Below are 49,069 nucleotides of genomic sequence, written 5' to 3' on the forward strand. Positions count from 1 at the left end.
CAATAGGTCATCAGTGATAGCATAAATTGTAATTATTTCGTTTAACATTACCCCTCCTAATTTTTCCTCTGGAGGGGATTTTATTGCTTATGCAATGCCACCTGAACACCTGCAAGCATAACTAGCAACTTGGGTTATTAATAGCCTCATCTTGTCACTAAAACTTTGATGTCCTTGGAAAAACCAAATCAAAGTATGAGTATCTAACAATACCTGCATTACATATAATCCTGGAATTCTTCTAATGGCTCATCAAAGTCATCTGAGATTGTAATCAAATCTTTAGCGCTACCAAATAAAGGAGAGCGTTTTTTTTTCTGGAATCACCGGAGTCAGTTTTACCACGGGCTGCTCATCTTTGGTAATAATAATTTCCTCGCCATTGATTGCTGCTGCGATTAATTCGTGTAAGTGTTGTGATGCTGCGTCAATCGTAATGTGTTGCATAACTATCACCATTTAATTAATTATTTTACAGCTATTTTTATAAGTTTATGCTTAGAGAAAACGGTTCAATGCGATTGAGAGCATGTCCAACTTCGGTTACAAATGTGTCTCTCATCTCGCGGCTAATATGAGCCAAGCATCTTGATTTTAGTTTAGGTTACTTTTTCTGTGTTTAGCTCAATATGCAAAACTGCTAACTCAGCACTCGCTACTCTAGCCGCCACAGTTTGATCGTGTTGTCACTACTACCACTGGCAAGGGTTTTGCCATCTGGACTTATGGCGACGGAATTAACCGAGTTAGAATGCCCGGTGAGGGTTCCGGTGAGAGTGCGGATTTGCTGTCCGGTTGCGAGATTCCACAGTTTGATGGTACTGTCCCCATTACCACTGGCAAGGGTTTTGCCATCTGGGCTGATGGCGACGGAATTAACCTCGTAGGAATGCCCTGTGAGAGTGCGGATTTCTTTTCCTGTTGCCAAATTCCACAGTTTGATGGTGGTGTCCTTACTACCACTGACAAGGGTTTTGCCATCTGGGCTAAAGGCGACGGAAAGAACCCAGTCAGAATGCCCAGTGTTCGCGTAGCGTTCCGAAGGAAAAGTGCGGATTTGCTCTCCCGTTGCTATATCCCACAGTTTGATGGTATTGTCAAAACTACCACTAGCAAGGGTTTTGCCATCTGGGCTGAAGACGACGGAATAAACCGCGCCAAAATGCCCTTTGAGAGTGCGAATTTGCTCTCCGGTTGCCAGATTCCACAGTTTGATGGTATTGTCATAACTACCACTGGCAAGGGTTTTGCCATCTGGGCTGATGGCGACGGAAATAACCAAGTTAGAATGCCCAGTAAGAGTACCAATTTGCTCTCCGGTTGCCAAATTCCACAGTATGATGGTTGTGTCACCACGACTACCACTGGCAAGGGTGTTGCCATCTGGGCTGAAGGCGACGGAAATAACCCAGTCAGAATGCCCAGTGAGAGTGCGGATTTGCTCTCCGGTTGCCAGATTCCACAGTTTGATGGTATTGTCATTACTACCACTAGCAAGGGTTTTGCCATCTGGGCTGATGGCGACGGAACCAACCGGGTTAGAATGACCTGTGAGGGTTCTTTCTAGGAAAGAACTGCTGGGAAAGCTCTCAACTAAAAATATTGGACTAGTTGGAAACAAGCGATAACGAACGCAGCCATAGAACTGAGTTCCAACTATTGTAATAGCAGCACCCACCAGGAATCTTTTTCTGAAATTAGTATTTTGTCTGGATGGCTTTTGTGGCAATCCTTGTGATATTAGTAGTGACTTTGCTGGTGTTAGTAGCGTTGATGGTGGCGGTTGAGAAATTACTGTAGACGGTGGCGGTGATACTGTAGTTGCAATTACTGGCTGGGTTGGGGGTATTGAAGCTGATAGCGAGAGATTTAAATCTTGTAAAACTTCCTCGGCTGACTGATAACGCTGCTGAAATTCTTCTTGCAACAATTTATCTAGCATACGCCCCAAATTCTGACTCACGCTTTGCTGCAAATGCTGTCTCCAACTCGCAACCCAACCATAACCTTGTCGTTTCCAAAGTTCCCAAGGGTGAATTCCACTCAGCAGGTGAAAGCAGGTTGCACCTATACTATATAAATCACTAGCTGGGTAAGCTTCACCTCCTTCCATTTGTTCTAGTGGTGCATAACCAAAGGAACCAATGGTTGTTCCTACTTGCGTCATCACCGTTGCTGTCAGTTGCTTGGATGCACCAAAGTCAATCAGTACCAACTTCCCATCACTGTGACGAATGATATTTTCTGGCTTGATATCGCGGTGAATGACTTTGTATTGATGAACTGTTTTGAGAATATCTAACAAATCAAGCAATAATTCTCTGATTTTTTGCTCGTTGAAAATTCCCTGCTGTTGTAATTCCGTCAATAAATTCTGCCCGTTGATAAACTCCTGCACTAAATACAGGCGATTATCTTGCTCAAAATATGCCAACAGTGTGGGAATTTTGAGATGTTTTCCTAACTGTTGCAGTCGCTTTGCTTCTTGCTCAAATAGTTCCGTGGCTTTATTTAATGCGTCAGTTCCCTGGACTTGCGGTGCAAATTGCTTGATGACACAATGCTCATTTAGTTTATCTATATCTTCTGCTAAATAAGTCTTACCAAATCCTCCACCACCTAATGATTTAATCGGGCGATAGCGGTTTCTCAACACTACCAATCCTACACCGCAGTTTGAGCAAAACATTGTGCCATCAGGATTGGGCGGATTGTGGCAAGCTGGATTCAGGCAGCAGATCATAAACTGTGCTTCTGTGGAGAAATGTATTTATTATCGCTTAAGCACAACCCATTCTTTATAGAAACCGCAAAATTAAGGCTTACTTTTCTAGGTTCAAGTTCTGTTTATTTTTGCCAGCGAGAATCTTCAAATTATTGAACCCGCCAATTAAAGAGAATATTCGCATTGCAGAAGAAGCAATTAGGCGGCGTGTTGAGGAAGCATATAGAAGAAAAAAAGTAAGAGGATGTCTGAGAAGTATTAAATATTTCGCTTGATCCCCCCTAGCCCCCCTTAAAAAGGGGGGAACCAAATCAAAGTCCCCCTTTTTAAGGGGGATTTAGGGGGATCTACAAGTCTCAAATACAACACCAAAAAGTTTTCAGACATCCTCTAAGATTCCCAAACTGTAATACTCATTAATGAGCCTTTGAACTCCATTAATGAGCCTCTGAACTTCATTAATGAGTATTTGAGCTTCATTAATGAGCCTCCGAACTCCATTAATGCACCTTTGAACTCCATTAATGCACCTCTGAACTCCATTAACAAATCTTCAGATACCTCATTCCCAGTCTATGGCTGGGAATGCCTATTTGCAGCCTCTACCTCCCGAATTCGCGGCAGAGTCGCAATGAAGTACATTTATAGGTTCTACCTGGAACGAGATTTCAATCTGGAAACGAGATTTATAAAAATTTTGGCAATCGCTATTCCCACACATCTATATAATAAGAAAACAGTCACGATAAGCGATAACTATATTTTGAAACGTATACATACATACAGACAGCAAATCCTAAAAGAAAATAAAGAAACCTGTCTTTCGTTTAACCCAATAATAAGATACTAATAGTAATAGGATATACAGAAAATAGATTTGTAGCCTTATCAAATTCATGCTTGAGTACATCTGAGTACAACTTAATATATTGCAAAATATCTTGATAAAATCTTAGCAAATGCTTACGGGTAAAGTTTCTTGTAGCGTGAACAGAAATTCTTAACCCCTGCCCCAAAAATACTAGTACCCCCATCATTAAATACTAGTGCCCCTACCCCAAGATAAATTTTAAGTTTATCTGGAGTCGGGGTTTCGGCGTTTGAGTGCAACCTCAATCAATCCAATAAATCCAATCAGCATTGGGTTTGGTATCGAGTTGGATGTCACCTGATATAAGCATAAAAATAGCAGATGACTCACTTACCAGATAGACATTACCGATGCAACAGTCTTTAGACAGTATTAGCGATTCCCCAAGTACCAAAACGCAGGATTTTGCCCATACATCCATGCTGAAAAATCTCTTCTCTGGCGTTTTTTTTGAGCCATTATTGAGTGATTTTCGCATTATTTTTGAGCGCGATCCCGCAGCACGGAATTGGCTAGAGGTAGTATTTTGCTATCCAGGATTGCACGCGCTATGTTTGCATCGTCTTGCTCACTGGTTACATAATCGAGGAGTCGGTTTTATCCCCCGTTTCATTTCTCACTTGGGGCGATTTTTGACCGGAATTGAAATTCACCCAGGTGCAGAGATTGGTGAAGGCGTGTTTATCGACCACGGAATGGGAGTAGTCATTGGCGAAACTGCGATCGTCGGCGACTATACACTGATTTATCAGGGCGTTACCCTTGGCGGAACTGGTAAAGAAACTGGTAAGCGTCATCCCACAGTCGGCAAAAATGCGGTGATTGGGGCGGGTGCGAAGGTTTTGGGTAATCTGCAAATTGGCGATCGCGTTCGTATTGGTGCAGGTTCGGTTGTCTTACGGAATGTCCCCAACGACTGCACAGTTGTCGGAATTCCCGGCCGAATTATTTCTCGCAACGAAAACGCCAGCCTTTCTCCTTTAGAACATGGAAAGCTACCCGATATGGAAGCAACCGTGATTCGTTCTTTGCTCTCGCGCATTGAAGAACTCGAAAAACAACTGCAAACTTTACAAGTCAAGAGTCATTAGTCACTTGTACTGAGCGTAGTCGAAGTATTGGTCATTGGTCATTAGCAAATGACAAAGGACTAAGGATAAATGACAAATGACAAAGGACAAAAGACAAATGACAAATCACGTTTTGCAGATTCCTTTGAGCGATCGCTGGCGAATCTATCACCGTTTGCAAGAGTTAAAAATTAATTGCTCTTGTCCCCCTGATGGTTCTTTGCGAGTGCAAGTGAACAATTTGCTGGAAGTAATTCTAATTCGCAGTACAGTTATGCAACTTCTGGCTTCTCGTCACGAATTATTAGAGTGGTTAGAGCGTTGCTGGCATTACAGTGATGAGTCATGATTATTTCAAAAAGACCTAATTCAAAGACGATTAATCTTGAATTCATGACGCAAGTACTGGACTTCATCGTTTTTGTTCATAGATGCACAAAGCTCAAATAGGTTTAGAGTTTGAAGCTACTGTCCGCTAGCAGAATTTATTGCAGACTGAGATGGATTAGATAGAGTTTAGATTTTGTTGGGTCTACTAAATCTGAAACTTCCCTGACATATAGCAACAATTAAAAAGACGAAATTCCTAAATATAAATTGGAGTTTCTGATTTTTAACCTTTTCCCAAATTAAGAAATTGAAAGTTCAATTATGGCGACTCGGAACAGAGATATAAAACTCCTCAATTTTTTGCACAATGAACTTGAACTTTCAAATGCCGATATTGCTGTAGCTCTGCGACACCGTGAATTAGAAAATGGCCCGCTACCGATGCTTCTCTGGCAGTATGGTTTCGTTGACTTGGAGCAGCTAGGAAAAATTTTTGATTGGCTAGCAGACCAAAGTTAGCGAATTTGTACTTCTTAACGTTGAATACCATTACCTGCCTAAATTACACCAAAATGTACTAGAAAAGATGAGGTTACGAAGATGATTACATCCTTAATTGCTGGCTTTTGTGTATTACTTTGTTCGGGATTTGCTAATAGTTATATTAGTTCATTGCTACTCGAAGACATTTCAACTGACATCGGTAAAAACGATTAGTAATTTATACATTGTTTTAGTTCCCTGTCATACAGATGTGATGCTAAGAATAAGGCAATAATTAAGGATCATGTATCCTACATTATGAATTGTGATATTTTTAGCATTTGCCATCGCCGGGGATTGTAGAGGGAAAGGATATTAAGAATACTTCCAAGAGAGGGATATTTGCAATGAATCAAATCATAATTAATGACACTACATTACGTGATGGCGAACAAGCAGCAGGTGTTGCCTTTACTCTACAAGAAAAAGTAGCGATCGCTAAGTTTCTCGATGCTATTGGTATACCGGAATTAGAAGTGGGTATACCGGCAATGGGCGACGAAGAAACCCGGGCGATCGCTGCAATCTCTAACTTAGGTTTACAAGCAAAACTCTTGGGCTGGAACCGTGCTGTCATCTCAGATATCAAGGCTTCCATCGCCTGTGGTTTGAATCGGGTGCATATTGCTATTCCCGTCTCTGGTATCCAAATTGCCACTAAATTTCATGGTCAGTGGCGAGTAAGTTTACAAAAACTCAAAGACTCAATCCACTTCGCCCTTGACCAAGGTCTTTGGGTAGCAGTTGGCGGAGAAGATTCTTCTAGAGCTGATGAAAACTTCCTCTTAGATGTAGCACTTTATGCCCAAGATTGGGGTGCATCCCGCTTCCGCTTCTGCGACACTGTAGGAGTACTCGACCCCTTCACCACCTACACCAAAGTCCAAAGGCTGGTTTCAGCGTTGACGATTCCCCTAGAAATCCACACGCATAACGATTTTGGTCTGGCAACTGCCAACGCTCTTGCTGGTATCAAAGCTGGAGCATCATCAGTAAATACCACAGTCAACGGATTGGGTGAACGGGCGGGAAATGCAGCATTAGAAGAAGTTGTGATGGCGATTAAACGCATCTACGGCGTTAATTTGGGCATTAACACACCCAGTTTGCTGGAACTGTCTCAATTAGTTGCAGCAGCATCAGGAGCTAGCGTACCACCTTGGAAAGCGATCGTTGGCGAAAATACTTTTGCTCACGAATCTGGTATCCATGCTCACGGAGTATTGCAAAACCCCGTCACCTACGAACCATTTGCACCCGAAGAGGTGGGTTGGGAACGGCGTTTAGTAGTAGGTAAACATTCTGGACGGCATTTAGTTGCTAACTTACTAGAACAGCATGGAATTTTCTTGAATTCCCAAGAAACCCAATCTGTTTTAGACGCAGTGCGCCATCAATCGGTACAGAAAAAACGCAGTTTGACGACAGAAGAACTATTGAATTTGGTCAGAGAACAGAGGTACTCTCATGCAACGCGATGAATTAGAACTAAACTTGCCACCCGCTTTTGAAATTGGTGAAAAAGTCAGAGTTCGTAAACTGCTAAAAAACGATGGTACCTTTCCCGGTAAGGAAGTCGGCCAAGTTTTAGTCAACAAAGGAGATATCGGTTACATAGCGAGTATAGGCACATATTTGCAGACTTCCTATATATATGCTGTGCATTTCTTAGAAACAGGGTTTGTCGTCGGCTGCAAGAAAAAAGAACTAGAATCGGTTGAGGAGTCTCATGAAAGTAATGCTACGGATGAATGATGCCGGCACTTTAGTAGTTTACGTTGCTAAAAAAGACCTGGAAGAAGAAGTCGTCAAACAAACCGATGGAAATGATGGCAAGATTCTCACCCTAGCAAATGGTTGGGAATTAGAATTTCGTGAATTGCCAGACACAGCAAATTTACCTCAAACAGTAGAAGCTAAACGCCTCGCATAAAAAATGCGGAGTAAAGAAGGGAATAGGTTATAGGTTACAGGGTACAAATTATTCCCTATAACCTGTCACCTGTCACCTTTCCCCTAATCCTCAATCCCCAATAACTTTTTATCAATCATGGGTAACAAATATTTGACGTTATCAGAATTGAATCTTGAGGGACAGTTACTAGGTTTTGTTGGTGGTGAACCAGGAAAATATAAATACTTGCAATTGGCAGTTCCATCTGGAAATGTAGACATTAAACTGCCTAAAGAGTTGCGCTGTTTACTAAGTTCATCCTTAGTTCCTGGTCAGCAACTTCGCATTTGTGGTCATAGTAAGATAGACTCGCGCACAAGTAAAATTAAAATTAAAGCCTATAAGGTGACACCAATTGATGTGTGTCCAAAGCAAGATTTACCACCTCAACCCAAAGCGAGGATTATGGTATGTCAAAAGGGCGGTTGCCTAAAACGTGGTGGTAAAGGCTTATTATCAGAATTAGAAAAAACTTTGTGCGATCGCGGTTTGTTAGACAAAGTTACCATTGAACATACTAGTTGCCAAAAATGCTGTGGTAGCGCTCCCAACTGTGTTTTACAGCTTGGTAAAAAGAAATACAAAAATATTCATCCTGACGCGATCGCAACTTTGCTAGAAAGTCACTTAACAGAGTAATAATCTTCTCTAGCTATTCTTAAAATAATACATAAATTTGTAGGGGTAAAAATTTTACCCCTATTTTTTGTTTGTATAGTATAGTACCCTTGTCAAACTGCGATCGGCTAAGTTATAACTGCTGCAACGTTAGTAATACCAAATACAAACAGAACTTATAAAAATTTCCAGTAGTCTTGTTCCATCAGGACTACAAGCTTAATTATTGTGTGTAACTTTTTTGGAATTACCTTAAATACTTAAAAATAAATGTCTTTGTTTACGAATTTACTCAATCTGCATTCAGGAAACAAACCGCGTGAAGATTTTTTTACTGAGATTGTTGCTTATTTTTTATCCTTGAATAAGGATATTTTAATTGATTGGCTAAAACATCACTCAATCATTAGTGATGATAATTATTCCAGCGTCAAGATTTCAACTCAACAAGAACACAAAGGACTTGAAAGCCATACAGAGAATAGCAGACTTGATATTGTGATTGAACTGTCAAATGGTTTGAGTACAGATGTAATCTTTATTGAATCAAAAATTGGCGCGAAGGATGGAAATAATTCTTTAAAAAAATATGCTGAAATTTTGAGCAATTTACCAAATGTCAGACATCGAATTTTAATTTACATCACTCGTGATTATGATCCGAAAAAAGAAATTAAAACTCCAGCATTTAATCTAGAGCCAAAAGTAAGTTTTTATCAATTGAGGTGGCATCAATTTTATGCTCGATTACAACAATACGCAACTGATATCTTAGCCCAAGAAATATTAATGTTCATGAGGATAAATGGAATGTCTACCACTAACCAATTTTCATCGCTTGACTTATTGACAATGGTGAATTTTAACAAAACTCTCAATCTTATGGAATCAACTCTCAGTGAAGAAGTACAGCAAGAATTTAGGGTAGCTTTTGGAGGTGTTATCAGAGGGGCAGCAAGTAGAACTCAATGGAAATGGGACGAGAGATATATTATCTACACCCACTTTTCTCTCTCAACATGGGACTTATGGTGTGGTCTTGGATACTTCAATTTAAATCCAAATAATTTAACTGATTATCCATATTTAGGTATATTTTTGCAGGTTTCTCACAGGTTTGGACAACGCCCAAAAATTATTGAATCTATGCAAAAAATAATTAATGATAAACCCAATCTATGGACTCCTAGTAATTTAAAAGTTTTGCCAGCATGGTCAGGTATATTTTATCGAAAAAGCTTACAAGATTTTTTATCTGAAGAAAACCACGTATCTGCTATTAAATTATTTTTCCAAGAGTCAATAAAGGAATTAAAAACGGTTCAGGAACAATATTTTGATTTTCCTTGGAAGAGTGTAAGTATAGAAGCAACTATAGAAGATGATAAAGAAGAATACCCAGACACCTCATTATCTTCTATCGCATAACTTTAATCAGCTATAGCTATATTAAGATAAAAATAACTCTGCATTCTCGTAGTTGTTATGAGCCTTACCACTGCTAAACGCTTTACTATAGCTGAATATCACCGTCTAGCTGAACTCGGCTTCTTTGAGGAGAATGACCGAGTTGAGCTAATTAAGGGTGAAATAATCCAGATGGCAGCAAAAGGTACACCGCACTCTGTTTGTGAAACACGCCTAGAACGAGAATTATATAAGCTAGTAGGCGATCGCGCAACCCTGCGAGGACAACAGCCAATTACTTTGTCTAACAACAGCGAGCCTGAACCCGATAGAGTAATTGCAAAAAATAGAGATGATGACTATCTAGGGAATCATCCCAGCCCATCTGATATTTTACTATTAATTGAGATTGCCGATTCATCCTTAAAATACGATCAAGAGGAAAAACTACCTATTTATGCCGAAGCAGGTATTTCTGATTATTGGATATTTAATTTAGTAGATAATTATCTGGAGTGCTACAGCGAACCTTATCAAACTTTGCAAAGTAAATTTGGTTATCGTCGCAAATTTATTTATCTGCCAAATGAATCAGTTAATCTGCCCTGTTTTTCTGATTTAGTTGTGGATTTATCTAAGGTGTTTCCAGGTTAAGGTGTAAGGAGCGATGTCAGACAACAAGCCGCTGCAAGCCTTAAGCGAGTATAGGTGTCATGAGCATTACAGAGATTCTTTAGAGCATTGCCTGAGTAGTTTTGTATTTGATAACTATATTAGAAAAAAATGCCCTTGCTAGAAAGTAAGGGCATTAAAATTTACCTATTTAATATTTAACGATTAAATCTATACGGTTTGGGATACTTTTTGCTTAAGCTTCATCCAAAATTACATCACTTCAGCGATCATTTCCATGAGATAAAATAGTCTTTTATGTTGTCTATAATCACTAAAGAGAAATCAAGCCGTATTGCGAATAGTCCCTACCCAATTGCTACGCTAATTTCTTGCGTAGCTTGCTACCAGCCAAAGCCAGACCAACAATTCCTAAACCAGCGAGACTAGCAGGCTCTGGAGTTGATTGGACAATACCAGATTTCTTGAATTCAAATGCAATGGTTTGTGTGCCATTAAATTTGCTGGCATCATAACCAGTGGTTAGCAACTGCTGGGTTATATTACCCTGTGCTAAAAACGAGATTCCACTCAGATAATTTCCAGAGTTGATGACATTGAGATTAAATGTATTGTCCTTGCCGTTATTAGTAAAGTAACTATTGGTCAAATCACCATAACCGACAACACCACCACCTTGTTTTACCTGACTTTCGTAAGAATTCCCTCCTCCTGCTAAACCACCATATGTAGCAATGGTGTAGCCTTCTTTGATATTAGTAACTGTTTTTGCCTGGACATTACTATAAACACCTAGTTGTTGTACCCCTGAAGCATTCGCTGAAGCGAAATGAATCCCGAACAAATCCCCGCTGCTCATAGCATTGTCAAAGGTCTTACCCGCCATATTGAAGAACAAATCACCATATCCAATCTGACCACCGGCAGCACCCTGTTCAGCCTCTCCTGTTAACTTCATATTGCCATTGATTGCCACAATGATACTGGTAGCAGTTTCTTTGATAGCCATACCAGAGATATCGTAGGGGTTTACTTTTCCTGGCGCGGCACCAACCCAGTAATTCCCGTTCATCCCATCTTTGTTTGAATCAAATGCATACTGCCACCCGTTAGCAGTGGAATTTTGACCCACCAAAAGACCGGTAGTGTCGTTCAGACACTCCAAAGAGATGCTAAATGCTGTTCCCTTTAAGTCTGAGGCATAGGCTCCTTGACCAGCCACAAAGAAGATTCCAAAAGTAGCAATACCAACCTTCAGTAAATTGAATAAGTTTTGAGTTTTCATTATTTATAAATTGATTGATTTAGAGAATCACAATTTTTTGGACTCCTCTATTTGTAATTGGAATTACAAAAATATAAAAGCGTGATTTTTCGGAAAATATAATTTGGATAACTTAACGTTAATTTTATAAAACTCAAATAAAGAATGACATATTTAGTTACAATTGCCTTTATTTAACCCAATTGTATTAAAGTGAAATAGCCGCAAAACCAAGTAGATGTAGTAGCCTACGATTATCTGCACCCATTTAATTAGATAATTTTAAAAAACTTTTGGGTTTGTGTAAGCTTAATAAACCGTATCCCGCCAGCATCTCCGTACAGGGTATCTAAACCCGCGATCTACTTTAGAAAGTAATATCCGATTCTGATGAACACTTGGGCATTTTCATTGCACCTTGCTATTTAAGGGAGTCAGGAGGCAGGGATCGAAATGAATAAGCCTCCTGACGACTGACACCTTTATTATGGTTCCTAGCAAAAAATGCAACCTTTCTAATCAAATCAAACCTTCCAATGCGTGTTGCAAATCGTTGGTCACATCAGCAACAGCTTGTCTAGCACCCAACCGATTTTCCTTATATACCGGGTAACGCTCAGAAATGGATATAGGTTCACCCACAGTTATTTTTACTTTTTGCTTACCCAATTGCGGACGCTGTACAGTTTTATTGCTTTTGATTTTAGCAATCATCTGCCATAAAATTAAAGTCGTCTCAGCAAACCTTTCTGCTGTTGGATTTTCGCGAATATAATTACCAGAAACTGCCACAAAACTTTCTACTAAACGCATGTGCCACATCCGCGCATTCGCTTCTTCTGCAATGCGATCGCCTAAAGCTCTTTCAACCGCAGATACTCCTTTGACATCCTTAAATTCTTCTCTAAATATATAATTCCAACCTGCTTGCTCGACTCGCCGACAACGATCGCTCAAACTACCTTTGGACTGCAAATTAAAATACTGTTCTGAGATTAACAACGCTGCATTCAACAACGCTTGTAAACGAACTGCTAATGCTTCATTTCTATCGGTAATTTGCCCGTTGATAACCTTGGGATCTGGCAGTTTTTGATGATAAAACCGGGTGTAAAATTCTTCCATAAGCAAAAGTAAATGTTCTGCCAAAGTCAACAACCGGGGATAAAGTGACTCTATAGAAGCATTTTCTGCTGAATTCACAGGTAAACCACTAGCCGCTTCCAATTCACTTAAAAGATTAGCGATCGCATCCCAAGGAGCATCAACGTAACTATATTTAATCCCAACTGGTACAATTAGAACTTGTTGGTCGCTTCCAGCTTTTTGCAAATCTTCAGCACACCAAAAGCCTAATTGGGCGATACCAGGTTCTAGGGGGCTGATATTCTCTGATAAACCATTGGTAGCACCCTCTGGTGCAGCCGCCATTGGAAATTTGCCATTGGCGAACAAGTCACGCGCCGAACGTAACCCCGTCCAGTCAGCCTTACCTCGCTGAATCGGAGTACCACCTAAATGAGAAGCAATCCAACCAACGTAGGAACCTGCCCAGAGAGGAATGCCGCGATCGTAAATAAAATGAGCGTGAATGGGATGTTGTAGTTTTGTACCTTGCGATCGCGCTGTCTTTGGTACGAGTTGAGATAGCAAGTAGCCTAAACAAAACGGATCGTCTGTTTTGGGATGGCGAAATGCCAGCATAAAACGGATTTTACCCTCCTGAAACTGGCGATAGAGATCCACTAGAACCTCTACGTTATCTGCTTCAATTTGGCTAATAGGTGTTAGCCAGTTTATCCAACTGGGTAGTAATAGATGGACAACTCGTAGTAATAAAGGGTTAAACGCGGGAAGAATAAATTCTAAGGGTGCCTGTGCTTGATAAATTACATCTGCCAAAGTAGTTTCTCCTAAAGATGCCCTGATTATAATCGCCTGATGGTTATTTTTTTAAGATATCTTAACGGCTGTAATATGCCCTGAGTAATGAAGTCAAAGTAAAACTGGCCTATTGTGCTGTGCTTGACACATTACTCAGGTTAGAAAACTAGGATACCTTCTTAGTCTACGCAGATTATTTTAATGAAGCGTACTTACGCAGACTTATAAAGTATTTTCTGCTGCAATGAAAAGTGTTGGCAGATAGTGGAGTTTAGCAGCACTTGCAAATCTTAATAACAAGAAAGACTCAGAGCTGATTCGTAAAGAAAATCTTAAGGATACTCAAATCATTGCAAGGTCTGAGTTTCAGCGAATAAGTGCATTATTGGCTCAAATTCCTGAAAAGTATACAAGACAAGGACTTTACTTGAGTTTACAAATTAGCTCTCAAGCTAAATCCTGGCAATACATCTTCACCCGATAATTGTGTGGGTAGATTTCGCACTTCCAAATCTTGTTTTTGACGATAAATTTCGACTTGCTGCTGTTGGGGGTTAATTAACCATGCCAATTGCACCCCTGCATCCATATATTCTTGCATTTTGGAACGCAACATTTCCAAATCATCTGTTGCTGACCTTAATTCAATCACAAAATCGGGTGCAATGGGGGGAAATTTGCGTCTTTGTTCTGGTGTAAGTGCTTGCCAACGTTCTCGTTGAATCCAAGCGGCATCTGGGAACGATCGCCACCATTGGGTAATTTGAATATAGTAGAAGAACTGAAAGTGTAACCGAGGCCAGTTTGCCGATTCCAAATTCCCAAATCGATAATTAAATCTGCTTCTCGATTGCCGCTTTCGCCTCCAACGGGGGACATGATGATTAATTCGCCCTTTGCAGTGCGTTCAAATTTCAATTCGCGGTTATTTTGACATAAGTGATAAAATTGTTCGTCACTCAAGTGAACGGTGTCTAGTTTTAATGTCAAAGGACTCATAACCTAGACCTAGATTAAAGGGGGCTGGGGACTGGGGATTAGGGATTGGGTGCTAAATAGACAAATTATGGTGGGGGAAGAATGCCGCGACCTAGTTAAATAGTTGCAGAAATTATATCATGCTATGTCTTAACGGCTGTATGATGCCGATCGCGCTTGCTCTGGGCGCACCAAAAACTAGAATACCTTGTTAGTCAACGCAGGCAAACGAGAGTTTGTATGGCTGCGATTTCTAATCGCCAGTTGGTTTATAAACAAATTAGAGATTCTGGAAAGGGAATAAACGATGCGACTTTCACAAATGTTATTTGTTACACTGCGGGACGATCCGGCTGATGCTGAGATTCCCAGTCATAAATTATTACTCCGTGCAGGTTACATTCGTCGCATCGGTAGTGGTATCTATGCTTATTTGCCGCTAATGTGGCGGGTACTGCAAAAAGTTTCCCAAATTGTGCGGGAAGAAATGAACGCTACAGGCGCACAAGAATGTCTCCTACCACAATTACAATCGGCTGATTTATGGAAGGAATCGGGACGCTGGGACACTTACACCAAAGCTGAGGGGATCATGTTTTCCCTAATTGACCGCCGCGAGCAACAATTAGGATTAGGCCCAACTCATGAGGAAGTAATTACAGCGATCGCTCGTGATATGATTCGCTCTTATCGCCAGCTACCACTAAATCTCTACCAAATTCAAACCAAATTCCGCGATGAAATTCGTCCCCGCTTTGGTTTAATGCGCGGACGAGAGTTTATCATGAAGGATGCCTATTCCTTCCATACCGATGAAGCTAGCCTCAAAGAAACTTACCAGGATATGTATAAAGCCTACAGTAATATTCTGCGGCGTTCTGGTTTAGCTTTTCGGGCAGTGGAAGCTGATTCTGGTGCAATTGGTGGTTCTGGTTCTACAGAATTTATGATTTTGGCGGAAGCTGGCGAAGACGAAGTTCTCTACACTGAAGATGGTAAATACGCCGCTAACGTAGAAAAGGCTGTTTCTTTACCAATTGACGCCGAAACCTCACGGTTTACAACCTATGAGAAACGCGATACACCTGGAACAGAAACGATTGAAAAGGTGTGTCAACTCCTCAACTGTTCTCCTACTCAATTGGTAAAAAATGTCCTTTATCAGACAGTTTATGATAATGGTATAACAGTGTTAGTTTTGGTGAGCATCCGAGGCGATCAGGAAGTTAATGAGGTCAAATTGCAAAATGAATTGACCAAATTAGCTTCTGAATATGGCGCTAAAACTATTATTAGTTTGAATGTACCAAATGTAGAAGCCCAGCAAGCATGGACAACTAAATCTCTGCCTTTAGGCTACATTGCGCCAGATATCGCAGATGAGTATATTACTGCTAATAAACAGATCCATCCCAAGTTTTTGCGCTTGGTGGATCGAACAGCAGTTGATTTAAAAAACTTTGTTACAGGCGCGAATGAAGCTGGTTATCACGTAGTTGGTGCTAATTGGAACGAGCAATTTAAGTTACCAGAGCGAATAGTAGATATTCGTAAATCAAGACCAGGCGATCGCGCCATCCACAATCCAGAACAAATCCTACAAAGCGCCCGTGGAGTTGAAGCAGGTCACATCTTCCAATTAGGTACGAAATACTCTCAAGCGATGGGTGCAACTTATACCAACGAACAGGGTGAAGAGAAGCCGCTAGTTATGGGTTGTTTTGGTGTAGGCGTGTCACGATTAGCCCAAGCTGCCGTCGAGCAATCTTACGATAAAGATGGGATTATTTGGCCAGTTGCGATCGCACCTTATCACGCGATCGTCACAATCCCTAACATTAAAGATGCTCAACAAATCGAAATCGCTCAAAAACTTTACACAGAACTCAATCAGGCGGGAATTGAAACTCTACTAGATGACCGCGACGAACGGGCAGGAGTTAAATTTAAAGATGCTGACTTGATAGGCATACCTTATAGAATTGTAACCGGACGCGCGATCGCTAATGGCAAAGTTGAAGTTGTAGAAAGAGCCACCCGTAAATCTCAAGAAATTGCCATTGATGAAGTGACAACCACACTTCATAAGTGGATTACACAAGCAATAGAGGGTAAAGATTAAACGCAGAGGGGCGCAAAGGGAAGCGCAGAGTTTCGCGGAGTATTTTTTATGAGAAATACTTTGCGTTCCTCTGCCTTGTAAATTTAATTTTCGATCATCTCCACAAAGAATGAGATTTACATAATTTGGCAGGTGACGGATCAGAAGTAAAAATTCTAGAATTGAATCAGGGAGTCACAAGACTAATGTTGTATTTTGAGGCATCAAGTCTCCTCCCGGTTATGAGAAACTCTTCAGTTACAAGTATCGTCGTTAACCAGGCTGCTCCTCACATAACTACCATATCAGCCCTCAGTTAGGAAGGTTTTGAACATGAAAGACCAACAAGGATCTAATCGTATTTCTTCAGGCGTAATTGCAGCTGTATCAGCAGCGGTTGTAGCGGTGGGTGGCGGTGTAGCTTGGTTTACCACACAATCCAACAATCCTCCCACACCGTCAAACCCTTCTAGCCGCATTGAACAGCCAGCACAGCCATCAACTAGGCAGCCAGCTAATGAGCAAACCCCCAACGTTTATTGGCTAAGACCAAAAGACAAAAATGTTGCTTTGGTTCCCCAATCTGTTAAAGTAGCTTCTGTATTACCCAACCAGGCTTTAGAAGCAGCTTTCCAAAGTTTGTTAGCAGGCCCAACAGAAGGAACAGATTCTACAACCATCCCCAAAGGAACCAAACTGTTGGGGCTGAAGGCGGAAAAAGATGAAGTTCGCGTTAATTTATCTGAAGATTTTACTAGCGGTGGTGGTAGCACTTCAATGATGGGCCGCATTGGACAAGTTGTTTACACTGCAACAACTTTAAATCCTAAAGCCAAAGTGTACATTGACGTGAACGGCAAACCGTTAGATGTTTTAGGCGGCGAGGGTCTAGAGTTACAACAACCACTCACTCGCGAACAGTTTCAAAAAGATTATCCGCTTTAGTCATTAGTCATTAGTCATTGGTCATTAGTCATTAGTTTTTCATAAATGACAAAGGACAAATGACGAAGGACAAATGACAAAGGACAAATGACCTAACGTTTGCTATTTAATACGCGAAAATTACGGGCTTGCTGCTCCAACCTTGTGGCGAGGCGATCGCAAACCCGATTACACAACTCAAAAATCATTTGATCTTCCACCCGGTAATAGGCGCAAGTTCCTTCACTGCGGCGGCTAAGGATACCTGCTTGCCACATTACCTTCAGGTGCTTTGACACATTTGCCTGAGAAGTCTGTGTTGCCTCTACCAACTCTTGCACGCATTTTTCTTCATCCCGTAATAAGTGTAGCAGCCGTAGGCGCATTGGCTCACTTAATAGGCTGAAGTATTCAGCTACTTGTTGCACCACTTCTGGTGGTAAAGGCAACGTTTGTTTCATCAGGGTTGACCCACAAGGACTGAAAGTTTTAACAATGACTCACATCATATATACATTAATACTTAATCAGGGTTAATTCGCATCAAAGGTTGACCATATTCTACAGCGTCGCCATTTTGGAGGAGAATTTCCATCACCTGTCCAGAGACTTCGGCTTCGATTTCATTCATCAGCTTCATGGCTTCAATGATACAGACTGTTTGACCCTTGCGGACGCGATCGCCCACTTCCACAAATGCCGCTTCCCCAGGCGCAGGAGCGCGATAAAACGTTCCTACCATTGGGGAAGGCACTTCTACTAATCTCTGGTCAATGGTTGAGGGAGAATTTACTGATAACTGCATTTGTGTGCTAGTTCCAGTATTCTCAAATACACGAGATGTGGACATCTCCGTTACCTGACTTGGGTTCATCTGGTTTCCCCCAGATGAACCTGATGTCAAGCCTGAACCTACCACACCGCCTAAAGTCCCTTGACCTACCGACAACATCTGATTGCTAATGCTCACAGCCTTACGGACTGTTAGCTCAAAATCATCGCTTTTGAGCGTGACTTCTGCAATATCTGTTTGTGCGATAGTTGCCAGAAGTTGGCGGATTTCATTAAAGTCCAATGGCACAGTTTTTATTACCTCGACCTATCCGTAAATGAGCATCTTAAGTGTGGCAGGGAATTAATCCCTATGTAGGGATTTAAATCGGGACTTGCATCTCCGTAGAGATGAAAGTTATTCCCTGCTGATATATTTATCTTCCTGAGTATCAACCTTGATGCGTTCTCCTTGAGAAATAAACAAAGGAACCATCACAACTGCACCAGTTTCTAGAGTTGCTGGTTTTGAGCCACCTGTGGCAGTGTCACCTTTTAAACCTGGATCTGTTTGGACAATTTCTAGAACCACAGACTTAGGCAATTCTACTCCTAACACCTGGTCGCCCCACTTAATAACTTCAGCTTCCATACCTTCCTTCAGGTACTTGACGCGATCGCCAATTTGTTCGCGAGTCAATCTGCCTTCTTCGTAGGTTTCCATATCCATAAAGACAAACTCATCGCCTTCTTTATAGGTATGTTGCATCGTGCTTTTTTCTAGAGTGGCTTGCGGCACTGTTTCCCCTGCGCGGAACGTTTTTTCCATAACGCTCCCACTCTGAACATTTTTTAGCTTAGTTCGTACAAAGGCAGAACCTTTGCCTGGTTTGACGTGCAAGAATTCAAGCACTCGCCATACAGACCCATCCAATACAATTGAAACACCGGGTCGAAAGTCGTTACTGGAGATCATGAAACTTTCAAATTTTGGAAGACAATCGGCATTTATTGTACCCTTCTAGGGTCGTTATTGGGCATTTCTCATTAGTTAGTTGTCATTTGTCATTAGTCATTTGTGATTTATCCTCCGCCCTTAACGTGGGAAGATTATTTATGGGTTACGTCCAGTCAACAATTCACTGCTGCATTTGAGTTATCCCATGCTTAACTTATTAAAATCCTGGCTGAAGAACAGCCTAATGGCAATACTGCTGATAACAATATTTTTAGGCATAACTACAGCTGGGTGGACTCCCTCCAGTAGCGCCGCACTGCCAGCAGGCAATGCAATTACCGATGGAAAGGCTTTGTTGCGGTATGCACTCCCGATAGATAACAAACCTATGCGGCAACTACAAGCCAGTTTAGAGGACATCTCTGCCCAACTGCGGGCAAATCGACGTTGGGGTGCTATTTCCAAAGACATCAGCCAAGCATCCCGCATTCTCGATAAACCTTCCCAAATCTTAACAAGCGTTCCCGCAGAACGCCAACCCCAAGCCGAAGCTTGGATTAGCGAGTTGAAATCTGGGGTGAGTAAATTGGAAGAATTGGCGAACAGCAAAGATAAAGAACAAATTCTGCAAGAGAGAGGCAAACTTCTCAATCTCGTCGCTCAGTTAGAAGAGTCAATGGTGAAACAATTCCCCTTTGAAGTACCTGCTGAGTACAGTAACTTACCGCAACTTAAAGGTCGCGCCACTGTAGAAATTAAAACCAACAAAGGCGATTTGTCCCTTGTCGTAGACGGTTACAGTGCTCCTGTGACTGCTGGTAATTTTGTAGATTTGGTACAGAGGGGTTTTTATAATGGTTTAGAATTTACCCGTTCTGAAGAATCTTACTTTCTCCAAACTGGAGATCCTGCTGGTAAAGACGTGGGTTTCATTGACCCCAAAACGGGCAAATATCGCGCTATACCCTTAGAAATCTTAGTTAAAGGAGATAAAGCACCTACTTATGGCATTACTCTAGAAGAAGCTGGTCGTTACGTTGATATGCCAGTTCTACCTTTTTCTGCCTTTGGTGCAGTAGTGATGGCTCGTCCCGAAAGTGAAGTAAATGGTGGTTCATCACAATTTTTCTTCTTTTTGTTTGAACCAGAACTCACCCCCGCCGGACGCAACCTATTGGATGGTCGCTATGCCGTTTTTGGCTATCTCACCGAAGGCAGAGAAGTTTTGGATAAACTGAAAGCTGGTGACAAAATCGAATCAGCAAAAGTAGTTCAAGGGATAGAAAATCTGGTTGAACCGCAAGCTGCATAAGAAGACACAGGGGGCAAGAGAAGAATAATTCTTGTACAGACGCGATTAATCGCGTCTCTCCTGATTCAGATTTCCGGCGGTGAATATCTGCTCAACTGCGATCCTTAAGTTATGGACAGAGAGGAATTTATCAAGCGCTACAGTAATGAAACCGATTTGGTTGGGATTGATTTGAGTGGAGCCGATCTCAGAGGACTTGGTTTTGATGGAGATATGAGTCGAGCCAATCTCAGTGATGCCAACTTGGAAGGAGCGGATTTGGGAGCTGTTGAACTGTGCGATGCCAACCTGAGTGGAGCTAACTTGAGAAATGCCATTTTGGATGATATTGACTTCAGTGGAGCTAATCTCACTGGATCTGACCTGAGCGGTGTTCGTATGCATCAAGCCAGTTTCAATAATGCTATTTTGAAGGGTGTTAACCTGAGTAGTGCCGATTTGTTGCAAACTGTATTTGATAGTTCTGACTTGAGGAGTGCCAATCTCAGTGAAGCTTTTCTCGATGAAACTTTCTTTTACAATACCAACCTCAGCAACGCCAATTTGATGGGGGCTAAGTACTTGAGTGAACGTAGACTGAAGGGTGCTATCTTGTGCAACACTATCATGCCAGATGGGAGTATTAGAAATGATGGTTGTAGGGAAAAGAGGGACGAATAATTACTAACTCTTAACTTCTAGCTTCTAACTCCCCTAACTCAGATTCCCAGCAGCGAACACTCGATCAACTGCGATCGCTAATTCTGGAAAAGTCCGCAATTTAATTTGCTGGTCGCCAGTAAACACCGTCTCTTCGTAAAATCCTCCTTCCAACCACAACACAGAAATCTTTTCTTTTTGTGGGTCTACAATCCAATATTCTGGGACTTCAACCGCCGCATATTCAGACCGCTTATAACGATAGTCCCGCTTAATAGAATCTGGATTGACTACCTCTACAATTAGTAATGGTGGTGACTCAAAGACAGCTGATGCATTGAGCAATTCTCTTGCTTGCTCCTGCGTCACCACAGACAAGTCAGTTAACCGAGACTTATTTTTCCCCGTCCTCGTCCCAGTTTCGCGAAAAGTTAACCAAGGTAAACTCAAGCGCTGAATTTCCGCTATGAGTGCGGTATCTAAAAAAGCGACAATCAAGAAATGTTGAATTGTAGGGGAATTCATTAATTCCAGCCTGCCATCTACTAGCTCATAGTGAAAACCACTGCCATCATCATAATTTAAGTACTCTTCAAATGTGAGCTTTGTTACTGGTGTAGATACCATTCCAACATCCCCCTAGACGATACCTTTATCGTAACTTGGGGGAGTGGGAATTAGGCAGATGAAAGAGATGCGAAGAATTAACCAATAACAAATGACTAATGACTAATGACTAAAATCAAAGACATTGGCGAACAAGGTCTTTTAGAAAGATTACAGCGTTTCTGCCCAGCAGAAATTATCGGCGATGATGCCGCAGTACTTGAAACTGCATCAGGGCAATCTTTGGTAGTGACTACAGATGTACTGGTTGATGGCGTACATTTTAGCAACATCACCACTTCCCCAGAAGATGCTGGTTGGCGAGCTGTTGCTGCCAATTTATCAGATTTAGCAGCAATGGGCGCTTCCCCATTGGGAATCACTGTCGGGTTGGGACTACCCGGTGAACTTAGGGTGAGTTGGATAGAACGCTTGTACCAGGGAATGACAGAATGCCTGCAAAAATACAATACCCCGATTGTTGGGGGTGATGTGGTGCGATCGCCTGTTACTGCTCTGGCAATTACCGCTTTTGGTCAAGTTAACCCTAGTCAAATTATCCGCCGTTCTGCTGCTGTTGTGGGTGATGCGATCGTCGTTACAGGCGTTCATGGAGCCTCAAGAGCAGGCTTAGAGCTGCTCTTACATCCCGAATTAGGACAAAACCTCAACAACGAAGAAAAGACGGCTCTAATCCACGCACACCAACGCCCACAGCCACGATTAGATGTCTTACCAATCCTCTGGAAAATCTTAACTCCTAACTCCTGTATAGACGCGATTAATCGCGTCTCAACTCATAACTCTCAACTCCCGATTGCTGGGATGGATAGTAGCGATGGTTTAGCAGATGCGATTATTCAAATTTGCCGCGCGAGTGGCGTTGGCGCTGTCTTAGAACACAGACAAATTCTCCTACCAAAAACTTTTAACCATTGGCTGACACCAGAGCAAGCGCTGGAATATGCTCTATACGGTGGCGAAGACTTTGAATTAGTGCTGTGCTTACCACAAGAATTAGCATCAGCCTTAGTGCAACACCTTGGAGAAGGTGCTGCGATCGCAGGCAGGATTACAGCCGGATCGACAGTAATATTGCACGACGAGCAAAAAAAATTCCCCGACCAAGTTCTGAGTCTTAGCCAGGGATTTCAACATTTTAGTCAATAGTGCTTTTTCATTTGTCCTTTGTCTTTTGTCATTTGTGAAAAACCAATGACCAATGACTAATGACTAATGACTAATGACAAATTAATTATTGCCACTTTTCGGCTACCAACTCTGCCAAATCCAAGACTCGTTGGCTGTAACCCCACTCGTTGTCATACCACGCCATAACTTTTACTAAGTCACTGCCCATAACCAAAGTCAAGCTGGAATCGACAATCGAAGAAGCGTCAGTACCTTGATAATCAGAAGATACTAGTTCTAGTTCGCTGTAGTCCAAAATCCCTTTAAGTGGGCCTTCGGCAGCATCCTTGAGAGCTTGGTTAACTTCTTCAGTAATAGTACGCTTCTCAACCTGAACTACGAAATCTACCATTGAGACGTTCGGGGTTGGTACGCGCAAGGCAACGCCATTTAGCTTGCCTTTCAGGTCTGGGATAACCAGCGCCACTGCTTTTGCTGCACCAGTAGAAGTGGGTACAATGTTTATCGCTGCGGCCCTGGCCCGTCGCAAATCCCGGTGAGAAGCGTCTAGCAAGCGCTGATCGCCTGTATAGCTATGGGTAGTGGTCATCGTACCTTTGATAATGCCGAACTTATCGTTCAACACCTTGGCAATCGGTGCCAAGCAGTTGGTAGTACAGCTAGCGTTACTGATAATGTGGTGTTTGTTGTGGTCATAATCATGATGATTTACACCAACTACAAAAGTACCATCCTCGTTTTTACCAGGAGCGGTAATCAGAACTTTCTTGGCTCCAGCATTTACGTGCTTGAGCGCTCCTTCTTTGCTAGTAAATACCCCGGTTGCTTCGATAATTAGGTCAATTCCCCAATCTTTCCAGGGCAAGTTTTCTGGGTTGCGATCGGATACGCATTTAATGGTCTTACCGTTAACGATGATAGAGTTATCATCGGCACTAATCTCAGCACCCTTGATCTTCCCTAGCATCGAGTCATACTTCAGCAGGTGAGCATTGGTTCTAGGGTCTGAAGTGTCATTAATAGCGACAAGATCGATTTGGCTATTCTCTCTACCCACCCAGCAACGCGCAAAGTTACGTCCAATTCGCCCGAAACCGTTGATTGCAACTCTAATCACAGTGTCTTGCCCTCTGTATTTATGCTTATTATGTTGATATCGTTGACCCCAATCATATCGCAAAGGGGGGGGTCACTTTTAACCATAAAGTGTTAGATCAATAAAAAAACACATAATTTATTCAGATTTGTTCGAGTAGAAATTGTTGTTAATGATATATGATCTGACCGTTTCCGGGACTAAATAACGAATTGACTGGCGATCGCAGCAAAATTTGCGAATTAGACTTGACGAAACTCCTACTAAAGGTATATCCAAGAGTTGCCAGTGAATGAGCAAAGACTGCTTTTTGAGTTGTTGCTCCACTTGCTTGCAGATTAATTTGCTTTGAGTTATAGTCTCACCACCTAGCTGTCTGGGTGCGATTAACCAATCACACATTTGTGCTAATTCGTGTCCCCGGTACCAACTAGGTAAGGTTTGGAAAGTATCCAAGCCCACAATCCAGTACCAATGAGTATTGGGGTAATAAGCAGATAAGTCAATTAGGGTGTTAATGGCATAAGAAGTCCCAGAGCGATTAGTCTCCACTAGTGAGACAGTAAATGCTGGGTTATCTTTGATGGCTAATTGCAGCATTTGCACGCGATGCTCAAACAAAGCTGCTTCTTTGTGAGGAGGGTTTAGGGATGGCACCCAAATTACTTTTTCAACGGATACTTGATGCAAAGCTGTCTCGGCTACGAGCAGGTGTCCCCAATGAATTGGATCGAATGTGCCACCAAAAATTGCTAGTTGCTGCATCCAGATAAGCCTGGGTTATATGCAATTGAAAAATAGTTTCATTACCAATGTACTATTGTACTCAATTCACGTCTAAACTTGATGCAATTTCAAATTAGTTTCACTAAACAATGTATTATGTAGCCAATTCCAGTAAGGTAGCCAAAAATATGTATTTGACATTACAAGAATTTCTTTCCCGATGCAGCCAAAATTTTCAGAATAATCTTAAGAACAGTTCAGAAATAGCAAAAACCTCCAACCAAGGTAAAATCATTCTCGACCAGGAAAGCCAGAGCAGAAACATCATTTGGGCATCAAACATGAACATGATACAGGAGTAGTTACGGTAAAAATCAAATTCCTGTTATGATACGCGTGTCATTTGTGATTATGGTGTGGTGTGGTGTAAAAGGAGCAATAAATGACTAATTCTGTAGATTTTAGTGGTAGACCATTTCATTTCATTGGTATCGGTGGCATAGGTATGTCTGCTTTGGCATACGTTCTTGCAAAGCGTCAATTTCCAGTATCAGGTTCGGATCTTCGTCCTAACCACATTACGCACAAGTTGGAATCTATCGGTGCTCATATTTTTGGTAAACAAGAGGCAAGCAATCTCGAATTCTTTCATCCTCAGGTATTAGCTAATCCAGTAGTATTAAATTCACCAGAAGAATTACCTACTGTTACTAAGTCAAAACTGCCTCAAGTCATTTGTTCAACAGCAATTAACACTAATAATTTAGAATACAAAGCAGCGCTGGAATTAGGTTGTCCAGTTTTTCATCGTTCAGATGTCCTAGCAGCTTTAATTGCGGATTACTACAGTATTGCAGTGGCAGGAACACACGGCAAAACTACGACCAGTAGTATGATTGGCTATATGCTTCTGGAAGCAGGCCTAGATCCAACAATTTTAGTCGGTGGCGAAGTCAATGCATGGTCCGGTAATGCTCGATTGGGACACAGCCAATATTTGGTAGCCGAAGCAGATGAATCAGATGGTTCTTTAGTAAAACACGCTCCCGAAATTGGCATCATCACCAATATTGAACTCGATCATCCTGACCACTACGATACATTAGAAGAAGTAATTGACACCTTCCAGACATTTGCTAAGGGTTGTAAAACTTTAATAGGTAGTATTGACTGTGCGACAGTGCGCGATCGCTTGCAACCCACAATTACCTACAGCTTGCACTCAGATACCGACGCTGATTACACCGTCACCAATATTGATTATCGTGCTGATGGTACTACGGCTTTGGTTTGGGAAAAAGGCAAAGCTTTGGGCGTGTTGACATTGAGGTTGCTCAGTCGGCACAATCTCAGCAATGCTCTAGCCGCAGTAGCTGTTGGTCGCGCTTTGGGTTTAGAATTTGGAGCAATTGCTAAAGGTATCGCCACTTTTGAAGGAGCAAGACGACGCTTTGAGTTCCGAGGTGAAGTCAATGGCATTACCTTCATTGATGATTACGCTCATCACCCTAGCGAGATTCGCGTTACTCTCGCCGCAGCCCGTTTACAGGCAAGACCAGGGCAAAGAGTGGTTGCTATCTTCCAACCCCATCGCTATAGCCGTACACTGACCTTTTTAGATGAATTTGCCGAGTCATTTACCCACGCTGATTTGGTGGTGCTGACTGATATTTACAGTGCAGGCGAACCTAATTTAGGGCAAATTAGTGGTGAACGTCTAACGGCGGAAATTGCTAAACAGCATTCTCCTGTCGTTTATCAACCAACTTTACCCGCAGTGTGTGAGTACTTGCTACAAACACTACGCCCAGGAGACTTGGCGCTGTTTTTAGGGGCTGGAAACTTGAACCAGGTGATTCCTGAAATAATTACGACACTTTGTGAGCCGGCTAAAGCCACATCTTAAGTCGAGACTTTGCGAAGTTTTATTTCTGAGCAAAGCGCTCCTCTGGCAACGGTTTCATCTGTGAATTTTATTACCGTAAATGTACGGTAAATTACTGTAAAAATTTTACCAAAACAAAGTAAAAATGACTATTTCCCAGGCAGCTGGAAACGTCTGCACAGTTTCTGCTTTGAATACAAAGAAACCCCAAATAACTAATTCGGTGGAGAGTGAAGTAATCTACTTACCCAATACTGATTGTGCGATCAAGTCCCAGGCTTCTTTGTCAGCGTTTACTTCCTATAGAGTTGGAGGAGCCGCTGATTTATACGTTGCCCCCCGAAACTTAGAAGCACTGCAAGCAAGTCTTAAATACGCTAAAGAACGCGATCTAAAGGTGACAACACTGGGAGCAGGTTCTAACTTGCTGGTGAGTGATGGTGGTATATCAGGCTTAGTCATTGCTACTCGTCATCTCCGCTTCAGCAACTTTGACCCTCAAACCGGTCAATTAACCGTTGCTGCCGGAGAATCAATTCCTAGCTTGGCATGGGCGGCAGCAGAGTTAGGGTGGCAAGGATTGGAATGGGCTGTTGGTATTCCTGGAACAGCCGGAGGTGCAGTGGTAATGAATGCAGGGGCACATAATAGCTGTATTGCAGATATGTTAGTTAGTGCCGAGGTACTTTCACCCGATGGTACGCTGGAAACTCTAACCCCGGAACAGTTAGGTTATAGCTACCGGACTTCATTATTGCAAGGTGGCGATCGCATAGTCACCCAAGCCACCTTACAACTCGCGCCAGGTGCAGATCCAGCAAAAGTTGTGGCAATTACCAAAGAACACAAAAAGCATCGGTTAAGCACTCAACCATACAACTTTCCCAGTTGTGGTAGTGTGTTTCGCAATCCCAAACCTTACAGTGCTGGCTGGTTAATTGAACAAACTGGTCTCAAAGGCTACCAAATTGGTGGCGCACAAGTAGCACTACTACATGCTAATTTTATCGTTAATCGTGGTGGAGCAAAAGCTAGTGATATCTTCTGTCTCATTCGCCACATCCAACATCAAGTACAAGACCGTTGGTCTATTAATTTAGAGCCAGAAGTCAAAATGCTCGGAGAGTTTCAAGGTGCTTGTGGATAAAAAATGGGGAATTGGGAGATGAGGGAGAAGAATTAATAACCAATGTCCTACTCCCTACTCCCTATTCCATACTCCCCACTCTATGACGCATTAATTATTGGTAAAAAAAGAGTCAAATTACTTACCGCATCTATAATTGAATTTGATTTGTTATTCAACGCATACGCGTACAAATAATTATGACAGGAAAAGGACAGGGATTCGGCTTTGGCTTAGGAAAAATGAAAGAATTAGCCGAAGCTTTTAAGAAAGCGCAGCAAGTTCAAGAAGGCGCAAAGCGACTCCAAGAAGAATTGGAGCAAATGGAGATTCAAGGAGAATCTGGCGGTGGTCTTGTAAGGGTGATTGTCAGTGGGAACCAAGAGCCCAAGCGGGTAGAAATTTCTCCAGATGCTTTAGCAGAAGGTGCAGAAGTACTTTCCGATCTTGTAACAGTGGCAATGAAAGAAGCCTACAACAAGTCCACAGCAACAATGCGGGAACGTATGGAAGAATTAACCAGTGGGTTGGAGTTACCTGGATTTTAATCATTGGTCATTAGTCATTAGTCATTGGACATAGGACAAATGACTATTGACAAAGGACAAATTATATCTATGCCTTACAAGTTGCTGTTTGTCTGCTTAGGTAATATCTGCCGATCGCCATCGGCAGAAAATATCATGAATCATCTAATTGAGCAGTCTGGCTTGAGCGAACATATCCTCTGTGACTCTGCTGGTACATCTAGCTATCACGTTGGTAGCCCACCTGACAGACGCATGAGTGCGGCGGCGGCTAGTAAGTTGGGGATTAAACTGCGTGGTCGAGCGCGCCAGTTTGAAAAGTCAGACTTTCAAGACTTTGATTTAATTTTGGCTATGGATCGAGAAAACTATGAGAACATCCTCTCTCTCGATCGAACTAAGCAATATCAGCATAAAGTGCGTTTGATGTGCGAGTTTTGCTCTCGACACACTCTAAAGGAAGTTCCAGATCCCTATTATGGTGGTCAAGAGGGATTTAATCAGGTTATTGATTTACTGATCGATGCTTGTGAAGGTCTGCTGACAAAAGTTAAAAGGGAAGAGTTAGGAGTTAGGAGTTAGGAGTTTTAATTCCTCACTCCTGTACAGACGCGATTAATCGCGTCTCTCCTCCTAACTTTTTTTATTCCACCAAACCATGCTTCATCGCATAACGGACTAATTCCGCGCGGTTGCTGGTTGAGGTTTTTCTTAATAAACTGCTAACGTACTTTTCCACAGTTCGAGGACTTAGGTGTAGCTGAAGACCCATATCGGCATTAGAAAGACCATGAGTCAATAACTCTAAGACTTCCTGTTCTCTATGAGTTAGGGATGAGTGCAGATGGGATTTCTGAATTTGAGTGGACAGAGAATTATGGGCATCCGTCGCTTTTATCGAGCCGGAAATGCCCAAACTGTCTTTCTGAGAAAAGCGATACTCTGATTGGATAATTTGTGATCGCTCCAAAAGATTGCGGATTGCTGCTGCTAACTCTTCCAGTTCAAAAGGCTTGGGTAAATATAAATCGCACCCTGACTGGTAGCCCAGAATTCTTTCTTGGGTCTTAATGCGTGCCGTTAATAAAATTACAGGCAATAAACGAAACACTGGTTGTTGACGCACCCGGCGCACCAATTCATAGCCATTCATCCGTGGCATCACAATATCCGTGACAATCAAATCAGGATGATACTCATCCACCATAAACAAAGCCTCTTGACCGTCATTAGCCACGATTACTGAGTAGCCAGACAGTTCAAGATAGTCGCTAACAGACAGACGAGTGCCCAAATCATCATCCACTACAAGGATCGTCAAGGGCATGGATAATACACCCCTAGCATTTTTTTACTCAGAAATTTGCTTTTATGTACTCCGTTAATGAACACAGGCAATAATAGTGTTCTTATGTTTCATACTATGACAGGATTACCAGCTAATGACTGCTCTCAGGGTTTATTTATAAAGGAAATCTTAAATCATTAGGAAGGTTAACGAAATGTAACCACCTTAGACTCCGTGTGCTTAGGAGGCATAGCTTTGTAATTTGTAACAACTCATCATTAGCGTCATACCAATTCTTTGTCAGGACTTATGCAAAAGAGAAGTGAAAATCTTGATTTTCTGTAGAGACAATTCATGTAAACGCCAAGAAGCAAGTTACACAAAGTTTTTCCTAGAGAATCGGCTTACCACAAGGTATTGCCTTTACTTGATGTGTAAGCCCTATTTGTGAAACTGCACAAAATCAGGCTTGGTGAGACAACTTGCTCAAGCAACTTGTTTTATGAAATCTTAGAGGTAATCGGTATCAGCTAACTTAAAGTTGCCAGAAAACCTTAATTGTGAACTTAGAAAAGCTAAATTAGTGATATACAGTTCACCATTTATAGCGGTTCTAAGATACACCGTATAATTCACAAGCCAATCCAAATAATTTTTTAGGTACATTTCAAGCACACAAAATTATCAATGAGCGACAAGAACGAAGGTTACAAAGTTATTTGCGACAACCGTCAAGCCCGTTATTTGTATGAAATTCTAGAAACTTACGAAGCTGGAATTGAGTTGACAGGAACAGAGGTGAAGTCGATTCGTGCGGGGAAAGTCAATCTCCAAGATGGCTATGCTTTGCTTCGCAATGGCGAAGCATGGTTGATCAATGTGCATATCTCGCCTTACAACGCTAGTGGACAATATTTTAATCATGAACCACGGCGTACACGCAAACTTCTATTGCATCGTCAAGAACTCCGTAAGCTAATTGGCAAAGTTGAACAGCAGGGTTTAACTTTAATCCCCTTGAAAATGTATCTCAAACGAGGCTGGCTAAAAGTCAGTATAGCTCTTGGCAAAGGTAAAAAGCTCCACGATAAACGAGAAGACCTGAAACGACGCCAAGACCAGCGTGACATTCAACGGGCAATGAAAAGTTATTGAGGATTGTGTGTTGCTAAACTACCACAAAAAGTCAGAAACGTATTGCTGTGAAAGCTATGTCGTATGTCTACAGCGTGAGTTATGAAAATGTTTAGTTTATAGCCGCAGATTGATTTTGTTAAGGTTGAGAACCGATACAGTGGTGAGTGACTTTGGATAGCATCAGGAACTTTTACAACTTATGAAAAGTAATTTCATTACCGCTGTTGGCGCTGGCATTCTCACCTTGAGTTTGGGAATTTTACCTTTAACTCTATCTGCACAAGCTCAAACAACTAATGACACTGGAGCCACTACTACTGCTCCAACAACGACTACTGACAACCGCAACGATTTTGATTGGGGTTGGCTAGGATTGCTTGGTTTATTCGGTCTAGGCGGGTTGGCTGGTAAAAAGAACGATCGCGAATCTGTAGCTTATCGCGACCCTAATGCTCCAAGTGCCACTACCTACAGAGACTAGTACCGCAAGGCGGAATTCAAAATTCAAAATTCAAAATTCAAAATTAATACAGCGTAAGCGTTTCATTGATTTTGAATGGGTGGTTTATTTACACCGTGTTGTACTAGACAATTCAAAGTTTATTCATGGAAAATTCAAAAGTTGTCAATTGTTCGGTAAGTAAACAACTGACAACTTATTTATATTAGTTTGTTGCTGGATCTGAGTTAATTGTATTTGTCTGGTTTTGAGCTAAGGGTGTCCAATAGCTGGCAATTAAGGCAACGATCAGCCACCAGAGGGTATTGACTTCAGGACGATACCAGACAGTATCTACGGTGCCGTGAGCTAGCATACCCAACAAAATAGCGATCGCTCCGATTAACCAAAATCCCTCTACACTTCTGATTTGTCGCAATCGTCGTACTTGCAAAAGTGCCGTATTAAATGTGACAATTAATAGCCAGATAAAGCAGGCTAAACCAACAAAACCAGTTTCTACAGTCACTTCAAACAATATCGAATAGGCGCTCAAAGCAGTGTAACGAGGGCGTTGGTAAAGGGGATAAACTTTATTAAAAGAGTTGTGACCAGGCCCAATGCCGAAAATCGGGCGATCGCGAATCATTTCAAATACAGCATCCCACACATTTCGGCGAAAATTATTACTGCTATCCTTACGGTCGGCAAAAATACTAAACACTCGCAGCCGCACTGGCTCTACAAATATCACTGCTAGCAACAATATGCCGATCAAACCTCCTAAAACAATCGGTATTGACCAAGTACGCCAAAAACGAGGCATTTCCACGCTTTTCCAAAAAACTAGCAATGCCATCACAGCTAAAACTGCCACCACTAGTCCAATCCAACCGCCACGACTAAAAGTCAGAATCAAGCAGGAACTATTGACAATTAGCATCGTTAATGCGAGAGCTTTTTTAGGCCAGCTTTGCCATGCAAAAATTGCCACTAAGCTAAAAATTACTGCTGGTAAGAGGTATCCAGCTAATAAGTTGGGATTGCCTAAATAACTGTAGACTCTTGTAGTCTTAGACAGAGGAGATTCTGGATCGACCCAAGTCGCCAGTGCTGTGGCTCCAAAAAACCATTGCCGCAATCCGTATACACTAACAATTAACGATACGTGCAGATAGAGGATGATAATCCAAGAACGAAGGCGAGGCGACCTTAATACCCTCGCACAAAGGGTAAATAGTAGCAAATACAAGGTCAAGGTTCCCAAGTCGTTAAGTGCCGCCTTTTTCACTGGTGATAATGCTGTAGCGACTGCGGCAACCCCCCAGTAGAGCAATACCAGTAAGTGAATGGGAGTGACTGACGACGAGACATTTGCTGGTGTTACTTCATCAGATATAGTCAACAACAGCCAAAATCCGACACAAGCCACCAGCAAAAAACCCACCAATGTACTCGAAGCAAAAGGTGCTAGAGCATATATTAAGCTGAGTAAAGCCGCTGCGATCGCATCTCCCCATTGAAGCAAGACGCTAGTTTGCCGCCAAGAACTTAGCAGTCCCACCAGAGAGCGGTGTACATAACTGGTAGCAAGATATTCTTTGAGCGGTAAAGTTGATAGAGTAAATCGTTGCCAGACTAAATTCATAAAAAACATTGCGATCGATTAGCCTGCCGACGCAGAACTTGGAATCGATCATAATGCCTATAGCTATAAAAAGGTAATAACAGAAATTGCCGATCGCGTGATGGCGCTCTTACTCCTAGCCATCAGCCAATAGGAAGTTAAGAATAGTTCTTCATATACTTAGTACAGCTTGATGTAAATTAGTGGCGAATTGAGGATTGAAATTTAAAGGCATAGGTAAGCGCAGAAGCACACAGAGAATTAATCAAATCTAGATAGAAAATACGTCTTTCCCAATCTCCATTACCCCTTATCCCCTTCTTGGTACCCCACCTTCCCCTTATCCCCACAATTAGACATCGCTAATTGCTTGTGAGGAAGTCGCTAGTTGCAGTGGTAAAGAAAGCACATAACGATATCCTGATTCTGGTGAACCTTGAATCAAAATATGTCCACCATGTAATTCTGCCAGTTGACAGCTTAGTAATAGACCTAAGCTTTCACGAGAAAGACTTCCATGTGATTTAGCTAAATTTATACCTGAACTAGTCGCAAAGAAATTTGAGTGGGAATCACTCAAGTTTTTGGAATTTTCCACTGCTACTGATAAAGTATCTAATTGTTCTTGTCTTTCTGTATGAATATTGTAAGTTGCTACCTCACCTGTCAGTTCCAGCAGCGACAAAGAATTGAGACGGAAGTAAGGATCGACCTCTGTTATGCCATCCCCTAACCAGGGATGGGAAACCCAAATAGTAATGTTGAGCGTATCTTCTTTGTAAGAAACATGAATGCGAACAATGCTACCTGTAGCCGAAAGTTGAATCACACTGAAAACCAGATGATAAAGCATTTGCCGCACCTTGTCTTTATCTAAAGGCCAAATGCGATTGCGTCCCGGTTCTATAGACAGGCGAATATCTTGCTCGCGGCGATTAGCTACTTCTTCTAGGGTATTGATAGCTTGTTGGCATAGCATTTCAATATCCACGGGAGCTAGATTTAGCACAGTTGAGTTTTCATCCATCGCTCCTAGTTCGGTAATTTCGTTTACTAGGGAAAGTAAATATCGACCACTGTGTTGGATAATTTCTAAATATTCTCTCTGCTTAGTCGTCAAAGGCCCATAAATCTCACGTCCTAAAACACTAGCCATACCGAGTACAGATGTTAAAGGCGTGCGTAACTCCTGAGTTAGCTGACTCAAAAGTTCTAGCTTCAGTTGCTTAGTTGAAACAGAGTCGCTATCTTGAGTGGATGCAGTGATTTTAATTTCAGTGTTGCGTTCCTCATTCAGTGAAAATATCGGAACGTTCTTGGCAGCGCTTGATTCGAGTTTCCCTTGCAGGAGTCTATTACGTTCAAATTCACTCATGCTCCAACGAGCAATGATTTGTAAAAACTCAATATCTCGGGTTGTAAAATTGCGCGGGACTAAATCCATCACCGCTAATGCACCTAAACAATGTCCCTCAGCATCAATTAATGGCGCTCCTAAGTAAGCACGAATACCATAATCTTGCACTAACTTGCTGCCAGCAAGTACTGGATCGGTAAGTTTATGTGTATCATTAATTACAAATACTTGAAAGTTGTCTACTACCTGAGTGCAAAATGATTCCCGGCGTAGTAGTTGGCGGCTTTGTGCCAAATGATTCATTAGTCCCAGTCTAGATAAGCCGATCGCCGATTTGAACCAATGGCGTTCCTGATCCACAAATCCCAATATCGAAATTGGTGCTTCCAAAAAGTGGGCAGCAGTCTGTGTGGCTTCTTCAAAAACCGGAATTGTTTCTGGTTGCCGCAAACCTAAATCGGACAAAGCTTTGAGGCGTTGCTGTTCTCTTGATTCATGAGAATCCCAACCATCCTTTAGGGCAAATAATTTGTTTTCAGGCTCTATCATTGCCACTGCTACCTTAATAATTTCTCTATCGTGTAATTGACCCAAGTCCTATTTCTAGGTTATCAATTGCTATTTTTAAGCATTCCCTAATTTTGCCTCTGACAAACAAATTTAGGGCAAAAATTTTTCCTCCCTTGCATTAAGCCAAGATGTGGTGTCTGCTAGTTACTAGTTACTGGTGCTGAATGTTCTTTATTTAGCACTGATGTAGTCTTTATTGCTTGAGATTTTGCAATCAGACTGCGTTAGATTTGAATTCAGTCAGGGTAAGCTAATGCTAAGGATACAATACAAAGGGGCTGTCATTATTTATGTATATAAGGGAAAATTTTGACAATAACATTCAAAGTAAATTTACTTAAAAAATAGATGTTAGTGTAATTAAATATAGACATTTTACTGATAACAGCTAGCACTTAGAGATGATAATCCTAATGCAGGATGACCTAAATAGACCAACCATATCTCCACGGATTAACAAACTATCAAATTATTGAAAAGCCCAGTTTCTGAACTTTTTGAATTTTGAGAGAAGTCTGATGGCAACTTCGGGCGCTCAAATTAAGAGGGCGTGATTTTGAAAGCCATAATCGATTAAATAATTGATCTAAGCCTTTATCCAATAGATTAAATCTATGACAATTTCATGCCGAAAATTGTATAAGGTTTTCTATTTTTCTATGTGAGGAAACATTTTTTGAGGACGACTGGTAATGAATAAAATGACTATTAGAGTTCCTTTTGTAGACCTAAAGTTACAACATGAACCAATTCAAACGCAATTGCAAGATGCAATCCAATCTGTATTGGAACGGGGAGATTTTATTTTAGGGCAAGCACTCTCAGATTTTGAAGCAGCATTTGCGGCAGTATCTGGTACGGCTTATGGAGTTGGTGTGGCATCAGGAACAGATGCGATCGCTCTGGGATTACAAGCGTGTAATATTGGTGCTGGCGATGAAGTAATTTTACCCGCAAATACTTTTGTCGCCACCTTAATTGGGGTGCTACGTGCTGGCGCCAAGCCAATTTTAGTAGATTGCGATCGCCAAACAGCTTTAATTGATTTAGAAGCCGCAGCAAAGGCAATTACGCCTCAGACTAAAGCAATTATCCCCGTGCATCTCTATGGTCAGATGGTATCACCACGCGATCTAATAAACTTTGCCGATACCTACAAACTCCTAATTTTTGAAGATGCCGCCCAAGCACATCTTGCCCAAAGAGACGGATATTACGCTGGTTCAGTAGGAATAGCAGCAGCTTTTAGTTTCTATCCCAGCAAAAATTTGGGAGCATTCGGGGATGGAGGAATGCTGCTGACACGAGATTCAGATGTAGCCCAGAAGATGGTGCGCTTGCGAAATTATGGTGCATCGCAAAAGTATTTTCATACTGAACTAGGTACGAATAGCCGCTTGGATACTTTGCAAGCAGCTATTTTGCACAAAAAACTCCCATATTTACCGCAGTGGAATCGCGATCGCCTGACTATTGCCCAGCAGTATGATAATGAACTAGCACCTTTGGCAACTGCTGGAATTATCCCTATAGAAAATCAAAGTGATACAGGACACGTTTATCATCTTTATGTAATTAAAGTAGATGATTCTTGCCCAATAGAACGCCAGCAACTCCAGGAAAAACTCACAGCAGCGGGAATACAAACTGGTATTCACTACCCAATTCCTTGTCATCTCCAGCCAGCATTCACCAACTTAGGCTATCAACCGGGAGATTTTCCCCAAGCAGAAAAGTTGTCAAAGCAAATATTATCATTACCGATGTATCCTGGTTTGAGTAGTAGCCAAGTTAAAGAAGTTGTAGCAGCGATCGCCAATGCAGTCTCAACAAGTTATCAGGCAGACAATTTATCTCCTGCTGACCTTAGCAGCGTGGTAGCCTGAAGTTAATTCATACTTAATTTGTCCTTTGTCATTTGTCCTTTGTCATTTGTCCTTTGTCATTTATCCTTTGCAAATGACTAATGACTAATGACTAATGACTAATGACTAATGACTAATGACCAATGACCAATGACCAATGACCAATACTGAAAATCATGGCACTCCAGCAACAGGTTAAAAATATAAACGCATCAGGCTTGTTAAATATAGCTATTTTAGGCGTTTTGCTGCTGCTTTATGCTCCAATATTGCTACACTGGTTGGATGGTTGGCTGCACAAAAATATCAGTACAGAACACGAATATTTCAGCCACGGAATTATTGGCCTACCATTTGCGGCTTATCTGGGCTGGATGAACCGGAAAAAGTGGAAACGTTTACCAGATACCATCAATCCTTTGGGCGCTGTTTTATTGTTATTAGGGGCAGTTTTTTATCTTAGCGGTGTTACAGAGTGGGTCAACCTTTCCTTGCCCGTGATATTAATCGGATTATGCTTGTGGTTTAAGGGAATAGCAGGTTTGCAATTACAAGGATTTCCCCTACTACTAGTATTTTTAGCCACCCCAACAGCATTACCCTATCTTATTGCTCCCTATACTTTGCCTCTGCAAAGCTTCATCGCTGGCACAGCAGGCTTCATACTGAATCAATTTGGTATGGAAGTAACCGTAGATGAGATCAATCTTTACGTGGGAGGACGGATTGTAGAAGTTGCTCCCTATTGTGCAGGGCTGAAAATGTTATTTACGACTCTCTACGTGGGCTTAATGCTGCTTTATTGGACAGATGCTTTGTCTTCACGGCGGACAACTATATCGTTTTTATCTCTTGCTGCGATCGTTAGTATTACTGCCAATATCATTCGTAATACTTTACTTACTTTCTTTCACGGCACGGGTCAAGAAGCGGCTTTTAAATGGCTACATGAGGGTTGGGGTGGCGATCTCTACTCTGCTTGTATGCTAGTGTCACTAGTGCCCTTACTGAATTGGATTAATACCTATTTTTCAGCATCTCTAGAAACTGAGCAAGAGGCAGAAAGTTAAAGAAAATTTTCTGCAACTTCTCTTTTGTTCTCCACTCTTCACTCCCAACTCCTTTAATTTTTCATTACTTATACGTAAGTCCTAAATATTACTGAACTCACAATGTGATTTTATAAAGTAAGATTTTGCCTAAGTATTGCAAATTTTACTGATGATTTCCTTCTCTAAATTTTTCAAGGAAAACCAATTGACTCAGGTAGCAGCACTTTTGTTATTGCTACTGCTGCTAGCAATGGCGGGGGTTCCCGGATATCTGACAGGACACTGGCAATGGAAACAACCGCCTGCCGTTCCTACCCTGCACGAATTAAAACAGATCCGCAAGACTGGGTTAACCCTTCCTGGTTGGCAAACTATTGAACAAGCAGAACAGCAAATTGGCGAACATAATTGGTCTTTGCAGGTAGTTAAAAAAGAAGGTTCCGAATCCCAAGCAATCCTGCTTTTGTTGCCGCAAAATGGGCCTATGGATCAACCAGAGGTAGAGTGGACAGATGTTAATGGCTGGGGAAGGTCACGCTGGGGAAAGTGGGATGTAGCTCAATCTCGTTCTGCCAAATTTACAGTCAAACCATCTGCAAAGTTGGCTTCTAATGTCGAAACTAAAGTAGAAGCTAGGTTTTTTCGCGCCTCCACACCACAGCAAACCTTCGCTGTTTTGCAATGGTATGCGATGCCAGACGGTGGAAATCCATCACCTTTTCACTGGTTCTTGGCAGATCAACTAGCACAATGGCGCAAGCAACGCACTCCTTGGGTTGGCGTGAGCATTCTGATTCCAATGGAACCTTTGGGGCAGGTAGAAACATCTTGGTCTTTAGCTCAGTCTATTGGGGAAACAGTTCAAGCTGCATTAATGGCAGGCCCTTTGTAGAGTCTGTTTTGATGCCCTTGCGCAGAGATTTATCCAGGGTATCTCTATAAATTGTGTTCAGGCTGAAACTCATCTAAAATGATGTTAACAACATCAAGTTAGAAATTAAATTTAGCAAAATTATTCTCTTTTTCTTGGTAAATACTTGTAGGTAAAAGAGACATTGAAGGCATTTTTAGAGTAAAATAACCACTCGGCGCGACTAATTTATATCTAAATATTTTCTGCACCAATGTTCATAGATGCTAGTTATTATATGCGTGGATTCAGCGCCTTGTGTTTTGTCAGTCTTCAAGTAGGAGTTTTCTTAACAACACCTATCCAACTTGTTGTTGCCCAGCCTTTTCCATCTCAAGGACAATCACCAAACCTATTCCCCTCGCCTGTGCCAGTTAATGAAGTTGCACCTAGTGGTGTAAATGAAGAAATTTCTCCGCAACTCAGTCGCTACCTCTTGGGGCCAGGAGATGCAATTGGTGTTGTGCTTCAGCGTCCTCCCGGCCCATACCGTTTAGGCATAGGAGATGGAATTAGCGTTTCGGTTCAGCGCTTTCCAGATTTAAGCTTTCAAGCTTTAATCAACCCAGAAGGTAATATTGCAGTGCCATTATTGGGAACAGTTTCTTTACAAGGTTTAACCCTAGAAGAAGCTCAAGAAAAAATTCGCTTGGGTTTAAATCGTTATGTCGTCGATCCAATCATAGTTTTAGCCTTAGTAACGCAGCGTCCAGACCTCAGTTTTCAAGCTGTAATTAGTCCAGAAGGCAACATCATCGTGCCACAAGTGGGAACGGTGTCATTAAAAGGTTTAACCCTGGAAGAAGCTCAAGAAAAAATTCGCCTAGGCTTGAGTCGCTTTTTCCCAGATCCAATCGTGGTAGTATCCTTGGCAGGAACGCGACCAGTTCAAGTTACCATTAGTGGGGAAATATTTCGACCAGGAATTTATCCAATTAATTCACCAACACCCCGTGTTGCTGATGCTTTGCTAGTATCTGGTGGTTCAACGTTGAATGCAGACCTGCGACAGGTGCAAGTACGCCGAAAGTTAATCGATGGTTCTGTGATTTCACAAACGATTGACTTATACGCAGCACTGCAAAATGGCGGTTCAATCCCAAATTTACGCTTACAAGACGGAGATGCGATACTCGTACCCCGTCGTGAAGTTGGTAGTGAGGATGGTTATGACCGCAATTTAGTAGCACGTTCATCCTTGGCTACACCACAGATTAGAGTCCGAGTTTTAAACTACGCTGCGGGTGGTCTTTCCATTCAAGCACTGCCTAACGGCAGTACATTTGTAGATGCTTTGGGAGGTGTAAATCTAGACACTGCTAATCTGAGAGATATTGCTTTGGTTCGCTTTGATTCGGAACGAGGCAGAGCTGTTACCCAAAAACTTGATGCTAAAAAAGCTCTAGGCGGTGATGCGTCTCAAAATGTGGCACTTCAAGATAATGATGTTATTGTTGTTGGTCGGAACCTCATTGGTAGAATTACTAATTTCCTGACCACTATTACCCAGCCTTTCTTCAATGTTCAATCCTTTCTGCGGTTTTTTGACAACGTTGGTGGTAGATAAATTAGTAACATTAAAGAAGGATACAACCTAGAAATAGTTTGGAGTGTAAAAAACCACATCTCTAACTGAATATTTGAATTTATTAATGGAAAAGTCTTAAAGATATCAACCGATATATACAGTAGGAAGTTGATAGCATACTTGTATCAAAGCCACTATCTTTGTTTGGTGCTTCCTAAATTTTGAATTTTGTATTTTAAATTTTGAATTGGAGCGAAGCGACCATGACCCCACCAATTGTTAAACGTTATCTGATTGCTTTTGATAAATATAAATGGATTGGACTAGCTAGTTTTGGTTTAGTTGTTGCTGGGTCAACTGTGGTAGCTATGCAACCAGAGCCACCTACTAGCTATATAGCATCTGGGGCACTTACTTATAGTGGACCACCAGTTTCTTTCTCTGCAACTGGTAATGAAATCCAACAGCAAGGGAAGGAACTAAATGAGGAAGTTTTACTATCAAACCAGATAATTGCAGGTGTGGCGGAGAAAGTCGGTGTCAAACCGAAACAACTCGGTGCAAGTCTTGCTCTTGCTCTACCTAAAAAAAATGCTAAGAGTGGAGAATTAGAATCTTCTACCTTTGAACTTAAATATGTAGATAGTGACGCCAAACGAGCCATACAGGTATTGACGGAATTGATGCAAGCAATGATTAAGTTGAGTAGTGACATCAATACTGGGCGCTTACAAGCAATTATTCAAAAGATTAACGATCGCACACCACAAGCTAAACGGGAATTGCAAATTGCTGAAAAGAAGCTGGAACAGTACGATCGCGTCGAGCGAACAGCAATCTTAGCCGCAGAGAATGGCAGCTTGTTAAGCGCCATTACTGCCAGCCAAAATCTCCAACGGCAAATTCAATTAACTATTTCTGGGGTTGATGGTCAAGTTCGCAGTTTACAAAATAAGTTAGGCTTAACAGTCGGACAAGCTTATGTTTCTTCTGCTTTGAGTGCCGATCCAATTATTGGGAACTTACGAGCGCAAATTTATCAAAGTGAATCGCAAATCGCTGTACTTAGAAAAGATTTGCGGCCGGAACATCCAACGATGGTGCAGTTAATTCGTCAGAAACAAGCTGCTGAGGAATTACTACAACAACGTGCCGCTGAGGTTTTAGGTGGTGGTGGGACGGCGGCTCCGCTTCAGGGTAGCGTTGCAGGTATTCGTACTCAAAGCAGTTTAGATCCAACACGCCAGCAATTGGCAAACCAAATGGTGTCTTTACAAACCCAACGGGAGACACTGCAACAACAACTAGCTCAAGAAATTCAACTAGAAGCGCGACTCCGGCGAGAGTATGCTCTGATACCTAATAAGCAATTAGAGCGATCGCGTTTAGAACAGGAGGTTGGACTCAAAAAAGGCATCTATGACCAAATGCAGGCGAAGCTAACCGATGCCAAAACCGCAGAGGCAGAAACTACCAGCAGCCTCAGTATTGCCAGACGCCCCGCAGTTACTGTCGATCCCAAACCTCCGAAGAGTGTGCCTATTACCCTGGCTGTGGGTGGTTTCTTAGGTGTATTGATTGGTGGCGGGGTGATATTTTTGTTGGGAGCGCTGGAAGGGACTTTCAAAACCAGGGAGGATATTCGCGAGAGCCTCAAGCAACGAGAAGTGGCACTGTTGGGAGAATTGCCTTTAATGCCAGTTGATGATTTGGAGCCAGATGCAGTACCGGTAGTATTTTCCCAAGATTCTCCTTATTTAGAATTTTATGAGAAATTCCGTAGTAATATGCGCCGGATTGGTGGTAAAAACTTAAAGGTAGTATTGATTACTAGCACCAGTAGCCTAGAGGGGAAAACGGCAAGTGCTTATAATTTGGGTGTTGCTTCCGCTCGTGCTGGTAAAAGAACCTTAATTATCGAAACAGATTTGCGATCGCCTTCCCGTTGTACATCTTTAAAAGTAATCCCTGACCCTGAAGCCACTATTGAACCTCTACGTTATTACGCTAATTTGAGTGAATGTATTCGTTTAGTTCCTGATGTTGAAAATTTATACATTCTTCCCAGCCCTGGCCCAGTACGGCAATCCGCTGCTATTCTTGAATCCAGCGAAATGCGGCGGCTGATAGAAGATGTCCGCGAACGATTTGATTTAGTTATTTTAGATACTAGCCCACTCAGCACATCCAATGACCCATTGTTAATTCAACCCTACAGCGATGGGATCGTACTGGTGGCGCGACCAAACTATACGCAAGAGAATATGCTCGGTGAAGCTATCGATCAATTGGTTGAATCGGAACTGGGATTATTGGGAGCAATTATTAATGGTGCTGATATCATCGTTTCTGTACCTGAAGAAGTTGCAAAATCATCAACATTTACATCTGAGGTAGAACAGTCAGAAGAAGTTTCAGCGAGTGCCAACAAAAACTAATAGTTTTAAATGTGTAAATTTGAACGCAGAGTATGGCATTGGCGTTCGCTTTAGCGTTTTTGAAAGAGAAGCGTTTCGTAGAGAAGGTTAGGGCAAAGAATTGAGAGGTAGCAATTTTTGTGCTAAGAGTTTCAGGAAATGCTGTGTTTAGTCGCGCCGAAACAAGCCAAATAAAGGAGCAAGAATTACGCCAAAAATAAAACCACCGATGTGGGCCCAGTAGGCAACTCCACCAGTTTCCACGCTCATGTTAGCGGCTGTTTGCAGGGTAGCAAGACCGGAAATTACATTTTGCACAATAAAAAGTCCAATTATTACTAGTGCTGGGACTCTTATTGTGGTGATAAAAAACCCTAAAAAGATTAAAGTCATGACTTGAGCGTGGGGAAAGCGGATAATGTACGCACCTAAAATCCCAGAAATTGCACCACTTGCCCCCAAAGAAGGAATCTCAGAATTCATCCCAATAAACCATTGGCACAATGCAGCTAAAGCACCACACGCCAAATAAAAAATCAGATATTTGGCATGACCCAATCGATCTTCAATATTGTTGCCAAAAACCCAGAGAAACACCATATTTGAGATTAAGTGCCACCAACCACCGTGTAAAAATTGCGACGTAAATAACGTTATCCACTCTCCATTTAAATTGGTGGTTAACTCTTGAGGCACTACTGCATACTCACTGAAAAATTGACTTAATTGTGCATTCGGCAGGCTCACCTCGTGAATAAAAACTAAAACATTCATGCCAATTAACCCATAGGTGAAATACGGGGTGATTCGCGTCGGATTTTCATCGTAGAGGGGAAACACAGGTGTTTTTCCTAAATTATTGACTAACTGCAATATAGCTTGTCAGGCATGGCAGTTGCGAAGGTTAAACAATTTCACCTATTAAATTAATCAGTATACTTGAGGGTAACAAAGATACTACGAAAAATTATTGATACCAAGATTCTTCTTGAGATTTATCGCTAAATAAACCCAACAGTGGGCCGAGAATTGCCCCAAAAATAAACCCGCCGGCATGGGCCCAGTAGGCAATACCGCCACTTTCCATACCGATGTTAGTACGTGCTTCCAGGCTGGTAAGTCCGTAAAAGGCTTGTTCGAGAAACCAGAATCCTAAAAAGAAATATGCGGGGACACGGAAAGTTGGGAAGAAAAACCCTAAAGGTACAACGCCAAGAACTTCGGCGTTGGGAAAGCGGAGAATGTATGCACCCATAACACCTGCGATCGCACCACTTGCACCCAAAGAAGGAATGCTAGAATCTTGAGCGAAGAACCACTGGGTCAAGGATGCCAAAACACCGCAAGATAAATAAAACAGTAAATATTTGGCATGACCTAACTTATCTTCAACATTGTTGCCAAAAATCCAGAGAAACAACATATTCCCAGCTAAGTGCAAGAAACCACCGTGCAGAAATTGGGAAGTAATCAAAGTTGCCCATTCTGGAACTGGTTGATGTACAGAGATGCCGCCAAAGCTTAAGGTGAGTTCTCGTGGAACTACAGCCGCAAGGTGTAAAAATCCATTTAATGCTTGTGGGGGAAGATTTGCTTCATAAAGAAAAGCGAGGACATTGACAGCAATCAACCCATAAGTTACATAAGGCGTGATTTTTGTCGGATTATTATCTCTAATGGGAACCACGAGCGTTTTTTCCTGATTTTAAGACAGCAATTCTACAATACGGAATTTTGTAAGTAGTTTCTTCTACCTCGTGGATAGATATCAGTTTAATATTTGAGATTTCTTGTAGGACTTACCTCAATTCTAGGGTCTTCCAGACTGCAAAAGTATTTGAGGATAGTATCGTCGTAACTTAGTTTTTTCGGCAGGTATTGAGTTCAAGCTAGAGATTTTGTGAGCAGCTGACCATCCAAAACCAGGCCAAGTTGCCCATTGGCAAAAACGCTAGTTCCTTGAATATAAGGAGCAACTGGAATTGCTTCCCCTAGAGGATGGATTGTAGAGGATTGCTTGCCGATGATACAATCTACTTCTACAGCACATCGTTTGTCTAAGTAACGAAATACTAATAAAGGCTTATCCTGCTTGAAAGCATTTAGTGTATCTGTACTGTAAGTGGTAACTGGGGCGGGAAGGTAATTAGGAGAAATCAGCACATCAGTCAGTAAATGGATAGGGACGAGCATTTCTGTTGTTGGATTCTCGTAATCGCCACTCCTGAAGCCACTAGTGTCAGAAGCCTGCAAAAATAACATGCGTCCCGCTTGAGTTTGGAGAATTTGTTCGGACTGGGATAAACAAATCTGCTCTACGGAATCGGCAACAAATGCATAGAGTCTGGAGTTGGCTTGACAGACGATAAGTTGAGTAATTTTTTGCTCCAGGGGAATTTGCAGCGAGAAGGCTGTACCATATCCAGCTTTAGACTTCAATACTATTCTTCCTTGAATAGCTGTTAATTGCTTGCAAACTTCAGTTAATTCTGCTCCTAACTCTAAAGCAGCACGATCGCATAAAACAGATGAAACCTCTGGTTCAAGTATGAGTTCAGTCAGTTGAGTTGTTTGTAGAATATCCCCTGGTTTTGTCAGGGCGAATCCTTGGGCTAAAGCTTGTTGATAGATTTGCGATAAGTTAAGTCCTGCGCCATCATCACAGCCATCAATAATTAGTTGATTTCCCTGCTGGTAAATCTGAAATTCAATCATACCGTTGCTATTTTTACCTAGCTGTTGGCGTGTTTGGGAAGACTCAATACTTTGCTCTAGTAAATAACAACTGATATGCAACAGGAGGATACGGAGGCGATCGCTAAAGGCGCGATCGACTTGGATATCGCTAATTTGTAAATGTAGTCTAGCAGACTTATCTTGGAGAGCTTGTAACTGCGACCAAAGCCGATGCAATGGTTCTAAGGCTACTTTTAAAGGAATAGTTGTAACTTTTTTGACTAAATTAGCAGAACGATTAAGTAAGTTTTCCTGCTGTATAAATTCTTGTTTGAGTTGGTGACGATCGTTATTCAGGGAATGAACAGTTGATGCCACAACAGACGCTTCAGCCAAAACAGATTGCAGAGTACTGTACAATTGCCCAGAGCGAGAAGCAGCCAGAGGGGAAAGGGTATCTGAAATTGCTGCTAAACGTCCTGACCATTCCTGTAGATTATCCAGCAGGCGTTGTAATCGTTTAACTTGTCGAAGCAACTGCCCGATCGCATGTTGCTGTTGTTCTTCGCGACAAGCTTGCCGATCGTAGTTAGTTAGTAATGTTGCAATCAGTGCGTTTAGTTGTTCGAGATGTTCAAGATTGATGGGTGTGGCGGTTGGAATACTGGTTGCAACAATGGAGGGAATGAATTCTTGCAAAGAGAGTGCATGGCGATCGCTCGAAGATTTAACTAAAGATGCTTCAGATATTTCAGCAGGCAGGAAAAATTCTCCCAACCAAGCCTGAAAATCTCCCTCCTCCAGGTTTGCTAGTTCCCCCACCTCAATCGGAAGCTGCTCAGTATCTACGCGATCGAGGCTGGCAGAGTGAGGGCTAGTTTCATCTATTAGTTCCTTGTCTTTAACCGTAACTTGCTCTGGTAGAGCCGCAGAAGATTCTACCTCAGCCAAGGAATCGCCAAACTGAATAACTGATTGATGTTCCTGCGATCGCTCTACCGATGTCTCAAGGTTTGTTTCCTGGGAATCGCCAAACTCTGCTTGCAGACGAGCAACAATGGCAGACATCCGCTCCAGAATTTCTACTTCCTCAATTTTCGAGGCTGTTAAAAATGCCATCAACAGCATTTGTAAGCAATCTAATCCTTCCGACAACAAAGAGGCGATTGGAGCGTCAATAGTTGCTCGATACTGATACAAAAGCTGAAAAATCTCTTCTAGTGCAGCCGCAACTATGGCAATCGTATGTAGTTCGGCTGCTATGGCAATCGAATGCAGAGAGCCAGCAGCTTCCATGAGAGCCAAAGCTGTACCGGGGTTACTGTCTTTTGTATAGTTAGGCAACTCCTGCTCCAAGAACAGTAACAAATCGATCGCTTCTTCTAGAAAGCGATCGTCGTTCTGCGGTTGGGGGACAAAATCGGTACTCATCGAAACTCCTGGTTTGTGAAAATTCTATGGCTTCGATACTAGACTTCTTGGCATTTGTAGGGGAAAAGGTTAAAGGGTAAAGGTTTTTTCTTACCCCTTTTCCCCAAGAGTGCAAAACTATTTTTGCAAGAGGTTTATTGTTTGGAGGGTAGAAGCAGCGATGTCGGCGATCGCTTTAAATTGCTCTTGGATTTGCGCGATTGACTCCAGCCCAGCACTGATTTGGCGATCGCACGGTTCGATAGCAGAAACAACGTCTCTTGTTGCTACTTGGAGTTCTTGGAACCATTCCTCTATATTTACGGTGCTTTCGCGGGCTTGACGGGCGAGAATTTCTACCTGTTCGGCAGCAGCTAGCAAACTTAGTTCCTGGTCGTTAGTTTTTGTTGCTTCAATAGCTGTATTCAAGGACAAAACTTGAATTTTGCTACTCAAGCCTTCCACAAGGCCAACAAAGCCAGAAGCTTGCTGACAAAATTCACCAAGATATTGCAGCTGTTTATTAGTAAAAGCAACAGTATCTTGAATAGACAATAAATGCTCGTTGGTAAGTTCGGCGATTCTTGCTCCTTCTTGTAAGGCTTGGCTCACCTGCTGCAATGGCACTAATAACTGTGAGCGATCGCAGGATTCAGCCTTTTGGGGAGGCGGTGACAGCTGTTGAGCAGGTGGAGCTACTATTTCAGCCGAGTGCAAGTTAATTGTCAACATCATTCCTACTTGTTGCAGCAAACTGCGCTCTGCTTCCTGCCATTGTCGGGGTGCAAGGCAATGCTGAATAACTAACAAACCCCAAGGCTGTTGTTTGACAATCAAGGGTAAGCACAGACTCGCTTGCACCTGAAAGCGTTGCCAAAATTGCTGTTGGCGCGGGGTTAGTTCTAATACTTCAGTTGGGTTACTAAAATTGGGTTGAGTAACAAACACATTTATCGGTAGGGATTGGTTGAGCAAGGATGTCCAACCCGGTTGTATAGCTTCAGCGATCGCCCGAGAGCGATTGTCTTCCTCAAAGCGATAAATCAGGACGCGATCGGCACTGAGAACATCTTGCAAAGCGGTGGCTGTAGTTTCCAAAAGTGCGGTTTGGCCTTTTGCCTGCTGCATTTGCCGAGCAATTGCCGCCAGTTGTTCTCGCTGGAGGTGAAAAGCCCTTTGCACATTGTCATCATTATCGCTGGGCGAATCCTGAGCCAAAGCTTGGATAAAAGCTTCGATTTGACTTACCTTGTGCTGTAATTGAGCGACCTTTGGCCCCTTAGCAGATTGAAAGACTGCTTTGAGTACAGCCACATTAGCCAAAATTTCTTCTATCTGGATTTGATTGTCAGGCTGGGTTTCAAGATTAGGGTCTAAAGTTGCGATCGTCACAGAAAACTCCTTGGCAGCATCAAGTTAAATCAGTGGGTTTGCCATTGCAATGTCTGGGCGATCGCTCTGGTGTCTAAAATCCAGCGATCGTCTGGCAGAATACCTCGAACAAAATTTAGCAGTTTGTTTGGGGAAAAGTCGGTTGGTGCCGATTGTATTTGCTGTAAATCCTGCCACTCTACATCTAAGACATGAGCGACTAAAAACCCGATTACCTGATTTTGCAGCTCGATAACCAGAACCATTGGCTTTTCTGGTCGTGACTGCCGCTTCAAAAGTGGCGCATAACCAAGCAAATGCTCCAAGTCAACCAGCCGCAACATCTGTCCTTGCCAATTATAGAAACCTAAAATCCAACTTGGTAAGGCCGGGGCTGGGGAAATTTCTTGGCTAGCGAGATGAATAATGTCCTGTAATGAATGGAATGGTAGCAATCCACTTCCTCGATCGCCCAAGGAAAAACGCAGAAATCTTTGCCGTTGTTCGCCTGATGTCAGCCCAGGAGTTAAGGTTGGGGTTGTTCCGGGCAACCCCAACTTATCAGCCAATATCTGGCTCATACCTAGAAGCAGGACTTTGAGTGGTTCCTCGTTTGGTGCTACAGGCAAAACAGCCATGTGACTCACACAGCTTAACTCCGCCACTTGCCGATAAGACCACGGCACCGGACGCACAACTTCCAAAGGAATATCGATTAGAGCAGGGGGCTTGTCCACAGGAATGCCACAAATTTCCCCAGTCCGCGTTTGAGTTAGAAGTAAGAAGCGCCCTGAAGTGTCAACCGCAGGGAGAACTTGATGCGCCTGTTGCCCTTGTACTTGCTGAATAAACTTCTGGCGCAAGTCCACAACCGTAATAGTTTGCGCTCCCAAATCAACCATCCCGATGCCACTTTCAACCGTACTGCGAATAGGGGGACAAGCAATCACCTTGAGAACTGCACCAACTGGTAGGGCAAATAAATAGTCTGCGATCGCAAAAACAACGACTCGTAATGAGTCGCTTTCGGTTACAGCGCCAGATAATCGCTTAAACGGAAAGGGAGTGTTGAGCATAAGTCGGTCGGTGTTGAAAACTGTGGTTATGGCAAGGCAGGGGGTAGGGGGGCAGAGGGGCAGGGGAGAAAGAATATTAACGCTTCATTAGCCAAGGTGCCACGATGTATACACAAGTCCTAAAATCATTGCCTGGTAAGATACAAGCCTTGGTAGGCAAGGTTTTGAGTTCAGCGAACTGATTATCAATAGTGTCAGCTTATTGATAGAGTCCTAACGGAAAATCAAAGATTTTAAAAAAAATTT

44 protein-coding genes and 1 pseudogene are annotated in these 49,069 nt (G+C 42.2%); 25 read left to right on the forward strand and 20 right to left on the reverse strand.

Going from position 1 to position 49,069, the window contains the following annotated elements:
* Positions 1-218: 218 nt before the first annotated feature.
* From RMY32_RS12225 to RMY32_RS12235, 3 genes are all read right to left on the reverse strand, one after another.
* Positions 219-278, reverse strand: coding sequence for a hypothetical protein (locus tag RMY32_RS12225; protein ID WP_409882841.1), 60 nt, complete (start codon positions 276-278; stop codon positions 219-221).
* Positions 279-288: 10 nt separating this feature from the next.
* Positions 289-447 (reverse strand): type II toxin-antitoxin system Phd/YefM family antitoxin, encoded by a 159-nt coding sequence (locus RMY32_RS12230; protein ID WP_409882824.1) that lies wholly within the window; start codon positions 445-447, stop codon positions 289-291.
* Positions 448-655: 208 nt separating this feature from the next.
* A complete protein-coding gene (locus RMY32_RS12235; protein ID WP_322709502.1) occupies positions 656-2,743 on the reverse strand; it encodes a serine/threonine-protein kinase in 2,088 nt (695 codons plus the stop codon).
* A 1,203-nt stretch (positions 2,744-3,946) separates the two neighbouring features.
* Here RMY32_RS12235 and cysE point away from each other — a divergent pair.
* The 9 genes from cysE (at position 3,947) to RMY32_RS12280 (ending at position 10,172) form a co-directional block, all read left to right on the forward strand.
* Positions 3,947-4,687 carry a serine O-acetyltransferase gene (gene cysE, locus RMY32_RS12240; RefSeq protein ID WP_322709503.1) on the forward strand — a complete coding sequence of 247 codons (741 nt, stop codon included), beginning with the start codon at positions 3,947-3,949 and terminating at the stop codon, positions 4,685-4,687.
* 97 nt (positions 4,688-4,784) lie between these two features.
* Positions 4,785-5,015, forward strand: coding sequence for an Asr1405/Asl0597 family protein (locus RMY32_RS12245; protein ID WP_292816153.1), 231 nt, complete (start codon positions 4,785-4,787; stop codon positions 5,013-5,015).
* 302 nt (positions 5,016-5,317) lie between these two features.
* The gene (locus RMY32_RS12250; protein WP_094349915.1) at positions 5,318-5,515 is read left to right on the forward strand and encodes a DUF2949 domain-containing protein; all 198 of its coding nucleotides are present in this window, start codon (positions 5,318-5,320) and stop codon (positions 5,513-5,515) included.
* A 371-nt stretch (positions 5,516-5,886) separates the two neighbouring features.
* A complete protein-coding gene (gene nifV / locus RMY32_RS12255) occupies positions 5,887-7,020 on the forward strand; it encodes a homocitrate synthase (protein ID WP_322709504.1) in 1,134 nt (377 codons plus the stop codon).
* The gene (locus tag RMY32_RS12260) at positions 7,007-7,294 is read left to right on the forward strand and encodes a nitrogen fixation protein NifZ (protein ID WP_069070441.1); all 288 of its coding nucleotides are present in this window, start codon (positions 7,007-7,009) and stop codon (positions 7,292-7,294) included. The genes nifV and RMY32_RS12260 overlap by 14 nt, the downstream gene beginning before the upstream one ends.
* Entirely contained in the window at positions 7,269-7,472 is a 204-nt protein-coding gene (nifT, locus tag RMY32_RS12265; RefSeq protein ID WP_069070440.1) for a putative nitrogen fixation protein NifT, read from the forward strand. The genes RMY32_RS12260 and nifT overlap by 26 nt, the downstream gene beginning before the upstream one ends.
* A gap of 117 nt (positions 7,473-7,589) precedes the next feature.
* Positions 7,590-8,132: a (2Fe-2S) ferredoxin domain-containing protein gene (locus RMY32_RS12270; RefSeq protein ID WP_322709505.1), complete on the forward strand. Its 543-nt coding sequence runs from the start codon at positions 7,590-7,592 to the stop codon at positions 8,130-8,132.
* 249 nt (positions 8,133-8,381) lie between these two features.
* Positions 8,382-9,539 carry a PD-(D/E)XK nuclease family protein gene (locus RMY32_RS12275; RefSeq protein WP_322709507.1) on the forward strand — a complete coding sequence of 386 codons (1,158 nt, stop codon included), beginning with the start codon at positions 8,382-8,384 and terminating at the stop codon, positions 9,537-9,539.
* A 57-nt stretch (positions 9,540-9,596) separates the two neighbouring features.
* Entirely contained in the window at positions 9,597-10,172 is a 576-nt protein-coding gene (locus tag RMY32_RS12280; RefSeq protein WP_322709508.1) for a Uma2 family endonuclease, read from the forward strand.
* A 337-nt stretch (positions 10,173-10,509) separates the two neighbouring features.
* Here the strand turns inward: RMY32_RS12280 and RMY32_RS12285 are convergent, their stop codons facing one another.
* From RMY32_RS12285 to RMY32_RS12295, 3 genes and pseudogenes are all read right to left on the reverse strand, one after another.
* Entirely contained in the window at positions 10,510-11,436 is a 927-nt protein-coding gene (locus tag RMY32_RS12285) for an XDD3 family exosortase-dependent surface protein (protein WP_322709509.1), read from the reverse strand.
* Positions 11,437-11,934: 498 nt separating this feature from the next.
* The gene (locus tag RMY32_RS12290; RefSeq protein WP_322709510.1) at positions 11,935-13,317 is read right to left on the reverse strand and encodes a 1-acyl-sn-glycerol-3-phosphate acyltransferase; all 1,383 of its coding nucleotides are present in this window, start codon (positions 13,315-13,317) and stop codon (positions 11,935-11,937) included.
* A 415-nt stretch (positions 13,318-13,732) separates the two neighbouring features.
* A pseudogene (locus RMY32_RS12295) lies at positions 13,733-14,298 on the reverse strand (Uma2 family endonuclease).
* Positions 14,299-14,584: 286 nt separating this feature from the next.
* Between RMY32_RS12295 and RMY32_RS12300 the strand changes: the two are divergent.
* Entirely contained in the window at positions 14,585-16,399 is a 1,815-nt protein-coding gene (locus RMY32_RS12300) for a proline--tRNA ligase (protein ID WP_322709511.1), read from the forward strand.
* Between the two features lie 312 nt (positions 16,400-16,711).
* Positions 16,712-17,323: a GerMN domain-containing protein gene (locus tag RMY32_RS12305; RefSeq protein WP_322709512.1), complete on the forward strand. Its 612-nt coding sequence runs from the start codon at positions 16,712-16,714 to the stop codon at positions 17,321-17,323.
* Positions 17,324-17,415: 92 nt separating this feature from the next.
* Here RMY32_RS12305 and RMY32_RS12310 read toward each other — a convergent pair whose 3' ends face one another.
* The 3 genes from RMY32_RS12310 to efp all read right to left on the reverse strand — a co-directional run bounded on the left by RMY32_RS12310 (position 17,416) and on the right by efp (position 19,049).
* Positions 17,416-17,763: an ArsR/SmtB family transcription factor gene (locus tag RMY32_RS12310; protein ID WP_094349905.1), complete on the reverse strand. Its 348-nt coding sequence runs from the start codon at positions 17,761-17,763 to the stop codon at positions 17,416-17,418.
* Positions 17,764-17,825: 62 nt separating this feature from the next.
* Positions 17,826-18,383, reverse strand: a complete 558-nt coding sequence (gene accB, locus RMY32_RS12315; protein ID WP_322709513.1) for an acetyl-CoA carboxylase biotin carboxyl carrier protein — start codon at positions 18,381-18,383, stop codon at positions 17,826-17,828.
* Positions 18,384-18,491: 108 nt separating this feature from the next.
* Positions 18,492-19,049, reverse strand: coding sequence for an elongation factor P (efp, locus tag RMY32_RS12320; RefSeq protein ID WP_109012189.1), 558 nt, complete (start codon positions 19,047-19,049; stop codon positions 18,492-18,494).
* A gap of 187 nt (positions 19,050-19,236) precedes the next feature.
* Between efp and RMY32_RS12325 the strand changes: the two genes are divergently transcribed.
* Positions 19,237-20,343, forward strand: coding sequence for a peptidylprolyl isomerase (locus tag RMY32_RS12325; protein WP_322709514.1), 1,107 nt, complete (start codon positions 19,237-19,239; stop codon positions 20,341-20,343).
* Positions 20,344-20,454: 111 nt separating this feature from the next.
* A complete protein-coding gene (locus RMY32_RS12330) occupies positions 20,455-21,003 on the forward strand; it encodes a pentapeptide repeat-containing protein (RefSeq protein WP_322681366.1) in 549 nt (182 codons plus the stop codon).
* 33 nt (positions 21,004-21,036) lie between these two features.
* Here the strand turns inward: RMY32_RS12330 and RMY32_RS12335 are convergent, their stop codons facing one another.
* The gene (locus RMY32_RS12335; protein WP_322709515.1) at positions 21,037-21,609 is read right to left on the reverse strand and encodes a Uma2 family endonuclease; all 573 of its coding nucleotides are present in this window, start codon (positions 21,607-21,609) and stop codon (positions 21,037-21,039) included.
* 105 nt (positions 21,610-21,714) lie between these two features.
* Here RMY32_RS12335 and thiL point away from each other — a divergent pair, with 105 nt between their 5' ends.
* Entirely contained in the window at positions 21,715-22,758 is a 1,044-nt protein-coding gene (gene thiL / locus RMY32_RS12340; protein ID WP_322709516.1) for a thiamine-phosphate kinase, read from the forward strand.
* 85 nt (positions 22,759-22,843) lie between these two features.
* On the opposite strand, the gene RMY32_RS12345 is transcribed toward thiL, so the two are convergent.
* Positions 22,844-23,857, reverse strand: a complete 1,014-nt coding sequence (locus RMY32_RS12345; RefSeq protein WP_322709517.1) for a type I glyceraldehyde-3-phosphate dehydrogenase — start codon at positions 23,855-23,857, stop codon at positions 22,844-22,846.
* Positions 23,858-23,974: 117 nt separating this feature from the next.
* Positions 23,975-24,601 carry a nicotinate (nicotinamide) nucleotide adenylyltransferase gene (gene nadD / locus RMY32_RS12350; RefSeq protein WP_322709519.1) on the reverse strand — a complete coding sequence of 209 codons (627 nt, stop codon included), beginning with the start codon at positions 24,599-24,601 and terminating at the stop codon, positions 23,975-23,977.
* A 403-nt stretch (positions 24,602-25,004) separates the two neighbouring features.
* Between nadD and murC the strand changes: the two genes are divergently transcribed.
* The 4 genes from murC (at position 25,005) to RMY32_RS12370 (ending at position 28,682) form a co-directional block, all read left to right on the forward strand.
* A complete protein-coding gene (murC, locus tag RMY32_RS12355) occupies positions 25,005-26,468 on the forward strand; it encodes a UDP-N-acetylmuramate--L-alanine ligase (protein WP_322709520.1) in 1,464 nt (487 codons plus the stop codon).
* Between the two features lie 124 nt (positions 26,469-26,592).
* Positions 26,593-27,594, forward strand: coding sequence for a UDP-N-acetylmuramate dehydrogenase (gene murB / locus RMY32_RS12360; protein ID WP_322709521.1), 1,002 nt, complete (start codon positions 26,593-26,595; stop codon positions 27,592-27,594).
* Between the two features lie 179 nt (positions 27,595-27,773).
* The gene (locus RMY32_RS12365; RefSeq protein WP_322673862.1) at positions 27,774-28,121 is read left to right on the forward strand and encodes a YbaB/EbfC family nucleoid-associated protein; all 348 of its coding nucleotides are present in this window, start codon (positions 27,774-27,776) and stop codon (positions 28,119-28,121) included.
* Positions 28,122-28,190: 69 nt separating this feature from the next.
* Positions 28,191-28,682 (forward strand): low molecular weight protein-tyrosine-phosphatase, encoded by a 492-nt coding sequence (locus RMY32_RS12370; protein WP_322709535.1) that lies wholly within the window; start codon positions 28,191-28,193, stop codon positions 28,680-28,682.
* Positions 28,683-28,743: 61 nt separating this feature from the next.
* Here RMY32_RS12370 and RMY32_RS12375 read toward each other — a convergent pair whose 3' ends face one another.
* The gene (locus tag RMY32_RS12375) at positions 28,744-29,427 is read right to left on the reverse strand and encodes a response regulator transcription factor (RefSeq protein WP_322694326.1); all 684 of its coding nucleotides are present in this window, start codon (positions 29,425-29,427) and stop codon (positions 28,744-28,746) included.
* A 648-nt stretch (positions 29,428-30,075) separates the two neighbouring features.
* Between RMY32_RS12375 and smpB the strand changes: the two genes are divergently transcribed.
* Both smpB and RMY32_RS12385 read left to right on the forward strand, forming a co-directional pair.
* A complete protein-coding gene (gene smpB, locus RMY32_RS12380) occupies positions 30,076-30,543 on the forward strand; it encodes an SsrA-binding protein SmpB (protein WP_094349892.1) in 468 nt (155 codons plus the stop codon).
* A 181-nt stretch (positions 30,544-30,724) separates the two neighbouring features.
* Positions 30,725-31,006, forward strand: a complete 282-nt coding sequence (locus tag RMY32_RS12385) for a WGxxGxxG family protein (RefSeq protein ID WP_322709523.1) — start codon at positions 30,725-30,727, stop codon at positions 31,004-31,006.
* Between the two features lie 184 nt (positions 31,007-31,190).
* Here the strand turns inward: RMY32_RS12385 and RMY32_RS12390 are convergent, their stop codons facing one another.
* Together RMY32_RS12390 and RMY32_RS12395 are read right to left on the reverse strand one after the other, a co-directional pair.
* Complete coding sequence (locus tag RMY32_RS12390) at positions 31,191-32,612, reverse strand: IctB family putative bicarbonate transporter (protein WP_322709525.1); 1,422 nt, start codon at positions 32,610-32,612, stop codon at positions 31,191-31,193.
* Between the two features lie 331 nt (positions 32,613-32,943).
* Complete coding sequence (locus tag RMY32_RS12395; RefSeq protein WP_322709537.1) at positions 32,944-34,497, reverse strand: GAF domain-containing sensor histidine kinase; 1,554 nt, start codon at positions 34,495-34,497, stop codon at positions 32,944-32,946.
* A gap of 713 nt (positions 34,498-35,210) precedes the next feature.
* Here RMY32_RS12395 and RMY32_RS12400 point away from each other — a divergent pair.
* The 5 genes from RMY32_RS12400 to RMY32_RS12420 all read left to right on the forward strand — a co-directional run bounded on the left by RMY32_RS12400 (position 35,211) and on the right by RMY32_RS12420 (position 42,311).
* On the forward strand, positions 35,211-36,404 hold the full coding sequence (locus tag RMY32_RS12400) for a DegT/DnrJ/EryC1/StrS aminotransferase family protein (RefSeq protein WP_322709526.1): 1,194 nt from the start codon (positions 35,211-35,213) through the stop codon (positions 36,402-36,404).
* A gap of 155 nt (positions 36,405-36,559) precedes the next feature.
* Positions 36,560-37,453 carry a cyanoexosortase B gene (gene crtB, locus RMY32_RS12405; protein ID WP_322709527.1) on the forward strand — a complete coding sequence of 298 codons (894 nt, stop codon included), beginning with the start codon at positions 36,560-36,562 and terminating at the stop codon, positions 37,451-37,453.
* 151 nt (positions 37,454-37,604) lie between these two features.
* Positions 37,605-38,327 (forward strand): cyanoexosortase B system-associated protein, encoded by a 723-nt coding sequence (locus RMY32_RS12410; RefSeq protein ID WP_322709528.1) that lies wholly within the window; start codon positions 37,605-37,607, stop codon positions 38,325-38,327.
* A gap of 232 nt (positions 38,328-38,559) precedes the next feature.
* On the forward strand, positions 38,560-39,912 hold the full coding sequence (locus tag RMY32_RS12415; RefSeq protein WP_322709529.1) for a polysaccharide biosynthesis/export family protein: 1,353 nt from the start codon (positions 38,560-38,562) through the stop codon (positions 39,910-39,912).
* A 224-nt stretch (positions 39,913-40,136) separates the two neighbouring features.
* Positions 40,137-42,311 (forward strand): polysaccharide biosynthesis tyrosine autokinase, encoded by a 2,175-nt coding sequence (locus tag RMY32_RS12420; protein ID WP_322709530.1) that lies wholly within the window; start codon positions 40,137-40,139, stop codon positions 42,309-42,311.
* Between the two features lie 147 nt (positions 42,312-42,458).
* Here RMY32_RS12420 and RMY32_RS12425 read toward each other — a convergent pair whose 3' ends face one another.
* The 5 genes from RMY32_RS12425 to RMY32_RS12445 all read right to left on the reverse strand — a co-directional run bounded on the left by RMY32_RS12425 (position 42,459) and on the right by RMY32_RS12445 (position 48,823).
* Entirely contained in the window at positions 42,459-43,130 is a 672-nt protein-coding gene (locus tag RMY32_RS12425; protein ID WP_322709538.1) for a rhomboid family intramembrane serine protease, read from the reverse strand.
* 127 nt (positions 43,131-43,257) lie between these two features.
* The gene (locus tag RMY32_RS12430) at positions 43,258-43,977 is read right to left on the reverse strand and encodes a rhomboid family intramembrane serine protease (protein WP_322709531.1); all 720 of its coding nucleotides are present in this window, start codon (positions 43,975-43,977) and stop codon (positions 43,258-43,260) included.
* Positions 43,978-44,174: 197 nt separating this feature from the next.
* Positions 44,175-46,397, reverse strand: a complete 2,223-nt coding sequence (locus RMY32_RS12435) for a chemotaxis protein CheW (protein ID WP_322709532.1) — start codon at positions 46,395-46,397, stop codon at positions 44,175-44,177.
* Between the two features lie 117 nt (positions 46,398-46,514).
* Entirely contained in the window at positions 46,515-47,768 is a 1,254-nt protein-coding gene (locus tag RMY32_RS12440; protein WP_322709533.1) for a GAF domain-containing protein, read from the reverse strand.
* A 29-nt stretch (positions 47,769-47,797) separates the two neighbouring features.
* Positions 47,798-48,823, reverse strand: a complete 1,026-nt coding sequence (locus RMY32_RS12445; protein ID WP_322709534.1) for a chemotaxis protein CheW — start codon at positions 48,821-48,823, stop codon at positions 47,798-47,800.
* Between the last annotated feature and the right edge of the window lie 246 nt (positions 48,824-49,069).

This window comes from Nostoc sp. ChiSLP03a (genome assembly GCF_034531215.2).
Lineage (GTDB): Bacteria > Cyanobacteriota > Cyanobacteriia > Cyanobacteriales > Nostocaceae > Nostoc.

What these genes read in the sequence shown, in the direction of transcription:
- RMY32_RS12230 (WP_409882824.1), bottom strand. Translation starts at nt 447, where the DNA reads ATGCAACACATTACGATTGACGCAGCATCACAACACTTACACGAATTA.
- RMY32_RS12235 (WP_322709502.1), bottom strand. Translation starts at nt 2,743, where the DNA reads ATGATCTGCTGCCTGAATCCAGCTTGCCACAATCCGCCCAATCCTGAT.
- cysE (WP_322709503.1), top strand. Translation starts at nt 3,947, where the DNA reads ATGCAACAGTCTTTAGACAGTATTAGCGATTCCCCAAGTACCAAAACG.
- RMY32_RS12245 (WP_292816153.1), top strand. Translation starts at nt 4,785, where the DNA reads ATGACAAATCACGTTTTGCAGATTCCTTTGAGCGATCGCTGGCGAATC.
- RMY32_RS12250 (WP_094349915.1), top strand. Translation starts at nt 5,318, where the DNA reads ATGGCGACTCGGAACAGAGATATAAAACTCCTCAATTTTTTGCACAAT.
- nifV (WP_322709504.1), top strand. Translation starts at nt 5,887, where the DNA reads ATGAATCAAATCATAATTAATGACACTACATTACGTGATGGCGAACAA.
- RMY32_RS12260 (WP_069070441.1), top strand. Translation starts at nt 7,007, where the DNA reads ATGCAACGCGATGAATTAGAACTAAACTTGCCACCCGCTTTTGAAATT.
- nifT (WP_069070440.1), top strand. Translation starts at nt 7,269, where the DNA reads ATGAAAGTAATGCTACGGATGAATGATGCCGGCACTTTAGTAGTTTAC.
- RMY32_RS12270 (WP_322709505.1), top strand. Translation starts at nt 7,590, where the DNA reads ATGGGTAACAAATATTTGACGTTATCAGAATTGAATCTTGAGGGACAG.
- RMY32_RS12275 (WP_322709507.1), top strand. Translation starts at nt 8,382, where the DNA reads ATGTCTTTGTTTACGAATTTACTCAATCTGCATTCAGGAAACAAACCG.
- RMY32_RS12280 (WP_322709508.1), top strand. Translation starts at nt 9,597, where the DNA reads ATGAGCCTTACCACTGCTAAACGCTTTACTATAGCTGAATATCACCGT.
- RMY32_RS12285 (WP_322709509.1), bottom strand. Translation starts at nt 11,436, where the DNA reads ATGAAAACTCAAAACTTATTCAATTTACTGAAGGTTGGTATTGCTACT.
- RMY32_RS12300 (WP_322709511.1), top strand. Translation starts at nt 14,585, where the DNA reads ATGCGACTTTCACAAATGTTATTTGTTACACTGCGGGACGATCCGGCT.
- RMY32_RS12305 (WP_322709512.1), top strand. Translation starts at nt 16,712, where the DNA reads ATGAAAGACCAACAAGGATCTAATCGTATTTCTTCAGGCGTAATTGCA.
- RMY32_RS12310 (WP_094349905.1), bottom strand. Translation starts at nt 17,763, where the DNA reads ATGAAACAAACGTTGCCTTTACCACCAGAAGTGGTGCAACAAGTAGCT.
- efp (WP_109012189.1), bottom strand. Translation starts at nt 19,049, where the DNA reads ATGATCTCCAGTAACGACTTTCGACCCGGTGTTTCAATTGTATTGGAT.
- RMY32_RS12325 (WP_322709514.1), top strand. Translation starts at nt 19,237, where the DNA reads ATGCTTAACTTATTAAAATCCTGGCTGAAGAACAGCCTAATGGCAATA.
- RMY32_RS12330 (WP_322681366.1), top strand. Translation starts at nt 20,455, where the DNA reads ATGGACAGAGAGGAATTTATCAAGCGCTACAGTAATGAAACCGATTTG.
- RMY32_RS12335 (WP_322709515.1), bottom strand. Translation starts at nt 21,609, where the DNA reads ATGGTATCTACACCAGTAACAAAGCTCACATTTGAAGAGTACTTAAAT.
- thiL (WP_322709516.1), top strand. Translation starts at nt 21,715, where the DNA reads ATGACTAAAATCAAAGACATTGGCGAACAAGGTCTTTTAGAAAGATTA.
- nadD (WP_322709519.1), bottom strand. Translation starts at nt 24,601, where the DNA reads ATGCAGCAACTAGCAATTTTTGGTGGCACATTCGATCCAATTCATTGG.
- murC (WP_322709520.1), top strand. Translation starts at nt 25,005, where the DNA reads ATGACTAATTCTGTAGATTTTAGTGGTAGACCATTTCATTTCATTGGT.
- murB (WP_322709521.1), top strand. Translation starts at nt 26,593, where the DNA reads ATGACTATTTCCCAGGCAGCTGGAAACGTCTGCACAGTTTCTGCTTTG.
- RMY32_RS12365 (WP_322673862.1), top strand. Translation starts at nt 27,774, where the DNA reads ATGACAGGAAAAGGACAGGGATTCGGCTTTGGCTTAGGAAAAATGAAA.
- RMY32_RS12370 (WP_322709535.1), top strand. Translation starts at nt 28,191, where the DNA reads ATGCCTTACAAGTTGCTGTTTGTCTGCTTAGGTAATATCTGCCGATCG.
- RMY32_RS12375 (WP_322694326.1), bottom strand. Translation starts at nt 29,427, where the DNA reads ATGCCCTTGACGATCCTTGTAGTGGATGATGATTTGGGCACTCGTCTG.
- smpB (WP_094349892.1), top strand. Translation starts at nt 30,076, where the DNA reads ATGAGCGACAAGAACGAAGGTTACAAAGTTATTTGCGACAACCGTCAA.
- RMY32_RS12385 (WP_322709523.1), top strand. Translation starts at nt 30,725, where the DNA reads ATGAAAAGTAATTTCATTACCGCTGTTGGCGCTGGCATTCTCACCTTG.
- RMY32_RS12390 (WP_322709525.1), bottom strand. Translation starts at nt 32,612, where the DNA reads ATGAATTTAGTCTGGCAACGATTTACTCTATCAACTTTACCGCTCAAA.
- RMY32_RS12395 (WP_322709537.1), bottom strand. Translation starts at nt 34,497, where the DNA reads ATGATAGAGCCTGAAAACAAATTATTTGCCCTAAAGGATGGTTGGGAT.
- RMY32_RS12400 (WP_322709526.1), top strand. Translation starts at nt 35,211, where the DNA reads ATGAATAAAATGACTATTAGAGTTCCTTTTGTAGACCTAAAGTTACAA.
- crtB (WP_322709527.1), top strand. Translation starts at nt 36,560, where the DNA reads ATGGCACTCCAGCAACAGGTTAAAAATATAAACGCATCAGGCTTGTTA.
- RMY32_RS12410 (WP_322709528.1), top strand. Translation starts at nt 37,605, where the DNA reads ATGATTTCCTTCTCTAAATTTTTCAAGGAAAACCAATTGACTCAGGTA.
- RMY32_RS12415 (WP_322709529.1), top strand. Translation starts at nt 38,560, where the DNA reads ATGTTCATAGATGCTAGTTATTATATGCGTGGATTCAGCGCCTTGTGT.
- RMY32_RS12420 (WP_322709530.1), top strand. Translation starts at nt 40,137, where the DNA reads ATGACCCCACCAATTGTTAAACGTTATCTGATTGCTTTTGATAAATAT.
- RMY32_RS12435 (WP_322709532.1), bottom strand. Translation starts at nt 46,397, where the DNA reads ATGAGTACCGATTTTGTCCCCCAACCGCAGAACGACGATCGCTTTCTA.
- RMY32_RS12445 (WP_322709534.1), bottom strand. Translation starts at nt 48,823, where the DNA reads ATGCTCAACACTCCCTTTCCGTTTAAGCGATTATCTGGCGCTGTAACC.